Source organism: Bacillus sp. jun7 (genome assembly GCF_051034795.1).
Classification (GTDB): Bacteria; Bacillota; Bacilli; order Bacillales; family Bacillaceae; genus Bacillus; species Bacillus velezensis.
The window spans coordinates 1,983,715-2,041,385 of sequence record NZ_CP093219.1 but is presented as its reverse complement, the minus strand read 5'-3'; the positions used below and the strand labels follow the sequence as shown (position 1 = coordinate 2,041,385).

The window sequence follows — 57,671 nt, the reverse complement described above, 5'->3', positions numbered from 1 at the left end:
ATATTCTCTTTAAAGCGGCGGTGTTCAGACTCAGTGAGAAGGAGCTGTATCTCGTCTGGAGCAATCATCATATCGTCATGGACGGCTGGAGTATGGGCGTTTTGATGAAAAGCCTGTTTCAAAACTATGAAGCGCTTCGTGCCGGCCGGCCCGCCGGGGGAAGCCAGGGCAAACCTTACTCTGACTATATCAAATGGCTCGGAGGCCGGGATTATGAGGAGGCGGAACAATATTGGAGCAGCCGCCTGGCGGATTTCGAACAGCCGAGCCTGCTGCCGGGCCGTCTGGCAGCAGAAAAGAAAGACTACCAAAATGAAGAATATTCTTTTGTCTGGGATGAGGAGCTGGTCGCGCAGATTCAGCAGACCGCCAACCGGCATCAAGTCACGGGGCCTAACCTGTTTCAGGCCGTTTGGGGTGCGGTGCTCAGCAAATACAACTATACAGACGATGTGGTGTTCGGCACCGTCGTATCAGGCCGTCCTTCAGAAATCAACGGCATTGAAACGATGGCGGGGCTGTTCATCAATACGATTCCCGTCAGAATCAAGATTGACAAAGATGCAGCCTTTTCGGACGTGATGGCGGCAGTTCAGAAAAACGCCGTGGAAGCCGAGCGCTATGATTATGTGCCGCTCTATGACATTCAAAAGCGCTCCGCCCTGGACGGCAGCCTCTTGAATCATTTGGTCGCGTTTGAAAACTATCCGCTGGACAAAGAGCTGGAAAACGGGGGCATGGAGGAAAGACTGGGCTTTTCCATTAAAGTTGAACATGCTTTTGAGCAGACGAGCTTTGATTTCAATCTCATCGTGTATCCGGGAAAAACGTGGACTGTCAAAATCAAATACAATGGAGCGGCTTTCGCTCATGATGCCATCGAACGAACGGCGCACCATCTGACCCGCATGATGAAAGCCGCGGTCGGAACGCCTGACGCGCCTGTGCGGGAACTCGGCCTTGTTTCAGGCAAAGAAGAGCGGCAGATTGTTGAGGTATTCAATGATACGAAAACGGCGCTTCCGGAAGAGGAGGCCGTTCACCGTTTGTTTGAAGCACAGGCAAACCGGACGCCTGCAAGCAGCGCAATAAAAGAAGCGGGACGCGAATGGACCTACCGTGAAGTGAACGAAGCGGCCAACCGCCTGGCGAGACGCCTTGTGAAGAGCGGGCTGGAAAAAGGCCGGACCGCCGCTATTATGAACGACCGGTCTGCGGAAACCGTTATAGGAATGCTTGCCGTCCTAAAAGCAGGCGGCGCATATGTGCCGATTGATCCGGCTTTTCCGGAGGACCGTCTCCGCTTTATGGCGGAAGACAGCTCGATTCGGCTCGTGCTGACGGTTCAGGCATATCAAGAACAAGCGGGCGCATTGCAAGTCCCGGTCGTCATGCTGGATGAAAGCGCGGATGAAACGGTAAGCGGAACAGACTTGAATCTTCCGGCCGGCGGCAACGACTTGGCGTATATCATGTATACATCCGGATCGACCGGCAAACCGAAAGGCGTCATGATTGAACACAGAAATATCATCAGGCTCGTCAAACATTCGAATTACGTGCCGGTTCATGAAGAAGACCGGATGGCGCAAACGGGAGCCGTCAGCTTTGATGCCGGAACCTTCGAAGTCTTCGGCGCATTGCTGAACGGAGCGTCATTGCACCCGGTGAAAAAAGAGACGCTGCTTGACGCCGGACAATTCGCCCAATTTCTGAAAGAGCAGCGGATCACGACCATGTGGCTGACGTCTCCGCTGTTTAATCAGCTTGCCCAAAAGGATGCCGGCATGTTTAACACGCTCCGGCACCTCATCATCGGCGGTGATGCGCTTGTGCCGCATATCGTCAGCAAAGTGAGGAAGGCATCACCGGAGCTGTCGCTTTGGAACGGCTACGGGCCGACGGAGAATACGACGTTTTCGACGAGTTTTCTCATTGATCAGGACTACGACGGCTCGATCCCGATCGGGAAGCCGATCGGAAATTCCACTGCGTACATTATGGACGAAAACCGCAACCTTCAGCCGATCGGCGCTCCCGGTGAGCTGTGCGTCGGCGGAAGCGGAGTGGCAAGAGGCTATGTGAATCTGCCTGAACTAACGGAGAAGCAGTTTGTCCGCGATCCGTTCAGACCGGATGAAATGATATACCGGACGGGGGACTTGGCGAAGTGGCTTCCGGACGGCACGATCGAGTTTCTCGGCAGAATTGACAATCAAGTAAAGGTCCGCGGTTTCAGAATCGAGCTCGGCGAAATCGAGGCGAAAATCAGCCAGGCGGAGAATGTGACGGAATCTGCGGCTGTGATCCGGAAAAATAAAGCGGATGAAAATGAAATCTGCGCTTACTTTACCGCAGACCAAGCCCTTTCGCCGGAAGACCTGCGCAAAACGCTTTCGGAATCACTTCCGGAATACATGATTCCCGCGCACTTCATCCAGATGAATCAGTTTCCGCTGACGGCGAACGGAAAAATTGATAAAAAAGCGCTGCCTGAGCCTCAGGCTGAAGCCGTTCAAAAAGAATACGAAGCGCCGAAAACGGAAGCGGAGCAGAAACTCGCGGACATTTGGGAAGGCATTCTCGGTGTAAAAGCGGGTGTGACTGACAATTTCTTCACGATTGGCGGACATTCTTTAAAAGCTATGATGATGACCGCTAAAATCCAGGAACACTTTCAAAAAGAAGTGCCGATTAAAGTGTTATTTGAAAAGCCGACCATTCAGGAGCTTGCGTATTATTTGGAGCATGAGAGCGAGGAGGAACAGCAGTTTGAACCGATCCGACAAGCGCCTTATCAGAAGCATTATCCTGTTTCCTCAGCACAGCGCAGGATGTATATCCTTAATCAGCTCGGACAGGCCAGCACGAGCTACAACGTCCCTGCTGTACTTCTGCTGGAAGGATCAGTAGACAAAAACCGTCTTGAAGAGGCCATGCAGGCATTAATCAACCGTCATGAGACACTGCGTACGTCGTTTGACATGGCAGATGGAGAAGTCGTGCAGACCATTCATAAAAATGTGTCGTTCGAGCTTGAAACCGCCGAGGGCCGGGAAGAAGATGCAGAAGAGCTGACAAAAGCCTTTATCAGGCCGTTTGCGCTCAATCATGCGCCGCTGGTCCGTTCGAAGCTGATCCGGCTTGAAGAAGATCGGCATCTTCTGCTGATTGACATGCACCACATTATTACGGACGGAAGCTCAATGGGCATTTTCATCGGTGATCTTGCGAAGCTTTATCAAGGCACGGAGCTTGAGCTGCCAAAGATTCATTATAAGGATTTTTCAGTCTGGCAGCGTGAAAAAGCAAATCTCGATCAGCACGAAGCTTACTGGCTTGATACGTTCAAAGGCGATCTGCCGGTGCTGGATCTGCCGCTTGATTTCCCGCGTCCTGCCGAGCGCAGTTTTGAAGGGGAACGCGTCATCTTCGGGCTTGATAAACAGGTGACGGCGCAGATTAAGAAGCTGCTGGCTGATACGGATACGACGATGTACATGTTCTTGTTAGCCGCTTTTCAAGTGCTGCTGTCCAAATATTCGGGGCAGGAAGACATCATAGTCGGGTCTCCGGCGGCCGGAAGACAGCATCCTGATCTCCAAGACGTGCCGGGCATGTTTGTCAACACTGTGGCGCTTCGGTCGCATCCTGCCGGCAAAAAAACGTTCAAGCAATTTCTGGATGAAGTGAAAACGGCGAGCCTTCAAGCTTTTGAGCATCAAAGCTATCCGCTTGAAGAATTAATTGAAAAACTGCCGTTAACGAGGGACACAAGCCGGAGTCCGCTGTTCAGCGTGTTATTTAATATGCAGAACATGGAGATCCCGGCCCTGCGGCTCGGAGATTTGGAGATTTCTTCTTACTCCATGCATCATCATGTCGCTAAATTTGATCTATCCTTAGAAGCGGCTGAGCGCGGAGAAGAGGTCGGATTGAGCTTTGATTACGCGAAAGCCTTATTTGCGGACGAAACCATCCGCCGCTGGAGCGCTCATTTTGTCAATCTGATTAAAGCCTGCGCTGAAAATCCGGATATTCAGCTGTCCGACGCAAGCCTGCTGTCCGCTCCTGAGCGGGAAGCGCTCCTTTCTGATGAAAAACGGACGGAAGCGGATCTGCCTGAGGGCACTTTTGTTTCGCTGTTTGAACGGCAAGCGCAAAAAACGCCTGATCTCACGGCGGTTGCGGGCGGCACAAGTCTGACATATCGTGAGCTTGATGAACGCTCGAACCGGTTTGCCCGCCACCTTCAGGCTTGCGGAACGGGCAGTGAGGACATCGTGGCCATTATGATGGATCGTTCGGCCGACTTGATTACCGCGATTCTCGGCGTCATGAAAGCCGGAGCGGCATTTCTCCCGATTGATCCGGAGACCCCTGAAGAGAGAATCCGCTACTCTCTTGAAGACAGCGGAACGAAGCTTCTGGTCGTTAATGAGAGAAACATGACCGCGGCCGCCGTTTATAAAGGAAAAACGGTCGTAATGGAAGACGGAGAATGGCAGAACGAAAGCGCCGACCGGCTTGAAACGGAGCCCGGCGCCGACCAGCTTGCCTATATCATTTATACCTCGGGAACAACGGGCAAACCGAAAGGCGTCCAGCTGGAGCACCGCAATCTAATCAATTATGTTACATGGTTCAGCCGTGAAGCCGGTTTGACCGAAGCTGACAAATCCGTGCTGCTGTCTTCTTACGCATTTGATCTCGGCTATACGGCCATATTCCCGATTCTTCAGGCGGGCGGCGAGCTGCACATTGTGCCGAAAGAGACGTACACCGCGCCTGATCAGCTTGGTGAGTATATACAGAAAAACGGCATTACGTATATGAAACTGACGCCGTCATTGTTCCATATGATCGTCAACACAGCCCGTTTTACGTCAGAACGCCGTTTCAGCCCGCTTCGTTTAGTGGTGCTCGGCGGAGAAAAGATCATCACGTCCGATGTCCGCAAGTTTCATGACGTATACGCCCATACCGACTTCATCAATCACTACGGGCCGACGGAAACGACGATCGGCGCCATTGCGGAACGGATCAATATGGAGCGTCTTGATCAATATGAGCAGCGTCCCGTCATCGGCCGCCCGATCGCAAATACCGGCGCGCTTGTATTGGACGGAGCAATGCAGCTCGTTCCTCCGGGCGCAAGCGGCGAGCTTTATATTACCGGGAAGGGGCTTGCCAGAGGATATCTTCACCGTCCGCAGCTGACGGCGGAGAAATTTCTCTCAAATCCTTTTTCACCGGACAGCCTGATGTACAAAACGGGAGATGTCGTCCGCAGGCTTTCTGACGGGACGATTGAATTTATCGGCCGTGCGGATGATCAAGTGAAAATCCGGGGCTACCGCATTGAATTAAAAGAGGTTGAAACTGTGCTGTTAAGCGTAAACGGCATTCAGGAGGCGGTCGTTCTCGCAGTCAGCGAAGGCGGGCTGCCGGAACTGTGCGCGTACTATAAAGCCGACAGCGGGCTGAAAGGCTCTGAGCTTCGCAAACGGCTTTCCGAAACACTGCCGTCTCATATGCTTCCGGCTTATTTCGTGCAGGTAGACCGCATTCCGCTCACAGCCAACGGAAAAACCGATAAAAACGCCCTCCCGAAACCGGGCGTCAGCCAAACGGCGCAAACAGCTTCAGCCTTGCCGGAAACGGAATTGGAGGAAAAGCTGTGCCGCATTTGGAAACAGACACTCGGTACGGATACGCTCGGCATCGACGATAATTTCTTCGATTACGGCGGGCACTCTTTAAAAGGCATGATGCTCCTCGCCAATATTCAGGCTGAACTGGACAAAACGGTTCCGTTAAAAGCGCTGTTCGAACAGCCGACTGTCCGCCTGCTTGCCGCATATATCGAAAAATCGGCGGTATCTGAGGGATATCGGATGATCACACCGGCAGACAGTGCAGACGCGTACCCGTTATCATCCGCCCAAAAACGGATGTACGTCCTGAACCAGCTTGACCGGGAGACAATCAGCTATAATATGCCGTCCGTTCTTCTGATGGAAGGAGAAGTCAATATTTCAAGGCTTCAGGAAGCGCTCAATCAGATGATCAATCGCCACGAATCTTTGCGGACGTCCTTTATCGATCAAAAAGGCCAGCCGATGCAGAAGATCGCAGAACAGGCTGACATTGACCTGCACATTTTTGAAGCAGCGGACGAGGAGAAAGCGGATCTTATCATTCAGGCATTCATTAAGCCGTTTGATCTGAGCGCGGCTCCGCTCATTCGGGCCGCTCTTGTCAGACTGAATGAAAAGAAACACCTGCTGCTGCTGGATATGCATCATATTATTGCCGACGGCGTGTCCAGAAGCATGCTGGTCAAAGAGCTCGCTCACCTTTACAAAGGCGGAAGTCTGCCGTCGCCGAACCTGCACTATAAAGACTTCGCCGTCTGGCAGAATGAACCCGGGCAGGCCGAACGGATGAAAGACCATGAACGTTATTGGCTCTCCGCATTTTCCGGCGAGCTTCCTGAATTGAATCTGCCGACCGATTTTCCCCGTCCGCCGGTTCAAAGTTTTAAAGGACAATCCGTCCGTTTCAGAGCGGGGCGTGAAACGGAAAAAGCGGTGCGTGAATTAATGGAATCATCGGGAGCGACTCTTCATATGGTGCTTCACGCCGCGTTCCATGTCTTTTTGAGCAAAATCACGGGGCAGCGCGATATCATTATCGGCTCGGTGACCGCCGGAAGAACGAGCGCCGAAGTTCAGGAAATGCCGGGGATGTTTGTCAATACGCTTGCGCTTCGCAATGAAACGCGAAAAGAGCAGACCTTCGCCGGGCTGCTCGAACGGGTGAAACAAACCAATCTCGACGCGCTGGCGCATCAGGATTATCCGTTTGAGGATCTGATCGGAAAGCTTGACCTGCCGAGAGATATGAGCCGCAACCCGTTGTTCCAGGTGATGGTGACGACAGAAGATCCGGATAAAGAAACACTGGAACTGGAGAACCTGCGCATCACTCCGTATGAGTCAAACCAAGGCACGGCGAAATTCGATCTGACACTCGGCGGTTTTACGGATCAAGAAGGTCTCGGCCTTCAGTTTGAATATGCGACTGATCTGTTTAAAAAAGAAACCATTGAAAAGTGGAGCGCCGGGTTCCTGCGGATTCTGAAGCAAGCGGCGGAAAGCCCGGACAGAAAGCTGCCTGAGATTTCACTGATCAGCGATACTGAAAAACAAGCCCTTCTTGACGCATGGAAAGGAAAAACAATTCCTGTGCCGCGGGACAAAACGGTTCATCGTCTCTTTGAAGAAACGGCCGCCCGCTACGCGAACCGGCCGGCCGCGGCATACAACGGCGCGAAATGGACGTACGGCGAGCTGAACGCAAGGGCGAACCGGATCGCGCGCATTCTCATGGACTGCGGCGTCACGGCTGACGAACGTGTCGGCATTTTAACGAAACCGTCCTTGGAAATGGCCGCGGGCGTACTCGGCGTCCTGAAAGCGGGCGCGGCATTTGTGCCGATTGACCCCGATTACCCGGAAGAGCGGATCAGCTACATTCTGCAGGACAGCGGCGCCAAGCTTCTTCTCACACAGGAAGCGCTGGACGTGCCGGATGGCTACAAAGGTGAAACGATTCTGCTTGACGGCGGACGCTCCATTCTGAGCCTGCCGCTTGATGAAAACGATGAAGCGAACCCGCAGACGGAAACAACGGCGGATCATCTCGCTTATATGATTTACACGTCAGGAACGACCGGACAGCCGAAGGGTGTCATGGTCGAACATCATGCGCTTGTGAACCTGTGCTTCTGGCATCACGACGCATTCGCCATGACGGCGGATGATAAAAGCGCCAAATACGCGGGCTTCGGTTTTGACGCCTCCATCTGGGAGATGTTCCCGACATGGACCATCGGCGCGGAGCTTCACGTCATTGACGAGGCGATCCGGCTGGATATCACCCGCTTAAATCACTATTTCGAGGAGAACGGCGTGACCATCACCTTCCTGCCGACGCAGCTGGCCGAACAATTTATGGAGCTGGAAAATACCTCTCTCCGCATGCTTCTCGTCGGCGGCGACAAGCTGAAGCGGGCGGTGAAACAGCCGTACACGATCGTCAACAACTACGGCCCGACGGAAAACACCGTCGTCGCGACAAGCGGCGTCATCAATCCTGAGGAAGGATCGCTTTCGATCGGACGGGCGATTGCCAATACGAGAGCTTATATTCTCGGCGACGGAGATCAGGTACAGCCGGAAGGCATTGCCGGTGAATTGTGCGTGGCCGGCCGCGGTCTGGCACGCGGATACCTGAACCGTGAAGAAGAAACGGCGAAGCGGTTTACCGCAGATCCGTTCGTGCCCGGCGAGCGCATGTACCGGACCGGCGACCTCGTCAAATGGAACGCGCAGAGCGGCATCGAATACATCGGCCGTATCGACCAGCAGGTCAAAGTGCGGGGCTACCGGATCGAGCTTTCAGAAATCGAAGTCCGTCTCGCCCAGCTTGCGGACGTTCATGACGCAGCGGTGACGGCTGTGGAAGACAAAGCGGGCAATACCGCGCTTTGCGCCTATGTCGCGCCTCAGCAGAACGATATTGAAGCGCTCAAAGCCGCGCTGAAAGACACGCTGCCTGACTACATGGTGCCGGCGTTCTGGGTGGAGATGGACGAGCTTCCGGTCACCGCAAACGGAAAGATTGACAAAAAAGCCCTGCCGGAACCGGACATTGAAGCGGGAAGCGCCGCGTATAAAGCGCCGGAAACGGAAATGGAGACGCTGCTTTCCGACATTTGGCAGGAAGTGCTCGGTCTTGATCAGATCGGCGTAAGCGATAATTTCTTCACGCTCGGCGGCGACTCGATCAAAGGCATCCAAATGGCGAGCCGCCTGAACCAGCACGGCTACAAGTTGGAGATGAAAGATCTCTTCCAGCACCCGACCATCGAAGAGCTCGTCTCTTATGTGGAGCGGACGGAAGGCAAGCAGGCCGACCAGGGACCTGTCGAAGGCGAAGCGGACTTAACGCCGATCCAGCGCTGGTTCTTTGAGAAAAACTTTACCGACAAACACCACTGGAACCAATCCGTCATGCTTCATGCGAAAGACGGCTTTGATCCGGACCTGGTGGAAAAAACCCTGCAAGCATTGATTGTACACCATGATACACTCCGCATGGTTTACCGTGAAGAAAGGGAAGGCATCATTCAGACATACCTCCCTGTCACAGAATGCAAGGCAAGCTTTGAAATCGTTGATCTGTACGGAACGGACGAGGATATGCTGAAAAGCCAGATTCAGCGGCTTGCCGATCATCTTCAGGGAAGTTTTGATCTGGAGAACGGCCCGCTGTTAAAAGCCGAGCAATACCGGACAGAACAAGGCGATCATCTGTTAATCGCGGTTCACCATCTCGTCGTGGACGGGGTTTCATGGAGAATTCTGCTTGAGGATTTCGCTTCAGGTTATAAACAGGCGCAGCAGCAAAACAGCATCGTCTTCCCGCAAAAAACCCACTCCTTTAAAGATTGGGCGGAGGCGCTGAACACGTTTGCGCAATCAGAAGAGCTGAAAAAGCAGGCGGCTTATTGGGCGCAGGCAGATGCGGAAGAACTCCGGCCGCTGCCGAAAGACCATGAGCCGACAAAACGGCTCGTCAAACATACGGCGGCCGTGAAATGTGAATTAACTGAGGAAGAAACGGCACAGCTGCTGACAGATGTTCATCATCCGTACGGAACGGAAATCAACGACATTCTGCTCAGCGCGCTCGGCTTAACGATCGGTGAATGGACGGAAAACGGCAAAGTCGGCATCAACTTAGAAGGACACGGCCGGGAAGAAATCATACCGAACGTCAATATTTCACGGACGGTCGGCTGGTTTACGGCCCAATATCCGTTGATTCTGCAGATCAGCAAGGAAGACGGCGTCTCTTCCATCATTAAAACGGTAAAAGAGACAGTGCGGCGCGTTCCTGATAAAGGTGTAGGATACGGGATTCTCCGGTATCTGTCATCCGATGAAACAGAAAAAGGCGTCACGCCTGAAATCAGTTTTAACTACTTGGGGCAGTTTGACAATGAAGTGAAAACGGAATGGTTTGAGCCGTCTCCATATGATATGGGACGTCAAGTCAGCGAAGAGTCAGAGGCGTTATACGCACTGAGCTTCAGCGGGATGGTTACAGGCGGCCGCTTCGTCATTTCCTGCTCATACAACCAGGAAGAATATGAAAGAAGCACCGTCGAAACACAGATGCAGCGGTTTAAAGACAATCTTTTAATGATCATCCGCCATTGCACGGCCAAAGAGGAGAAAGAATTTACGCCGAGCGATTTCAGCGCGCAGGATCTTGAGATGGATGAAATGGGAGACATCTTTGACATGCTTGAGGAGAATTTAACGTGACAAAAACAGTTAACAGAAGGGGGGAGCGGAGCAGATGAGCCAGTTCAAAAAAGATCAAGTTCAGGACATGTATTATTTGTCGCCGATGCAGGAGGGAATGCTGTTTCATACTCTCCTGAATCCCGGCCAAAGCTTTTACATCGAGCAGATGACAATGAAAGTAAAAGGCAGCTTGAATATCAAATGCCTTGAAGAAAGCATGAATGTGATCATGGACCGGTACGATGTATTTCGTACCGTGTTCATTCACGAAAAAGTAAAAAGGCCGGTCCAAGTCGTATTGAAAAAACGGCAGTTTCAGATAGAAGAAATCGATCTGACACACTTAACGGGCAGCGAGCAAGCATCCAAAATTAATGAATACAAAGAACAGGATAAGATCAAGGGCTTTGATTTGACGCGGGATATTCCGATGCGGGCAGCCATATTCAAAAAATCGGAAGAAAGCTTTGAATGGGTGTGGAGCTACCACCACATCATTTTGGACGGCTGGTGCTTCGGCATCGTCGTGCAGGATCTGTTTAAGGTGTACAATGCCCTGCGCGAACAAAAGCCGTACAGCCTGCCGCCGGTCAAACCGTATAAAGACTATATCAAGTGGCTTGAAAAGCAGGATAAACAAGCATCACTGCATTACTGGCGCGGGTACTTAGAAGATTTTGAAGGACAAACGACATTTGCGGAGCAAAGAAAGAAACAAAAGGACGGCTATGAGCCGAAAGAGCTGCTCTTCTCACTGCCGGAGGCGGAAACAAAAGCATTTACCGAGCTTGCAAAATCGCAGCATACCACTTTGAGTACGGCGCTGCAGGCGGTTTGGAGTGTATTAATCAGCCGCTACCAGCAGTCCGGCGATTTGATCTTCGGCACAGTCGTTTCCGGGCGTCCCGCAGAAATCAAAGGCGTTGAACATATGGTCGGGCTGTTTATCAATGCTGTCCCGAGGCGGGTGAAGCTGTCTGAGGATACCACATTTAACGGCTTGCTCAAGCAGCTGCAGGAGCAATCGCTGCAGTCTGAGCCTCATCAATATGTGCCGCTCTATGACATCCAAAGCCAGGCCGATCAGCCAAAGCTGATTGATCACATCATTGTGTTTGAAAATTATCCGCTTCAGGATGCAAAAAATGAGGAGAACAGTGAAAACGGCTTTGATATGGAGGACGTCCATGTTTTTGAGAAATCGAATTATGATCTCAACCTGATGGCTTCTCCAGGTGATGAGATGCTGATTAAGCTTGCCTATAACGGGAATGTGTTTGATGAGGCGTTTATCCTGCGCTTGAAATCCCAGCTTCTCACAGCAATTCAGCAGCTCATCCAGAATCCGGAACAGCCTGTCAATACGATCAGACTTGTTGATGAAAAGGAAAGAGAGCTTCTGCTTACCGGCTTAAACCCGCCGGCTCAGACTCATCAGGCGAAGCCTCTGACGGATTGGTTCAAGGAAGCGGTGAATGTAAATCCTGATGCACCGGCGCTTACGTATTCCGGCCAGACTCTTTCCTATCGCGAATTAGATGAGGAAGCGAACCGTCTTGCGCGCCGTTTGCAAAAGCAAGGTGCGGGTAAAGACACCGTTGTCGCGTTGTACACGAAGCGCTCGCTTGAACTGGTGATCGGCATTCTCGGCGTATTAAAAGCGGGAGCGGCTTATCTGCCGGTTGATCCGAAGCTGCCGGAGGACCGAATCTCGTACATGCTGACAGACAGTGCGGCAGCCTGTCTGCTGACACATCAGGAGATGGAAGAAAAAGCGGCTCAGCTGCCGTATACAGGAACAACACTCATCATCGATGATCAAGCACGGTTTGAGGAACAGGCAAGCGATCCTGCAATCGCAATTGATCCCGATGATCCGGCGTATATTATGTATACGTCCGGCACAACCGGAAAGCCGAAGGGCAATATCACCACTCATGCCAATATACAAGGATTGGTCAAGCATGTAGACTATATGGCATTTTCTGAACAAGATACGTTCTTATCTGTTTCGAATTACGCCTTTGACGCATTTACCTTTGATTTCTACGCATCAATCCTGAATGCGGCACGGCTCATTATCGCAGATGAACATACACTGCTTGATACAGAACGGCTCACTGATCTGATCCGGCAGGAGAATGTCAATGTCATGTTTGCGACAACCGCACTTTTTAATCTTCTCACCGATGCGGGAGAGGAGTGGCTGAAGGGGCTCCGCTGTGTGTTATTCGGGGGTGAGCGCGCGTCTGTGCCTCACGTCAGAAAGGCGCTTGAGATCATGGGGCCTGGCAAGCTGATTAATTGCTACGGGCCGACTGAGGGAACGGTGTTTGCGACAGCTCACGTCGTGCATGATATACCGGATTCCATTTCCTCATTGCCGATCGGAAAGCCGATCAGCAATGCAAGTATTTATATTCTTAACAGGCAAAACCAGCTTCAGCCGTTCGGAGCTGTCGGTGAACTGTGCATCAGCGGAATGGGTGTATCAAAAGGGTATCTGAACCGTCACGACCTGACGAAGCAAACGTTTATCCCAAATCCGTTCAAGCCGGGAGAAACGCTTTACCGAACAGGGGATTTAGCACGATGGCTGCCGGATGGAACGATTGAATACGCCGGGCGTATTGACGACCAGGTCAAAATACGCGGACACCGGATTGAACTTGAAGAAATCGAAAAGCAGCTGCAGGAATACCCGGGTGTGAAAGATGCGGTCGTTGTTGCAGACCGCCATGAGTCCGGAGATGCATCAATCAACGCCTATCTCGTGAACCGGACGCCGCTTTCAGCTGAAGACGTAAAGAGGCACTTGAAAAAACAGCTTCCTGCTTACATGGTGCCGCAAACCTTTACTTTCTTAGAGGAGCTTCCTTTAACGACAAACGGGAAGGTCAATAAACGGCAGCTGCCGAAACCGGATCAGGCTCAGGCGGCGAAAGAATGGATCGGGCCTCGAAACGCGACGGAAGAAACAATTGCACACATCTGGTCCGAGATTCTCGGCAGACAGCAGATCGGGATTCATGATGATTTCTTCGCGCTCGGAGGCCATTCCTTAAAAGCGATGACGGCAGCGTCGCGCATTAAAAAAGAGCTCGGTACGGACATCCCGGTGCAGCTGTTATTCGAAGCGACGACAATCGCAGACATTGCCGGTTATCTGCTTCACGGTGAAGAAAAAGGAATGAAAGATCTCACCATCATGAATAAAAATCAGTCTGACACACTGTTTGCGTTCCCGCCGGTTCTCGGTTACGGGCTGATGTACCAGCCGCTGGCAAAACAGCTGTCCGGCTATAGAATCTGTGCGTTTGATTTTATCGAGGAAGACAACCGCGTCGAACGCTACACAGAGCTGATCAATCAGCTCCAGCCGGAAGGACCGGTCAAGCTGTTCGGATACTCGGCAGGCTGCACGCTCGCCTTTGAAACAGCCAAACGGCTTGAATCCGAAGGACGTAAAGTGGAGCGGCTGATCATGGTTGATTCCTATAAAAAACAAGGCGTCAGCGACTTGGAAGGCCGCACCGTAGAAAGCGATGTCCAGGCGCTGATGAAGGTAAACCGGGATAACGAAGCGCTGAATGACGAAGCCGTCAAAGAAGGTCTCGCCAAAAAAACAAACGCGTTTTATTCTTATTTCGTGCATACCGTCAGCACCGGCACGGTCAATGCGGATATAGATCTATTAACGTCAGAACCGGACTTTGCGATGCCGCCGTGGCTCGCTTCGTGGGAGGAAGCCACGACAGGTGAATACCGTGTGAAAAAAGGCTGCGGCAGTCACGCAGAAATGCTTCAGGGAGAATGTCTCGAAAGGAATGCGGCATATTTGCTCGAATTCCTAAGGAAGGAACATCCGAAGCTGACAGCTTCACGATAGAAAAGGAGGAAGCCCGCCAATGGTCCAGCTCTTTAAATCGTTCGATACCACGGAAAAAACGCAGCTTATCTGTTTTCCGTTCGCAGGAGGCTATTCCGCATCATTCCGCCCGCTCCACACCTATCTTCAAGGTGAGTGTGAGATGCTTGCCGCGGAACCGCCGGGACACGGAACAAATCAAATGTCCGCCGTTGAGGATTTTGAACAGCTTGTCAGTTTATACAAGCAGGAGTTGAATCTCCATCCTGACCGCCCGTTTGTCCTGTTCGGCCACAGTATGGGAGGCATGGTCGCTTTCAGGCTGGCGCAAAAGCTGGAGCGGGAGGGGATTTACCCGCAGGCCGTGATCATCTCAGCCATTCAGCCGCCGCATATTGAAAGGAAAAAAGTGTCTCATCTTGATGATGAAAAATTTCTCGCCCATATTATCGAGCTGGGCGGAATGCCGCAGGAGTTAGTGGAGAATAAGGAGGTCATGTCATTTTTCCTGCCTTCTTTCAGATCCGACTACCGCGCGCTTGAAAGCTTCCGTCCGTCTGATTCTCACATGATTCAATCACCCGTCCATATTTTTAACGGGCGGAAAGATAAAAAATGTATCAAAGATGCGGACGGATGGAAAAAATGGGCCGACAATCCCGTATTTCATGAGTTTTCGGACGGCCACATGTTCATATTAAGTGAAACTGAAAAAGTGGCGGAACGAATATATGAGATTATTAACAGGAGCACTGCAGGCCAATTGTTATAGGAGATGACAGACAGCATTCGCTGTCTGTTTTTTGTAACAAAATCTGCCCGTGAGTTTTCTCATTTATCAAAAATTTTATGTTATGATTTGATGGAATATAATTTTGAAGGGATTGTCGTACATGAATGATGCAGCAAAAGAGCTGAACAGAACATTATCTGAAGAAAACCCGCACGTGCTTCATATGCTTTCTGATTTGGGCAGAGAGTTGTTTTATCCGAAAGGGGTGCTGACACAATCGGCGGAAGCGAAAGCCAAGGCCGGAAAGTATAATGCCACGATCGGGATTGCCACCTCACAAGGCGAGTCCATGCACTTTTCCCATATTCAAGAGACATTGTCCGCCTATAACCCCGATGATATCTACGATTATGCTCCGCCGCAGGGAAAAGAGCCGCTCAGACAGGAATGGCTGAAAAAAATGCGTCTCGAAAATCCTTCATTAGCCGGCAAAGATATCAGCACGCCGATCGTGACAAACGCTTTAACACACGGGCTGAGCATTGCCGCCGACTTGTTCGTCAATGAAGGGGATGCGCTGCTTCTGCCTGATAAATATTGGGGAAATTACAATTTCATTTTCGGTGTCCGGCGCAAGGCATCCATTGAGACGTACCCGCTTTTTCATCAGGATGGGCGTTTTAATGCGGCGGGGCTGTCCGAGCTGCTGAAAAAGCAGGAAGAAAAGGCGATTGTCGTGCTGAATTTCCCGAATAATCCGACAGGCTATACGCCGGGAGAAGAGGAAGCGGCAGAAATCGTCAGCGTGATCCTGGAGGCGGCGGAGGCCGGCAAAGAGATTGTCGTGCTCGTAGATGATGCGTATTACAATCTGTTTTACGATGAAACAGCCATTCAGGAATCCATCTTCAGCAAACTCGCCCAAGTGCACGACCGGGTGCTTTGCGTGAAAATAGACGGCGCGACGAAGGAAAATTACGCGTGGGGCTTCCGCGTCGGTTTTATTACGTACAGCACAAAAAGCGAAAAAGCGTTGCGCGTGCTCGAGGAAAAAACAAAAGGGATTATCAGGGGAACGATTTCAAGCGCCCCGCATCCGTCCCAAACGTTTATGCTGCGGGCGATGCAGTCACCGGAATACGAGAAAGAAAAATCGCTGAAATATAACATTATGAAAAAACGGGCTGACAAAGTGAAAGCCGTTCTTGCAGAAAACAAGCACTATGAAGACGTATGGACGCCTTATCCGTTTAACTCGGGTTATTTCATGTGTGTCCGGCTGAAAGACATAAACGCCGGCGAATTGAGAGTGTCGTTGCTTGAAAAGAGAGGAATCGGGACGATATCCATTAATGAAACCGATTTGCGAATCGCATTTTCATGTGTTGAAGAAGAACACATCGCGGATCTGTTCGAAGAAATTTTTCAAGAAGCAAAGCAGCTGCAGAAACAGGCGGAAATATCAGGCTGACAAAAAAGGAGGGGGACACCCTCCTTTTTCTATGCTTACAGCAGCTCTTCATACGTTTTCATCTCAATCCCGTCACAAAAATCGGGATGCGCCGCACAAACGGCCAGCTTATATTCCTCGTCCGCATCATATGTGCGGATGAAACAAGGTTCATGTCCGTCCGGGAGCTCAATGGACACATGGCCGTCGTCTTTGAGACGGACGCTGAATGAATCAAGCGGCAGGGAAAGCCCTTTTCCGGCCTGCTTGATAAAGCTTTCTTTCATCGACCACAGGTGGTAAAAATAATCGGTCTGCTGATCGGGGTGTTTTGCTTGCAGATCACTGTATTCCGTCGGCGAAAAAAAACGTTTGGCGATATCAATCGTGCCGGGCTTCATTTTTTCAATATCAATGCCGATCGGTTTTGAATCAACGGCACACACGATCCAGCGCCCGGAGTGGGAAATATTAAAGTGCATGTCCGGAAGCGCGGGGATGTACGGCTTTCCGTATTCCTGGACGCTGAATGAAATTGCGGCCGGATCAAGTCCGTAAGCCTTCGCCGCAGCCGTGCGGATCAGCATGTCGCCGATCAAGGTGCGGTGAGCATCCTCCTTATGGTAAAAGCGCCGGCATTTTTCCCGCTTTTCGGCGGACACGGCTGCCATCATCCGATCCTCTTCCCCTGCAGAAAGCGGGCGGTCCATATATACTCCGTAAATCTTCATGTCCAGATCCTCCGTCTGAAAATATTGTCAAAACCATCCTATCATATCAAACGAAAGCTGTCCGAAAATAAAAAAACAAAACCGTTTCGGCTTTGTTTTTAATGCACGGACGTTGCCCGCCCGGAGATCGCGTATGTTAACAGTTTAGAGGACTGCGGCAAAGAAAAACGCAGAATCAGCCCCGTCAAAACAGCCGTAATAATGGTTCCGGCGCCGATCGGTCCGCCCATCACCCAGGCTGCGGCAAGAATCGTCAGCTCAATGCCGTTCCGCACCCATTGCACGTTCCAGCCCGTTTTTTCAGATATCAGCATCATCAGAGAGTCCCGGGGGCCCGCGCCGAGCCCAGCCGATACGTAAATACCGACGCCGCAGCCGATCAGCAGCAATCCGATAGAAAAAAACACGGCCGCTAAGGAAAAAGCGTGCGCCTCAGGAAGCAGAAACGAGAAGAAATCAATAAACATTCCCATCAGCACCATGTTTAAGATAGCGCCGATTTTCGGGAGTGTCCTCGTGAACAGGCAGGTTAAAGCCACGATGACCGCGCCGACCAAGATGGACCATTGGCCGACAGATAGCCCGAAATGCTGAAAAAGCCCATAATGAAAGGCATCCCAAGGGCTGATGCCGAGAGCTTTTCCTTTAATGGTTAACGATACCCCGAAAGACAAAATCAACAGACCGGCAAAATAAAACGTCCAGCGCATCAAGAATTCCCGCTTCAAAGAGGTCCCTTCTTTCATAAAATTTCATTAATTGTCATTGTAGCATAACCGCCAAAAAAAAGAAGAAGCGAAATCAGTGTTTCGCTTCTTCTCCGGCTCCTACAAAGGATTCAGTATACGGTTTAAAAACCGCTGCGTGCGTTCTTCTTTCGGCGCGGAAAAAATCTGGGCCGGCGGTCCTTGTTCCACAATGACGCCGCCGTCAATGAAGATGACTTCATCAGCCACTTCCTGCGCGAATTTGATTTCATGGGTGACGACGACCAACGTCCAGCCTTCGTTCGCCAAATCCTTAATCACTTTGAGCACCTCGCCGACCAGCTCCGGATCAAGTGCTGACGTCGGTTCGTCAAACAGCATCAGCTCGGGCTGAATCGCAAGCGCGCGGGCGATGCCGACCCGCTGCTGCTGACCGCCGGAAAGCTGGAACGGATATAAATCCATTTTGTCTTTCAGTCCGACTTTTTCCAGAAGCTCCATCGCTTCTTTTCTGACTTGCTCCTTGTCGCGCTTTTGCACTTGAACGGGTCCTTCCATGACGTTTTCAAGCGCCGTGCGGTGAGGAAACAGATGATACGCCTGGAAGACCATGCCTGATTTGCGGCGGAGGCGGAGAATATCAGCCTGCTTCACTTTTTTAGAGAAATCTATTGAAAAATCGGAGAATGCCAGCTCGCCGCGATTGGGGATCTCAAGCGCGTTCAGACAGCGCAGAAGCGTCGTTTTTCCAGAACCGGACGGTCCCAGAATGGCGATGACTTTCCCTTTTTCTATCTCCATATCTATCTTTTTTAAAATTTCATTCTGTCCGAATGATTTATTTAATCCTTTGACGGAAAGCATATCGAAACCTCCTTATTTGGCCACATAACGGTCGAGACGCCGTTCGATCACATGCTGTACGATTGACAGCAAGAAGCAGATGATCCAATAAATAAAGGCGGCTTCAATATAGATGACCAAGATTTGATCAAGGTTTTGCGCGCCGATTTCCTGCGCTTTTCTGAACAGCTCCGCGACGAGAATCTGTGACGCGAGAGATGTATCCTTGATCAGGCTGATAAATGTATTTGATAATGGCGGAATGGACACGCGAAACGCCTGCGGCAGGATCACGCGGAACAATGTCTTGCGATAGGTCATGCCGATCGTATAACCGGCTTCCCATTGCCCTTTCGGCACGGATGAAATAGATGCCCGGATGATTTCAGAAGCATAGGCGCCCACGTTTAATGAAAACGCGATGACTGCGCTTGGGAAAGGGTCCAGCGTAATATTAAATGTCGGGAACAGATAAAAAATGATGAACAATTGAACGAGAAGAGGAGTGCCGCGCACCGCTGATACGTATACGCTGAACACCCATCTCAATGGTTTCATATTTGACATTCTGGCGAGCGCCGTAATCAGCGCGATGATCATTCCGAAAATAAAGGAAAGAATGGTAAGGGGAATCGAATAATAGATTCCCCCGGAAAGAATCGGCCAGAATGACTGCTGCACCAAATCCCACGGAATGGCTGTTGCAATCACGGGTTCCGGCATGTTACTTAGAAACATCTTCGCCGAACCATTTTTTAGCTATTTTAGAAAGAGTCCCGTCCTCTTTCATTTCTTTTAACGCTTTGTTGACGTGAGTCACAAGTTCGCCGCTTCCTTTTCGGAATGCGAAATACGTCTGCTGCGGCTGGCCTGCTTCAAACGCGATTTTCACGTTTTTATTGCCGGACGTTTTTAAGTAGTTCAGTACGGCAAGCTTATCGTTATAAGTCAGATCAGCGCGGCCCTGCTGAATGAGCTGAAGGGATTGCGCCATGCCTTCAACGCCTTCAATTTTCGCGCCGGCTTCTTTCGCTAATTTATTGTAATTGCTTGTTAATGACTGAGCCGCTGTTTTTCCTTTGACATCAGCCTCTTTCGCAATCGTGCTGTCTTTTTTCGTCACGACGACTGCATTTGACGTTGTGTATTTATCAGAAAAATCATATTGGTTCTCACGGCCTGTTTTGCCGACTTGGTTGGCGACGACGTCAAACCGTTTCGCGTTTAAACCGGCAAACATGCTGTCCCATTGTGTTTCTTTAAAGTCAGCTTTCAGACCGAGGCGTTTCGCGACTTCTTGAATCACTTCAACATCATATCCGGTCAGTTTGTCAGTCTTTTTATCATGGAAGGTAAACGGTTCGTACGTTCCTTCTGTACCGACGGTCAGTACGCCTTTTTTCTTGACAGAAGCCCAAAGATCGCCGTCTTTTGACTTAGATCCGCTGTCCTGTGAGTTTCCGCAGGCTGCAAGCATTGCGATGCTGACCATCATGAACAAAGCGAATAATGCTTTTTTCATCTTCTTTATTCCCCACTTTTCTGAGTAGTTTTATTGAGAAAAAATAGCTCCCAATTGTAAAGGATAACTTTTTTTTAGTATGAGTCAAGTAATTGGTTTTCATAAGCGGGAATTCATCGTGTTCCGGATCAAAATAATTCCAAAAACTGTCTGACAGGCTTCGGCAGGTAGCTGTCTTTTCTCCAGATGACGGCCGGTGTCATGACAAACGGGTTGTCTTCGATGATAACCGTTTTGACATGCGAGCGCATATGGACGGGAATCATCGTCAAAGGCAGAATCGTGGCACCGAATCCTGATGATACGAGGCTCAAGAGCGTCGCGGAGTCATGGCATTCACAAACAACCTGGAGATCGAGACCGTACTGTTCACAAACTTGGAGGACTTGGTCATACACACCTCTTCCATTGACGGTGCGCAAAAGGATCAGAGGCAAAGAGGCGATGTCACTCAGTTTAATCGTTTCTCCGCACAGTCGTTTTGAATGCTCGGACAGTACCAATACACACGGAATGTCTTCAAGCTCCTTCGATTCAATGCCGTCGTTTTTAATCAAGGTGGTGGTGACGGCGGCGTCAATCTGCCGGGTTTCCAGAAGCTCCAGCAGTGAGACGGGCTCATCTTCCCAAATGTTAAAGGTGAGATGCGGAAACCGCTCTTTCATCTGTGACACTTTCTCAAGCATGAGCGCTGCGCAGTAAATGGTTGACCCGACGGCAAGTGTCCCGGCCACCTCCTCCTTCAGCTCTTGTACCTCGATTATAGCGTCCTCAAACTTATGAAGAATCTCTTTCGCTCTTTTCAAAAAGACATTTCCTTCATATGTGAGGGTCATTTGTTTCTTTTTATTGCGGTCAAACAGAATGACGCCCAATTCTTCTTCGAGCTGTTTCAGCTGTCTGCTTAAAGGCGGCTGTGCCATATGAAGCTTTTTGGCGGCCGTCGTGATTTTCTGCTCTTGGGCAATGGTGATGAAATAACGCAATTGCCGGATATCCATGAGAACGCGCTCCTTTCTATTATACCTTTAAGGTATGATACATAGATTTAACGAATATTTTTCATATGGATATATCAGGAGTATGATGGATTTGACACCACATTTCAAGCGTAAAGGAGGGGTCAATATGAAGCTCGTCATCGGAATGACCGGGGCAACGGGGGCCATATTCGGGATCAGGCTTTTAGAATATTTAAAAGCCGCGGAGATCGAAACCCATCTTGTCGTGTCTCCTTGGGCAAATGTCACCATTACACATGAAACCGATTATACGTTAAAAGATGTCGAGAAACTCGCATCCTATACGTATTCTCACAGAGACCAGGCAGCGGCGATTTCAAGCGGCTCGTTTGAAACGGACGGGATGATCATCGCTCCGTGCAGTATGAAATCACTGGCAAGCATCCGCACCGGAATGGCTGACAATCTGCTGACAAGAGCGGCTGATGTCATCTTGAAGGAGCGGAAAAAACTTGTGCTGCTGACAAGAGAAACGCCGCTCAGCCAAATTCATTTAGAAAATATGCTAGCGCTTACAAAAATGGGTTCCGTCATTCTTCCGCCGATGCCGGCATTCTATAACAAGCCGGCTGACATGGATGAATTGATAGACCATATTGTGTTCCGGACGCTCGATCAGTTCGGCATCCGTCTGCCGGAAGCGAAACGGTGGTACGGAATTGAAAAACAAAAAGGAGGAATCTGATAATGGCCTATCAGGATTTTAGGGAATTTCTCGCCGCTCTTGAAAAAGAAGGGCAGCTCTTAACCGTCAACGAAGAGGTAAAACCGGAGCCGGACCTGGGCGCCGCCGCGCGTGCAGCCAGCAATCTCGGGGATAAAACCCCTGCGCTTTTGTTTAACAATATTTACGGACATCATGATGCGCAGGTGGCTCTGAATGTCATCGGCTCGTGGCCGAATCACGCGATGATGCTCGGCATGCCGAAAGATACGCCTGTAAAAGAACAATTCTTTGAGTTTGCCAAACGGTACGATGCATTTCCGGTGCCGGTCAAACGGGAAGAAACCGCGCCGTTTCATGAAAATGAAATAACGGAAGATATCAATCTTTTTGACATCCTTCCGCTATTCAGAATCAACCAGGGGGACGGCGGCTACTATTTGGATAAAGCGTGCGTCATTTCCCGCGATCTTGAAGATCCGGACAATTTCGGCAAGCAGAATGTCGGCATTTACAGAATGCAGGTAAAGGGAAAAGACCGCCTCGGCATTCAGCCCGTGCCTCAGCATGATATTGCGATTCATCTTCGCCAAGCTGAAGAACGCGGCGTGAATCTTCCCGTTACGATCGCGCTCGGCTGTGAGCCGGTGATTACAACGGCTGCATCAACTCCGCTGTTATACGATCAATCCGAGTATGAAATGGCCGGCGCGATTCAAGGGGAGCCCTACAGAATCGTTAAATCTAAATTGTCTGATTTAGACATCCCTTGGGGCGCTGAAGTCGTTCTGGAAGGAGAGATCCTTGCGGGAGAACGGGAATACGAAGGACCTTTCGGTGAGTTCACGGGCCATTATTCAGGCGGCCGCAGCATGCCGGTCATCAAAATCAAACGGGTATATCATAGAAACAATCCGATTTTTGAACATTTATACTTAGGCATGCCATGGACGGAGTGCGACTATATGATCGGCATTAATACGTGCGTGCCGCTTTACCAGCAGCTCAAGGAAGCCTATCCGAACGAAATCGTCGCCGTGAATGCGATGTATACGCACGGGCTGATCGCCATTATTTCCACGAAAACGCGCTACGGCGGATTTGCCAAGGCGGTCGGCATGCGCGCCCTGACGACGCCGCACGGACTCGGCTACTGCAAAATGGTCATTGTCGTGGATGAGGATGTCGATCCGTTTAACCTGCCGCAAGTCATGTGGGCGCTCTCAACGAAAATGCATCCGAAACACGATGCAGTCATCATTCCTGATCTGTCCGTCCTTCCGCTTGACCCGGGGTCTGATCCGGCAGGGATGACACACAAAATGATTCTTGACGCCACGACGCCTGTCGCGCCGGAAACAAGAGGCCATTATTCGCAGCCGCTTGATTCCCCGCTGACAACGAAAGAGTGGGAACAAAAACTGATGGACTTAATGAATCAATAAGAAAGGATGAGGTTACTATGAAAACATGCCCGCGCTGTGAATCGCAAAAAGGAGAAACCGTCAGCCAATCGCCGGTCAAAGGCGCTTGGGAAATATACCAATGCCAAACCTGCTTTTTCACATGGAGATCCTGTGAACCGGAAAGCATCACGAATCCGGCGGCATTCAATCCGGCATTTAAAATCGATCCGAAAGAAACGGAGACGGCCACACATGTTCCCGCTGTCCCGGAAAGAAAAGCGTAATGCTGACGGAGCACTTGCCGGAGGCGCTTTACACGCTTTTAGACGGAACGGAGCTTGAAAAAAAGCAGCACGACGCATTTGTGCTCCAATCCGTGACAAAAGAAGGCCGTCCGCACGCGGCCATGATCAGCGCCGGTGAAATCGCGGCCGTGAGCAGAACAAATCTCCGGCTCGCCTTATGGAAAAACACGACGACCGTAAAAAGCCTGCTGCATTCGGGACAAGCTCTTTTCATCGCTTGGCACGGAGGAGCCGCATATTACGTCACATTGGAATGTAAGGCGCTTCCGCCGCTGAAAGAGGCGAAACACGAGCGGGAACGGTTCAGCTGCCGCGTGATCACCGTCAAGGAAGATCGGGCGAAATACGCGGATCTGACATCCGGACCGGCCATCCAGCTCCACGAACCGGAAGTTGTCCTGAAAAGATGGAGAGAAACACTTGAGGAGTTAAAACGATAGACGCACAAAAAAAGCCTGCGGACGATTCCGCAGGCTTTTCTTTTATTGTACGCCTTTCATCGCCCGTTTAATGACGGGAGACAGAAGAATTAAAATAATACCGAGAATGATCGAAACAAGACCGATTGAGCCGAAGTAGGCCGCTTCAGAAATCTTATCAAACAAACCGACTACTTTTGCGTTCAGGGCTTGACCGCAGGCGTTTGTTAAAAACCACATACTCATCGTCTGCGCTGAGAAAGCTGCAGGCGCAAGTTTCGTTGTGACGGATAAACCGACCGGTGAAAGGCAAAGCTCACCAAGCACAACCAAAAGGAAGCTGAGCACAAGCCAAAGCGGGCTCACAAGCTCCCCGCTTCCGCCCATAACCGGAAGCACCATGACTAAAAATGATAATCCGGCAAGGATAATGCCGATCGCGAATTTAATCGGTGTTGAAGGCTGGCGTTTGCCGAGCTTCATCCAGATCCATGCGAACACCGGCGCGAAAATAACGATGAATAACGGGTTCAGAGACTGGAACCATGAAGACTCAAGATGCATGCCCGCAAAGGAAAGTCTCGTGCGCTGATCCGCATATAAAGCAAGAATCGTCGCGCCCTGCTCCTGAATCGCCCAGAACATTGCCGCTGCAATAAACAGCGGAACATAAGCCGCAAGCCGTGATTTTTCCGTTTTCGTCGCTTTTTTGCTTGTGAACATCACGATAAAGTAAATAACCGGAATGACAATGCCGAGGATACTGACGGTGTCAATCACACGCTGGATCGTCAGCCAGCCGGTTTGAATCAGAACGATAATAACGGCTGCTGCGATGACCACTCCGATTCCCGTGCCGATCACTGATGATTTAGAAATCGGATTCGGTACATTGGAGCCTGCTTTGCCGAGGTATTTCTTTCTCGTAAGAGCGAAAACAATCAGTCCGAGGAACATACCGGCCGCGGCGCATCCGAAGCCTAAGTGGTAGTTGTACTTCTGTCCGAGTGTTCCGACAATTAGCGGCGCAAGCAATCCGCCGAGGTTGATCCCCATGTAAAAGATGCTGAAACCTGAGTCGCGGCGCTCGTCTTCCTTCGTATATAAATCTCCGACAACGCTGGATACGTTTGGTTTAAGCAGGCCGGTTCCGATAATGATCAGAGCCATGCTGGTAAAAAACGCCGCCGTGCTGCCGGGGAAGGCAAGAGCGATGTGCCCGAACATAATTAAAATTCCGCCGTAAAATACGGTGTTTGCCGTGCCGAATACCCGGTCGGCCAGCCATCCGCCGATGACGCTCGACATATATACGAGAGATCCGTATATGGACATGATGGCAACTGCGGTCGTTTTATCAAAGCCGAGACCGCCATGAGCGACTTCCGTGTATAAATAGTAAAGCAATATGGCTCTCATACCATAGTAGGAGAAACGCTCCCAAAATTCGGTGAAAAACAGTGTGAACAAGCCGCGGGGATGACCGAAAAAGCCTCGTTGCGGCACAGTTTCTGTTATAGATTCCTTATCAATAGATGCCACCTGAGCCAACCCTTTCTTAAAAAAGTGTATTACAAAAATCATATTCTTATATAATACTTGTGTCAATATAATTTATACTGAATTCAAAAAATTCCAGAATGAAAAGATATTAAAACGTTTAATATAGACGAATTTTCCTGATTCCAATGACTTATTTTGTTATATTATCTGACTAAACTATCTTTATAAACTTTTTTAATAAAATTTAAAGTATGTACAGGCGGAGCGGGATATGGCGGAATAAGATGACAATAAGAGAGGAAGGAGGAGATTATCACTTGCCGAATCGTATATTGGATATTACGGATTGCGGTGTGGCGGCAGACGGAAAAACCGATGTGACGGGCGCCATCAACCAATGCTTGGCCAGGGCCGTCAGCGAAGGCTGTCATACGGTGTTTTTTCCGCCCGGAACGTATAAAATCAACGGCACGCTTGGCGGGGACAGAAGCCAGCCGTTTCGGAACGCCGGGATTAACGTGCCGAGCCATCTCACCATCGTTTTAGATCCGGAATGCACGATTAAAGTGGCGCCGAACAGCTCCTGGGGCTACTCGGCTTTCTATATAGGCAGGCGTGAAAATGTCACCATCACCGGCGGCCGGATCATCGGGGAACGGGATGAACACACGTATACCAATGTCCCTTTGCGGTCGACCCATGAATGGGGGTTTGGAATCTGTATTGAAGGCAGCAGTAATGTGCTGATCGAAAATGTGAAGATTTCGGATTTTACGGGAGACGGCATAATTGTCAGCCCGCTCGGGTTAAAAACAAACAGTGATTACGAAACTTCAGAACAGGTGACCGTCCGCCGCTGTGAGATCAGGCAGTCAAGGCGGAACAACATTTCAATCACCGGCTGCAATACCGTTACGGTGGAAGAATGCGTGATTGAAGACGCCGGGCAAGGGAACGGAACGGCTCCGAAATTCGGAATCGATATTGAATCGTACGGAGAAGGCGATATTGATTATGAAGAAGCTCTTCATATTACGGTCCGCAACAACTTCTTTTCCGGAAACGCCGCAAGCTCAGTCACCAATTTTAACGGATATAATGTGTTAATTGAAGGAAATCATTCCGATAACACAATCAGCTACGGGTACGGGGCACATACCGTCATTTCGGGGAATGTCTTCTTTCGGTCAGACGGCGGCTCAAGGACCGCAGTCGCCGGACAAGGTGTGTCACAAGGACAGGACAGCAGCAATGCCGTCATTTCCAACAATCTGATTACCGGGTTTTCCACCGGAATAGATGTAAGGGGAAAAAGCGTCCTCGTCACCCACAACAAAATCAATCAATTTGAAAATACGGGCATTTCCGTCTATCAGGCAGAAGATGTGACCGTTGACGGCAATGTCATTGAAAACGGACGTTCCGAAACGAGACGAAGCACGGGGATACGGGCGACGCTGTCGGAGAACGCCGTCTTTACGAATAACACTCTGAATCAGGTGACAGACGGAATCACCATGTCGGCCGGCAGTAACATTGTAAAACAAAATGTGCTGAAATCGTTCAGCCGGGGCATATGGGTCACAGGCGGAAATGCCGTTATTGAAGGAAATACGCTCCTTCCGAATGCGTATCAGGGCGCCGCGGAGTCCTATGCCGTATCTGTGACAAATGACGCCGGGGCTGTCATCAAAGGCAATCTCTTTAAGAACTATAAAAACTATCCCGTATTCAGTTCAACATCCTCGGGAACCTCTGTCATCAGCAACCGCTTTGAATCATCACCGCTTATCGTTACCGTGTATCTGAACGCAGGCACGCATGAAGTCATAGACAATACGCTCACGATCAACCGAACAGCGGGCAGCCCGATCGGCATCTATCTGAACGGAGCCTCCAATTCCCTCGTTTCGGGCAATACCATCAACAACCTTTCCGCCGCTTCTGCTTCCGCCATCCAAACCAGCTCCTCCGCAAGTACTAAAATCATCGGCAACCGCATTATCAAAGGCGTCATTGTGAAACACGCGACAGATACGGAAAGCGGAAATATCGTCATCTGAGAACAATCTGCGCCGGAAAAATAAAAAGAACACATGAACTCCGAGAGAAGGAGGGATGTGTTCTTTTTTGACACAATACAGCCGTGCGCCTGTCAGGCATCTTTTTTACCTGATTTATATAAAGCGATCATTTCTCTGATTAAAAAGAGGGCGAATAAAAACAGCATCAGCCATTCTGAGAAGGTGGTCAATTTAAAAGCGGACAGGTTGTTTTGGACCGCTCCATAGAAACTGAAACCTTGCAGCATATCCATCGTTACTGAAATGATCAGACAGGCAGTCAGCAAAAATAATGAAACCCCCAATATTTTCATGCACATCACTCTCCCTTTTTATTCTTTTCGATTACGCAGAACTTATACAGACTTTCCGCCGTGCATAATCTTTTGCCGTACAGGAAGAATATGAAAAAAACGAGGAAAGGTTTTTTGCGATATGCCGCCATTTTTTAAGCAGAGGAAACAAAAAAAAGCCGATCAAAACGACCGTGACAATGAAGGCAGAAAAGAAGCGGACAGCCAGCCGGACAAAGAGCGGGATGAGCCGATCTCCCTCAGCTTAAAGCAAAATATGAAGAAGCTGTCTGAGAGGTTCGGCAACAGTGCCGATGTCGTCATCCGCCGGCTGAAAATCGGAAAAGAAGAGCTTCCGGCCGCAATTGTGTATATCGCCGGTTTGGTAGACGAACAGCTTGTCAGTCAATCCCTTCTGGAGGATTTAATTGACATCCCGTCCGTTCAGCCGGAACAAGCGGTCTGCCTGATATACGATAAAACGCTTGCGATCGGCGGGGTGAAAGAGGAAGAAAAATGGAAAAGCCTTTATGCCGGGCTGGTGGCGGGGAGCACGCTCATTTTTGTCGACGGGGCTGACAAGGCGCTGATCGCCAGCACGGAAGGGGGCGAGCACCGGTCCATTCAAGAGCCGAGCACTCAGGTCTCTTTCCGCGGCCCGCGGCAGGGATTCACTGAATCTCTGCAAACCAATATTTCCATGATCCGCAGGTATGTAAAAACGCCTGATGTATGGGTTGAAAAAATGGAGATCGGACACGAAACGAATACGGATGTCGCGCTGATGTATATTAACGGAATTTGCGATAAAAAGCTGATTAAGGAAGTCCGCAAGCGGCTGAAGCACATTGACATCGACAGCATTCTGGAATCCGGCTACATTGAACAGCTCATTGAAGACGCGCCGTTTTCTGTGTTCCCCACCGTATATCATACGGAGCGGCCGGACGTCGTGGCGGGGAATCTGCTGGAAGGACGATTTGCGATTATCGTGGACGGAACGCCGTTCGTTCTCATCGCGCCGGCCTTATTTATTCAATTTTTTCAATCCGTTGAGGATTATTATTCACGATTTGATATCGCCACAAGCATCAGGGTCCTGCGGGTTTTGATTTTCTTCATTTCACTGGTGGCGCCGGGGATTTATGTGGCGGCGACGACCTTTCACCAGGAAATGATTCCGACGCAGCTGCTGATTGTCATCGCTGCTCAGCGGGAGACGGTGCCGTTCCCGGCCGTGATTGAAGCGCTGACGATGGAAGTGGCCTTTGAGATTCTCAGGGAGGCGGGTGTCCGGCTTCCGAGAGTTGTCGGCTCCGCCGTTTCCATAGTCGGAGCGCTTGTCATCGGCCAGGCCGCCGTACAGGCCGGCATCGTCTCCCCGGCCATGGTTATCGTCGTCGCGCTGACGGCGATTGCCAGCTTTGCGACCCCGGCTTTTGACATGGCGATATCCGCGCGGCTGATCCGGTTTCTCTTTATTCTGTCAGCGGCGGTCATGGGATTTTACGGGCTGATTCTGGGCATTATCATGATGTTCGTCCATCTGTGCGGCCTGCGTTCATTCGGTTTTCCGTATATGTCCCCGCTCGCTCCTTTGACCCCGGGCGGGCTGAAGGATTCCATCCTCCGCGCTCCGTTATGGGCGGATGAAAAAAGGCCGGAACTGCTCGTGCAGGAAAACAACAGGCGCGAAGGGGAACATCAAAGACCGAAACCGGAGACATCCAGAGGAATGGTTAATAAAGATGTAGAAGAGGGCGACGGTAATGAAAAGACGTAAATGGATACTTATCCTTTGTACGATGGTTTCCCTTATGTTTGTATCCGGATGCTGGGATAAAAGGGAGCTGACTGATTTGGCTGTGATCTCCGCCATCGGTATTGACCGGACCGAAACGGGAAAATACGTCCTTCACTTGCAAATTATCAATCCGGGAAACGTGGCCGGCGGTCTGCAGGGCGGCGGAGCGGGAGACCGGCCTCCGGTTTCCGTCTATTCGGTGTCCGGAGACAATATGACGGAAGCTTTGAGAAAAGGCTCGATGAAAGTGTCCAGAAGGCTCTATTTTGCGCATACGAATCTCGTGGTGTTCAGTGAAAAACTGGCGAAAGAGGAAGGGCTCAGTTTTATTCTGGACAATCTTGACCGCGACACCGAATTCAGGACGACCGCAACCGCGGTTATCGCGCATAATTGCAAGGCTGAAGACATTATTAAAGTGCTGACGCCGATTGATAAAATCCCTTCCAATAAAGTGAACAAGACGCTCAGCTTCACGCAGGAACAATACGGCAGAGTCATTAAAACCAGCCTTCAGGACGTTCTGATTGATCTCGCTTCTCCGACCGGGTCGCCGTTTATACCGGGTTATGAAATGCACGGAGATGAAAAAGCCGGCCCTACAATGGAAAATACGCAGACGACTGAACCGAAAGCAGTGCTGTCAGCGGACGGACTGGCGGTGTTCAAAAAGGATGGGAGGCTGGATTACTGGATTGAGGATGACGACAGTGTGGGGGCTGTATGGCTGCTCAATAGGATCAAGCATACGTTCATCAATGCGGATTGGAAGAACGTGAAGCATGCAATCAGTCTGCAGGTCACCCGCCAGAATACAAAGGTGACGGCCACTTTTCCGAACGGAAAACCGCATATTCACGTGCATGCTCAGGTTGAGGGGCTGGTGGACGCTGTCAGATACCCTTTCCATCTGTCTGATCCGCAAGTGCTGATGACGATGCAAAAGGCGCTCAGCGTGCAGCTTGACAAAGATATCACCAAATCAATTGAAGATATAAAAGCCCGTAAGAATGACTTCGTCGGCTTCGGAGACCTGATCTATCGGAAGCATCCGGACAAATGGAAAAAGTTCAAAGGGAAGTGGGAGGAAGAATATTTCCCCAATCTCCCCGTAGATGTCAAAACGGAAGTCATTATCAGAAGAACGGGCTTGCGGAATAATCCTCTCTCAGACAAGCTTGAGCATGATTGATTTGAGGAGAAAGGAGCGAAGCGTATGGAAAATGCGAAAATCGGCACGCGTCAGCTGTTTATTATGATCATTTTGTTTGAATTGGGCAGTTCGTTATTGATCCCGCCGGGCACGATGGCCGGGCGGGATGCGTGGCTGTCCGTGCTTCTCGGGTGCGTTACCGGTCTCGGACTTTTCTACGTTTATCAGGCCCTGTATCAATTTTTTCCTGAGTCTTCACCGAGAGATTACATGAACGAACTGATCGGCAGACATCTGAGCTGGGCGGTCTCGCTTCTTTATATTCTCTATTTTTCTTATATCGCGGCCCGCGTATTGCGGGATTTTGGCGAAATGCTTGTCACCTTCGCCTACCAGGACACGCCGCTTTTAATTGTGAATGCCATGCTGATGATCGCCGCGATATTTGCGGTCAGAAAGGGTATTGAAGTGATAGCGAGAGCCGGCGAGCTGCTGTTTGGCATTATGTATTTTCTGACAGCCGTCGGGCTGATCCTCATTATCAGCTCAGGCACGATCAACCTCAGATTTCTCCAGCCCGTTTTAGCGGAGGGTGCAGGAACGGTCATTTATTCCGTGTTTAAACAGACGATGTTCATCCCGTTCGGTGAATTAATCGTGTTTGTCATGATTTTCCCTTATTTAAAAGATCGGAAAAAGGTGAAGAAAACCGGATTTCTGGCGATTATCATCAGCGGGCTGTTTTTGGCGATGTCAGTGGCGATTAATATTTGTGTGCTGGACGTCAACTTAATGCTCCGCTCTCAATTTCCGCTGCTGAGCACCATACAGACGATTAAAGTAGAAGAGTTTTTAGACCGGCTGGATGTCTTTTTCATGCTCGTGCTCGTCATCGGCGGTTTTTTCAAAGTCAGCCTTTTTACATATGCGGTTGTCGTGGGTGTGTCCACGCTGTTTAAAGAAAAAAATCCGTCTCAGCTGGCCTTTCCGGTCGGATTGGGGGTGCTGATTCTCTCCATCAGCATCGCAAGCAATTTTTCGGAACACATGAATGAAGGCTTAAACATTGTGCCGATCTATATTCATCTTCCGTTTCAAGTGCTGTTCCCCGTTTTGCTGCTTATCATTGCCGTTATTAAGAAAAAGGTCAAAGGGACCGTCTATACAGTTTCGAAGAAATAACCCGGACGGTGCGCCGGGTTATTTTTAAAATCATGATTTTTGTCTTAATGCATTGACAAACTTGCGTGACAATTGTACATTTTGATTTATTCTTATAAAATTACTAGGAAATATAGGTTTAGTGGAGTTAATATTTTCCGAACCGTATTTCAGAATAGAAGGAGATCCATCATGACAAAGAAAAAAGAAATCAAACTCGGTGTGTTTCTCGCGGGCACCGGCCATCATGTCGCTTCTTGGAGACATCCTCAGGCACCGGCGGACGCGAGCATGAATTTGGATTATTTCAAAGAACTGGCGAAAACGGCTGAGCGGGGGAAATTGGACATGCTGTTTTTGGCGGACAGTTTATCAATAGACGGCAAATCACATCCGAATGTGCTGACGCGCTTTGAGCCGTTTACGCTGCTGTCGGCGCTCGCTCAGGTCACATCCCGCATCGGTCTGACGGCGACCGCGTCTACCACATACAGCGAACCGTTCCATATCGCGAGACAATTTGCATCGCTTGATCATCTTTCCAACGGCCGAGCGGGCTGGAATGTCGTCACATCTTCGATTGAATCGACCGCGCTTAATTTCAGCGGCGAAAAGCATCTTGAGCACCATCTCAGATATCAGCGCGCGGAAGAATTCGTTGAAGTCGTCAAAGGATTATGGGATTCGTGGGAGGAAGACGCCTTTATCCGTGACAAAGAGTCAGGAGCATTTTTCGATAAAGAAAAAATGCATGAATTGAACCATAAAGGAACATATTTCTCCGTGAGAGGGCCGTTAAATGTCGCCCGCACACCTCAAGGGCGCCCGGTCATTATTCAGGCCGGATCATCAGGAGACGGAAAAGCGCTGGCCGCCAAAACGGCGGAGGTCATTTTCACCGCGCAAAATCATTTGGAGTCCGCGCAGGAATTCTATCAATCTATTAAAGAACAAGCGGCTTCTTTCGGCCGTGATCCTGAAAAAATCGCGATCATGCCGGGGATCTTTCCCGTTATCGCCGATACCGAGGAAGACGCGCAGGCAAAATATGAAGAGCTCCAAGATCTCATCATTCCGTCTGTCGGCCTGAACATTCTGCAAAACTATCTGGGCGGCGTCGACCTTTCCGCCTGCCCGCTTGACGGCCCGCTGCCTGAATTGGATGCGGATGCGTCGAATGCCGTTAAAAGCCGGTTCAAGCTCGTTCAGGAGATGGCCAAACGCGATAACATGACCATCCGCGAGCTGTACAAATATGTGGCGGGTTCAAGAGGCCATCATATCTTTGTCGGAACGCCAGAACAGCTTGCCGATAAGATGGAAGAATGGGTCGGAAAACAAGCTTGTGACGGTTTCAACATCATGCCGCCGCTTTTGCCTGAAGGTCTCACTCTTTTTGTAGACAAAGTGATTCCGATTTTACAAGAACGGGGCGTGTTCAGAAAAGAGTATGAAGGAACGACGCTCAGAGAACATTTCGGACTGGAAAAACCGACAAACCGATATGCCGACTAAAGGAGGGCTCATCATGTCAAGACAATACCGGCTCGCAACGGAGGCAGATGCTGATGAGCTGCTTTCACTGACACTGCGGGCGTATGAACCGATCCGCAAGCTCGGCATCAATTTTGCCGCTGCCACGGCGGATAAAGAACTCGTATTAACTAACATACAAAAAAACGCCTGTTACGTTTTGGAGGAAGACGGACGGATTCTGGCGACGATTTCTCTGCGGATGCCGTGGGGGCCGAATCCCGGGCCGTACGGTGTCCCTCATATTTGGTGGTTCGCCGTCGATCCTGAAACCGGTAAAAAAGGGACGGGCTCAGACATGCTGGAGTGGCTGGAGAACACAGTGCTCCGCGATACATTAAAAGCGCCTTTCGTGTCACTGGGCACAGCGGACAAGCATCCGTGGCTGATCGGCATGTACGAGCGGAAAGGCTACGTCCGCGCAGGCGAAAAGGATTTAGGAAAAGGGCACATCACCATCTATTTAAAAAAACAATTGCAGGATTAACATTTTAATAGGAAAAGGCGGGATTTCAATGAAGAAGAAAACATGGGCTTTGCTGCTGTCTGCCGCGCTTTTGGCGGTCTTAACAGCATGCGGAAACGGAAAAGAAAGCGAAGGCGGCGATAACGTGCTGCATGTCGGCGCCACGGGGCAAAGCTATCCGTTCGCATATAAAGAAAACGGCAAGCTGACAGGCTTTGACGTGGATGTCATGGAAGCCGTAGCGAAAAAAATCAACATGAAACTGGACTGGAAGCTGCTTGAATTCAGCGGACTGATGGGCGAGCTCCAGACCGGCAAACTCGACACCATCTCAAACCAGGTCGCTGTCACGGACGAACGCAAGAAAACGTATAACTTCACAGAACCGTATTCGTATGCGGGCACTCAAATCGTCGTCAAAAACGATAACAAAGACATCAAATCAGTCAATGATCTGAAAGGAAAAACAGTGGCGGCCGTTCTGGGCTCAAACCACGCGAAAAACCTTGAGAGCAAGGACCCGGATAAAAAAATCAACATAAAAACATATGAAACACAAGAAGGTACGCTGAAAGACGTGGCTTACGGACGGGTTGACGCCTATGTAAACAGCCGCAGCGTCCTGATCGCCCAGATCAAAAAGACCGGTCTGCCTCTGAAATTAGCAGGAGACCCGATTGTCTATGAAAAAGTCGCTTTCCCGTTTGCGAAAGATGCGGCTCACGATAAAATCCGCAAAAAAGTAAACAAAGCCATTGAAGACCTGCGGAAAGACGGCACGCTGAAAAAGCTGTCTGAAAAGTACTTTAACGAAGATATCACAAAGGAAGCAAAGCATTAAGAAACGGCGGTGAAAATCGAGAATGAACAGCATTGATTGGGGATTTATGTTTTCAGCTTTTCCCGCGTTAATCGAAGCCTTGCCGATCACATTACTAATGGCCGTCGCGGCCATGGTATTTGCCGTGATCGGCGGCCTTATATTAGCGCTTATCACAAAAAATCGTATTCCTGTGCTTCACCAGCTGTCAAAGGTGTATATTTCATTTTTCCGGGGCGTGCCGACGCTCGTGCAGCTTTTCTTAATTTATTACGGCCTGCCTCAGCTCTTTCCCGGAATGAGCAAGATGACGGCGTTAACTGCGGCGATTATCGGGCTAAGCCTGAAAAATGCCGCCTACCTGGCTGAAATCTTCCGCGCTGCGCTCAACTCAGTCGATGAGGGGCAGCTTGAAGCCTGTCTGTCTGTCGGAATGACAAAATCCCAGGCGTACAGACGGATCATTTTCCCGCAAGCCGTCAGAAACGCGCTTCCCGCGACGGGAAATACATTTATCGGCCTGTTAAAAGAAACATCGCTCGCTTTTACATTAGGAGTGATGGAGATGTTCGCCCAAGGAAAAATGTACGCATCAGGCAACCTCAAATATTTTGAGACGTATTTAGCCGTCGCGGTCATGTACTGGATTCTTACGATTATTTACAGTGTGCTGCAGGATCTGCTCGAACGGGCGATCAGCAAGCCTTATCGCACATAGGAGGAGGCTCAGGATGATACAAGTCAGACATATTCGAAAAGCATTTAAAGACCTTACCGTACTTGACGGGATCGATCTTGAGATCAAAAGCGGCGAAGTCACGGCCATCATCGGCCCGTCAGGCTCGGGAAAATCAACGCTCCTCCGCTGTCTGAATCTGCTGGAGCGCCCGGATGACGGCATCATTGAAATCGGCGATGCAAAGCTGAATGCAGCGTCCTATTCGCGCAAAGACGTACACAAGCTTCGCCAGCAGACGGCGATGGTGTTTCAGAATTACAACCTGTTCAAAAACAAAACCGCCCTGCAAAATGTGACAGAGGCGCTGATCACCGCGCAAAAGAAACCGAAAAAAGAAGCGGAACAGATCGGTATGGACCTGCTGCGGCAAGTCGGTTTAGAACACAAAGCGGACAGCTACCCGATTACGATGTCAGGCGGGCAGCAGCAGCGGATCGGGATTGCGAGAGCCTTGGCCGTTAATCCTCACGCGATTTTACTGGATGAACCGACTTCAGCCCTTGACCCTGAGCTTGTAGCCGGGGTGCTCCAAGTCATCAAATCAATCGCCGAAAAACAGACAACCATGATCATCGTCACGCATGAGATGGCTTTTGCGCGTGAAGTAGCCGACAAAGTTATTTTTATGGCGGACGGACGCATCATCGAACAGGGAACGCCGGAGGAGCTGTTTGACAATCCGCAGAACGAACGGACGAAAAAATTCATTAAGCAAGTGGGAGAGCCTGCCGAACTTGTCTAAGAAGGGAAGAAGAAGAAATGGCAAATGAAACGTATGAATCATTAAACAAACGTTTAATCAATATCCGCCGCGACCTTCATGAACACCCTGAGCTGTCAGGCGAGGAATTCGAAACGACGAATAAAATCCGCCGCTGGCTGGAGGAAGAAGGAATCACGGTTCTTGATGTGCCGAAACTTCAAACCGGAGTGATCGCTGAAATCAAAGGAGATAAAAGCGGCCCCGTCATCGCCGTCAGAGCGGACATCGACGCACTGCCGATCGAAGAGAAAACAAACCTTCCGTTTGCTTCGCGAAACAGCGGCGTGATGCACGCATGCGGCCATGATTTCCATACGGCATCTATTCTCGGCACGGCTTTCTTATTAAATGAGAGAAAGCATGAGCTGAAAGGAACGGTGCGGTTTATTTTTCAGCCCGCGGAAGAAATCGCCGCCGGAGCAAGACAGGTCATTGAAGCCGGCGCGCTTGACGGTGTATCGGCGATATTCGGCATGCATAACAAACCTGACCTCCCCGTCGGTACGGTCGGTCTGAAAGAAGGCCCGCTGATGGCGAGTGTCGACCGTTTTGAAATCACCGTGAAAGGAAAAGGCGGCCACGCCGGGATTCCCGACAACAGCATTGATCCGATTCAGGCGGCAGGACAGATCATCGGCGGCCTGCAATCGGTTGTCAGCAGAAACATCAGCTCGCTTCACAATGCCGTCGTCAGCATCACAAGAGTTCAGGGGGGCAGTTCTTGGAATGTCATTCCGGACCATGTTGAAATGGAAGGCACCGTCCGGACGTTTCAAAAAGAAGCGCGTGACGCTGTTCCGAAACATATGAAGCGGGTTGCTGAAGGAATCGCGGCCGGATTCGGGGCAGAGGCTGACTTCCGCTGGTTTCCTTACCTGCCGTCAGTGATGAACGACGCCCGTTTCATACAGGCGGCGGAACAAACGGCTGAAGATCTCGGGCTTCAAACCGTTCGGGCAGAACAGTCGCCCGGCGGCGAAGACTTCGCGTTATATCAAGAAAAAATCCCCGGCTTCTTCGTCTGGATGGGAACAAACGGAACAGAAGAATGGCACCATCCCGCCTTCACACTCGACGAAAAAGCGCTCCCGAAAGCGGCTGAGTTTTTCGCCCGGCTTGCCGTCAATGTATTGGAGCAGACGGAATGAATACGGAAAATCTGACGGCCGGACTTGCTCAGGCCGTCATGTCGTCTGTACCGGAAACATCCGCCGAAGCGATGAAAGAAGCGCGCAAAGGACTGCTTGATTTTACAGCGGCGGCTTTTGCGGGGAGACGGGATAAAGGAGTTGAAAAGCTGGTAAAACTGGCCGAAGAAGAAGGCGGGGTGCCGATAGCGCCGCTTATCGGCAGAAATCAAAAAACCACGCCGTCCCAATCCGCGCTCATTAACGGATTCATCGCACATGCGCTTGATTTTGACGATGTTCATTCTGATGTAAGAGGACATCCGAGCGCGGTCATCCTTCCGGCTTTGATTGCAGCCGCATCAGCCGGCCGGATAGACAAGAGCCGTTTTCTCGGCGCTTATGTGACGGGAATCGAAGTGATGGCGCGGCTCGGCGAGTCAGCTGGAAGGCATCATTACGAGAAAGGCTGGCACAATACAGGAACGTTAGGTGCCATTGCGGCCGCATGCGCCGTCGGATTCGCGGAGAATCTGAATCAAACCCAATTGCAGAAAGCAATCGGGTTTGCGGCTGCCCGTTCCGGAGGCATGAGAGTGCAATTCGGGACAGAAATGAAGCCGCTCCACGCCGGACTGGCCGCCCAAGCCGGGTTGTTCGCCGTAAAGCTTGCAAAGGCCGGTTTCGGCGGCTCAGCTCATGCGCTTGACGGGGAGAAAGGTTTTTTCGGACTGTACGGCGATCTTGAACGGGCAGAAACCCTGCTTGTAAACGGGTGGGGAAACCCTTGGCGGATTGTGAGTCCGGGACTTTGGTTTAAGGTTTATCCGTTTTGCTCGGCGGCCCATCATGCGGCGGACGCCATTCTCAAGCTGAAGGCCGAACATGGTCTCACTTTCGGCCAAACGGAACGGATTGACGTGATTTATCCGCCGGGAGGGGACGCCGCATTGACAGAACGGCGTCCGAAAACAGGCGAAGCGGGACGGTTCAGCGTAGAATATGTGATCACCTTGGCTTTGCACGGTAAGGATTTTTCAGTTGAACATTTCACATCCGAGCCGATCCCGGAATCCCTTCAAAAAGGATTTGAGCGGATTCACCGCAGCTGCGATGACCAAATTCAGCCGGCTGACAACGCCGTTCCGAAGGGCCGTTTTACAATTGTACGGGTCACGGCTTCCGGCGGTCATGTCTATGAAACACGTATCGACTGTCCGAAAGGAGCGCCGGGAAACGGTCTTTCTGAAAAAGACATTGAAGACAAGCTCCGGCTCGCTTTGCCGGGAGAAGAGAAAAAGGCGGAAGAATTGATCAAAGCAGCCGGACAATCAAATATGGACCGTTATTTACAGCTGATATAAATAAAAAGAGCGAGGGGATGCAGCCCTCGCTCTTTTTACGTTCACTTCTATTGAATAGGGGGATATAGGGTGCGCCCCTGTCTGCGCTGGCAGGGGCGCGGTATCAGGAAACGGCCGTGCCGTTTTCTTTGACCGTGAAACTTCCTCTTGATAAGCGGATGTTGATATCAGACACTTTGGCAATTTGTTCGTCGTGCGTAACCATGATGACGCATTTGCCGTCTTTATGCGCCAGATCCTGAAAGAGCCGGACAATTTCCTTTGACGTATCCTCGTCGAGGTTTCCCGTCGGCTCGTCCGCGCAAATCAAATCCGTGTCACAGCAGAAAGCCCGCGCAATTGAAACGCGCTGCTGCTGTCCGCCGCTTAATGTCAGCACCCGCTGACGGGCCTGCTGTTCGGTGATGCCGACTTTATCCAGCATGCTGAGCGCGGACTCATCTTTGTTGTTCTCCTTAGATCCGGTAATCTCCATCGCCGTTGTGACATTCTGGAGCGCCGTCATATACGGGATCAGATGATAAGATTGAAAGACGATAGAGACATATTGATTTCTGAATTTGGTTAATCCGATTTTTGGAGATGTCTTCTCCGTTATAAAGGATGCTTCCCTCTTTAGGTGTGTCAAGGCCGCCCGCCAGAGACAGAAACGTTGTTTTTCCCGTCCCGGAGGCGCCGGCAATTGTATAAAACTTCCCTTTTTCAAAGCTGATCGTTATATCCTGAAACAGCGGCTGTGATTTATCTTGGTACCAGTAGCCGGTCTGTTGAAAGGTTAATAGGCTCATTATGCTGCCTCCTCTTATTCCTGCTTGGTCAGGATCGTTTTAGGGTGAAGCCGCATGACTGATACAGACGGCAGTAATGTGGCGATGACGGCAATTGCGACGCCGATCCCGCCGAGAATCAGAATGTCATTCAGCGAAACGTTTACCTGCATTGTACTGATGACATCTGCACCGGGTGAATGCTGACCGAACATGCCGCCTCCCCGCGGCATTTCTCCGCCGCCCCAGCTGCTTGTTTGCTGCTGTGAATCATCGGCTGAGCTGACCTGCTGGGAAAGAAGCTGATTTCCGAGCTGATTCGCCACAAGGCTGCCCGTGACGGATGCGATCCCGATGGCGATAACCGCGACAATCAGAATTTCCGTTAAGAATTGTCCGATGAGCTTCCAGCGCTTTTCGCCGATCGCCATCAAGACACCCATTTCATACTTGCGTTCTCTGATCGACATCATCACGATCAACCCGAGAATGACCGCCCCCGCGATGGATACAAGGTACACCACGTTTTTAGAAAATGACGCGACATTTTCAATCGGGCCGACCATTTGCTGATACACCTGATCATTTGTCGTCAGCGTGTAGGTTTTATCATCTATAGATGTTTTTTTCGCAGCCGCAACGAATGAGTCAATATATTTTGCATCATCCATATAATAAACGGCTGAGCTGATTTTGTTTTTGTTATCAGACCCTTTTAACGCCGCCGCGGCGGTGTAAGGCGTATAGATTTTATTGTCAGGATTTAAGAATGAAAAATGCTCTGCCTGATCGTCTCCTGATGATGTTGTTTTATAAATTCCCACAATCTTAAGCTTCGTTTTCACAGAATCATCCGCTGCTGAGGAAACCGTAATGGAGCCGCCGACCTTCAGCTTGTTTTGATCTGCCAGCGTTTCATTGATCACTGCGACTTTTGCGTCCGCATCTGTTTTTGTGATGGCGCGGCCGTCAGTGATTTTTGAGCTCCCGCCTGTGAAATCATCAAGCAGCGCCGTAGAGAGCACGCCTTCGACCGAAATGTCCGCTGAAATCATCTGTCTTCCGCCGCCTTGAAAACGGCTTCCGCCGGAACTGTTATCGGCTGATTCGCCTGAGCTTTTTATCGCGTCAAAGCTTTCTGCATTTGCTGACGCTGTCGTGAGGAAGTTGTAATTTTTAACGTGCTGTAAAGATGTAAGTTTCTTGGCATCCGAGACGGAAATCGGCGCTGATTCAAACGTCCTCTTTTCACCGTCTTTTTGCTGCTGCGCCATTTGCTTTTGGCGGTCAGCCTGGAGTGTGACGCTCCCGCCGAGCTGCTGCCTTGCCAGTTCGCTTGATTTCTTTGCCGCTGACTGGATCGTAAGACCGGACAGGACAAAAATGCAAATCACTGAAAACACAACCAGCTGCAAAAACGTTTTTCCCTTTTTTGCCTTCATGCTCCAAAAGGCTCTTTTTATAAAGTTCATGTCTGTTCCTCCGTGTGGGTGTCAGATCTTGTAAAACCGACCTTCTTTAGAACCGGTTATCCGATATGTATATAGTAGGAGAAATGTGTGAAAAAAATATGAACAAACTATTTCCGGGTGATGAAATAAAAACTAACAATTGTGAAACCCGAAAATATCCGGGTAAAATGGTGCTATTATAAGTAAAAGCGTCAAGATAAGCGGAGGAACCAATGAAGATATTAATGATAGAAGACAATATAAGCGTATGCACCATGACGGAAATGTTCTTTTTTAAAGAAGGATTTGAAGCCGAATTTGTCCATGACGGAGTGGAAGGCTATCAGCGGTTCACGGAAGAGGACTGGGATTTGGTCATTCTGGATATTATGCTTCCATCTATGGACGGAGTGACGATCTGCCGGAAAATAAGAGAGACGAGCAGTGTGCCGATTATTATGCTGACCGCAAAGGACACGGAGTCTGATCAGGTGATCGGGTTTGAAATGGGGGCCGACGACTATGTCACCAAGCCGTTCAGCCCGCTGACGCTAGTAGCGCGGATTAAAGCGGTGATCAGAAGATACCGGGCGACGGGGCAGACCGTAAAAAGCGACGACTTGATCGAAACGGCGTGTTTTTCAATCAATAAGAAGACGCGGGAAGTGTTTCTGCACGGAAAGCCTGTCGAGAATCTGACGCCGAAGGAATTCGATCTGCTCTTTTATCTCGCACAAAACCCGCGCCAGGTTTTTTCGAGAGAGCAGCTGCTTGAGCAGGTGTGGGGCTATCAATTTTACGGCGATGAACGTACGGTTGATGTTCATATTAAACGGCTGCGCAAAAAACTGTCCAGTGACGAAAAACCGTTTTTATACACGGTGTGGGGGGTAGGATACAAATTTGATGAGGATTAAATACTTATATCAGCTGCTGTTAAGCCATGTCAGCATTTTGATTTTGGCCTTTTTCATCATCATTTCCCTGTTTTCGCACTTTGTGAAAGATTTTGCGTATCAAAATAAAGTGGATGAGCTGTCATCTTACGCCCAGCAGATCACAAGTGAGCTGAACGGCCGTGATCTTGATCTGCGCCGCCTGTATCCGTATCAGGACATGTTAAAAACGCGCGAGACCAGATTTATTATTTTTGATGAACATCAGCAGCCTTACTTTTTTCCTGACGATATGCCGCCGCGCGAGAAGCTGAAAAGTAAAGAGTGGCACATGCTGAAGCAAGGGAAAACCGTTCAGATCAGAGCAGAAATGAACCGTTTTAATACGGAAGGATTGGAAGTATCGCTTGTCGCAAAACCGCTTTTTATCAACGATCAATTTAAAGGAGCGGTGCTGCTCGTGTCTCCCGTCAGAGGGGTCGAGCAGATGATCAGTCAGGTCAACCGCTATATGATTTACGCGATCATCAGCACCCTTATCATCACGATTCTGCTGAGCTGGCTTTTATCTAAATTTCACGTCAAGCGGATTCAGACATTGCGGGATGCGACCGGAAAAGTGGCATCCGGTGATTACGATATTTCGCTCAAGAACAGCGGCGGCGATGAAATCGGCATGCTGGCGTCCGATTTCAACATCATGGCCAAAAATCTGAAGCAATCGAGAGAGCAGATTGACCGCCTTGAAAAACGGAGGCGCCAATTTATCGCCGATGTCTCCCATGAGCTGAGAACGCCTTTGACGACCATTAACGGACTTGTGGAGGGGCTTAACAGCAACACCATCCCGGAAAAAGATAAAGAGAAATGCTTCTCGCTGATCAGCGAAGAAACGAAGCGGATGCTCAGGCTCGTGAAAGAAAACCTGGATTATGAAAAAATCAGATCCCAGCAAATCAAACTGGACAAGCTCAGCCTGCCGCTCATCGAGGTGTTTGAAATTATTAAAGAGCATCTCAATCAGCAGGCGGAGGAAAAACAAAATCAGCTGCGTATTCAAGTGGAGGACGGCGTCAAAGTGTTCGCCGATTATGACAGGCTGATCCAGATTCTCGTCAACATCACGAAAAACAGCATACAATTTACGCAAAAGGGAGACATCACGCTGCGCGGGTATGAAGGCTATAAAGAAACGGTGATTGAAATCGAAGACACCGGGATCGGCATCTCCAAAGAGGAAATTGAGCATATATGGGAGCGGTTTTATAAGGCGGACGTGTCCCGGAGGAATACCGCATACGGCGAATACGGACTCGGCCTGTCCATCGTCAGGCAGCTCGTCGAAATGCACAAGGGCACGATAGATATTGACAGCGAAAAAGGAAAAGGCACGACCTTTACAATCCGCCTTCCGCTGAATACGAAAAATGAATAATCTTGAAACCGGCGGTCCCGTCTGGCCGCCGTCTGTTTTAACTCCACTCGGAAAATTGCGCTCTGCCGAAACAAAGTTTGCGTGTTTTTCGGGATGGAAAGAGACGGAAACGTGATAAAATAACTGGTAAACAGGTCTTGGATGGGGAGGGTGAAGGAATGAAGAGCGGGTTAATTCCTTCTTCAGCAGTCGGGCAGAAAATTAACGAGTGGTATCGATACATCAGAACATTCAGCGTGCCGGATGCGGAGATCTTGAAAGCCGAGATCAAACAAGAGCTTGACCGTATGGAGCCTGATTCGAACTTAGTGCTTTATTATTCCCTCATGGAATTTCGCCATCAGCTGATGCTGGACTACTTGGAGCCGCTGGAAAAACTGAAGATAGAAGACCAGCCGACCCTGTCGGAAATTCTTGATAACATTGATAACAGCCAGGCCGGCCTCAAAGGGCTTCTCGATTATTACGTCAACTTTTTCAAAGGCATGTTTGAATTTGATAAAAGAGAATTTATCTCAGCGATTACATATTATAAACAAGCTGAGAAAAAACTGGCCTTCGTATCGGACCATGTGGAACGGGCGGAGTTTTATTTTAAAGTGGCCGAAGCTTATTATCATATGAAACAAACGTATTTTTCTTTGATACATATAAAAAACGCTTATGAAATATACGTAGAGCAGGACACATATAACGTCCGGATCATTCAATGCCATTTTGTATTCGGCGTCAATTTAATGGATGAAAGGCGCTTTGAACAGGCGGCCAAACATTTTCAGCACGCTCTGCAAATGGCCGAAAAAGAACAAAAAGCGCAGCTTGTCGGGAGGGCGCTGTATAACCTCGGACTGTGCTACTACAATCAGGACCGCATCGGCGAAGCGATTCCGTACTTTGAACGGGCGGTCGATACATTTGAATCACAAAGAATCGTCAATTCTCTTCCTCAAGCATATTTTCTAATCACACTCATTTACTTTAAACTCGGAAAAAAAGAAAAAGCGTCGGAATATCACAAGCGGGGATATGAATATGCTAAAGAAACAGACGATCCCGTTTACACGGTAAAATTCGAATGGCTGCAGGCTCTGTATCAGGCGAAACCGGACGAGGAAAAAATCAGCGCATGTTTCCGTTACCTGGAAGATAAAAATTTATACGCCGATATAGAGGATTTAGCACTAGAAGCAGCTAAATATTACTATGAACAAAATTGCTTTAAGATTTCTTCTGACTATTTTCTGAAAGTCGAAGAGGCAAGGAAACAAATACAAAGGAGTGAGGGTTTGTATGAAATTGAAATCTAAATGGTTTGTTATTTGTTTAGCAGCCGCCGCGATTTTTACAGTGACAGGTGCAGGCCAGACAGATCAGGCTGAATTCCATGTAGCTGAAAGAGGAATGACGTGAGAAGAAAATAACCTGAACAAAGGAAAAGACTGCCCGGGAATGTTCCCGGTAGTCTTTTTTTTGCGCGGCCGGACTTGGACAGCGGCGCAAAACAAAAGAAAACGCCGCAGGTCAAAACCCGCAGCGTCCTCATATAGACGGAGTGATGCTTAGAAACCGCCAACATAGGCAGTACCTACAATAACCAACAGGATAAATAAAACAACGATCAAAGCGAAAGAGCTGATTCCAGAATATCCTGACATGAGCTTCACCTCCATATTGTCTATACCATACAATATGTAAAAGAAGCTGCTTTGTAAGGGATATTAGTGGACAAGAGAAAAAAGAGGCGGTGTCCTATGAGAGTAAGACTCCGGCGAAAAACTCGTCATACAGCGCCCGCACCGCGTGTTTTTCCTGTTCTTCTTTCACCCCGAACATCATGCTGACTTCCGATGACCCCTGATTGATCATCTCGATGTTGACGCCGGCTTCGGACAGTGCTTTGGATGCCCTGGCGGTTGTGCCGACATTATGGCGCATCGCTTCCCCGACGACCATAATCAGCGCCAGATTGTGCCTGACTGTGACTTCATCTGCTTGAAGTTCCTGCTTCAGACGGGTGACGAGCCTGTGTTCCAGTTCTGAGTCCATCTGATTGTGCCGAAGGATGATCGTGATGTCGTCAATGCCGGATGGAACGTGTTCATACGTCAATCCTTCTTCCTCCAAAATGTGAAGGGCTTTGCGGCCGAAACCGATTTCCCGGTTCATTAAATATTTGCTTATGTAAATGCTGCAAAAGCCCGTGTCGCTTGCGATGCCGATGACTGGCCCGTTCGTATTGTCACGGCTGCTGACGACGCGCGTTCCTTTCGCATCCGGATTATTCGTATTCTTAATCTGAACGGGGATGCCGGCCCGAAATGCGGGAATCAGCGCTTCATCATGAAAAACGGAAAATCCGGCATAGGAGAGCTCACGCATTTCCCGATACGTCAGTTCGTTAATTTCTTTCGGATGCCGCACGATTGACGGGTTGACGGAATAGACGGCGTCCACATCAGTAAAGTTTTCGTACAGGTCGGCTTTTAAGCCGTTGGCGAGAATGGAGCCGGTAATATCTGAGCCGCTCCGGGAAAACGTCACAATCTCATGCTCCTTCGTGTAACCGAAAAATCCCGGAAAAATGATCAAGCCTTCACGGTTTCTCAGACGGTACAAATGATCATAAGATTCAGGGAGCACCTGCGCGCTTCCGGGTTCATTCGTCACAAACAGCCCCGCTTCTTTCGGACTTACGTATTCCGCTTTCACGCCCTGCCGTTGGAAGTAGGCTGCGATCAGCTTCGCGTTGTTGTCCTCGCCGCTCGCTTTCACCGCATCCATATATTGTTCGGGATTGGCTTTGCTGTTGTTTAAGAGAGCGAATAGGTCACTGCGGATTCTTTCTATAATAGAGAAATCCAGGTTCAGCTCACGCGCGATGGCGGCGTACCGTTCAATGACCGGTTCGGCAAGCTCAGGCGCTGCACCTTTTTGCAAATAATGCTCCGCACAGCTGATTAACAGATCCGTCACCTTTGTATCGTCCGAGAAGCGTTTTCCCGGCGCCGATACGACGACGGCTTTCCGCGAGGGGTCAGCCGTCACGATTTGAAACACTTTCTCAAGCTGGGCTCCTGACGCAAGAGAGCTGCCTCCGAATTTTACAACTTTCATGATTTACATCCCCTAATATTTAAATTTTCTCACAAATTTAATTTTTATTATCTCTCTTTCAAACATGTAAATCAAGGATTTTTTCTACGTGGGAAGAACATTTGTATTTTCATGGAGGAATTTTTCCGCTGTTTGTCAGATTTTTTTCCCTCAAGCGTGTCATCATGTGCAAAAAATGATAAGCAGCCAAATGAAGGTTATAGAAAATCCTGCAAATTCTTGATAGACTGATTGTAAGACAATTTAGTGTACGGCCCGCGGATGACCGCTTTTGAAAGCAAAACTGTATTGACTGCGCTTGGAAAGATGATAAGATTATAGTTGTCGTTGATAATGATAATCATTACGAGTGGGGATATATGGGAGTTGTTTGGCAATCAGTCATACCGTTTGTGATGGGTGCAGGGAGGCAGCATGAAGCTACGTTACTTACTTTTGCTACTGGCGGTTTTGGCGTGTACTTCTATATTTATCGGTGTAGAAGATTTGTCGCCGCTGGATATTTTTCATTTAAATAAAGAACAGGCAGGTACATTGTTTGACAGCCGGCTGCCGCGTTTGGTGAGCATTATCATCGCCGGCATGAGCCTGAGCATCTGCGGATTAATCATGCAGCAGATCAGCCGGAATAAATTTGTATCGCCGACGACTGCGGGAACGATGGACTGGGCAAGGCTCGGAATTTTGATTTCATTAATGCTTTTTACGTCAGCGAGTCCGCTTGTGAAAATGTCTATCGCTTTTATTTTCGCGTTGGCGGGAAATTTCCTTTTCATGAAAATCCTCGAGAGAATCAAGTTCAATGATGCGATTTTTATTCCTCTCGTCGGTTTAATGCTTGGGAATATCGTCAGCTCAATCGCCACGTTTATCGCATATAAATACGACCTGATCCAAAACCTGTCATCTTGGCTGCAGGGAGATTTCTCACTGGTTGTCAAAGGCAGGTATGAGCTTTTATATCTGAGTATCCCGCTGGTGATCATCGCTTATGTCTATGCGGATAAATTTACGGTGGCGGGAATGGGAGAGAGCTTTTCCGTCAATCTCGGCCTGAAATACAAACGCGTCGTCAATATCGGTCTGATTATCGTGTCGCTCATCGCTTCACTGGTGATCCTGACCGTCGGGATGCTGCCGTTTCTCGGTTTGATCATTCCCAATATGGTGTCGATTTACAAAGGGGACAACCTGAGGAGCAGCCTGCCTCACACAGCTCTCTTGGGCGCTGTTTTTGTGCTGTTTTGCGACATTTTGGGAAGGGTGATCATCTTCCCGTACGAAATTTCCATCGGCCTGATGGTCGGTGTTATCGGCAGCGGCATCTTCCTGTATATGCTGTTAAGGAGAAAAGCATATGAGTCATAATAAAAAAATTACGCTGCTGGCGGCGCTCGCCATGATATGTATCGGATTCTTTCTGTTCTACGGACTGGGCAATTGGGAATACTCCCTGCCGAGACGATGCTTCAAAGTGCTTGCCATGATGCTCACAGGGGGAGCGATCGCGTTTTCAACGGTCATCTTCCAGACGATTACAAATAACCGCATACTGACACCGGGCATTTTAGGCCTCGATTCCCTGTATATGCTCATTCAGACCGTCATCGTGTTCCTGTTCGGTTCAATGAATATCGTCATGATGAACAAAAATCTTAATTTCGTCATCTCCGTCGGGCTGATGGTGCTCTTGTCACTCGTTTTGTATCAGCTCATGTTTAAAGGCGAGGGGCGGAACGTGTTTTTTCTTCTGCTTGTCGGCGTCGTGTTCGGCACGCTGTTCAACAGTCTGTCATCCTTTATGCAGATGCTGATTGATCCGAATGAGTTCCAGGTTGTTCAGGACAAAATGTTTGCCAGCTTTAACAATATCAACACCGATCTTTTATGGTTTGCCGGTGCTGTCTTTCTTCTGACGGGCATTTATGTCTGGCGGTTCACGCGGTTTTTTGACGTGCTGTCCCTCGGCAGGGAGCACGCCGTCAACCTGGGGATTGACTACGATAAGCTTGTGAAACAGATGCTCATTGTCGTCGCCATTCTTGTGTCTGTCTCTACGGCTCTTGTGGGGCCGATTATGTTTTTAGGACTGCTTGTCGTCAATCTGGCGAGAGAGTTTTTAAAAACCTACAGGCACACGTATTTAATCGCGGGTTCTGTCCTGATCAGCATTGTCGCGCTCGTCGGAGGCCAGTTCGTCGTGGAGAAAGTGTTCACGTTTTCCACGACGCTGAGCGTCATCATTAATTTTGCCGGCGGGATTTATTTTATCTATCTGCTGTTAAAGGAGAATAAATCATGGTAGAGGTCAAAAATGTAAGCAAACAATACGGAGGGAAAACCGTCCTTGAGAAAACGTCTCTATCCATTCAAAAGGGCAGGCTCACCTCATTTATCGGTCCGAACGGCGCGGGAAAAAGCACGCTGCTGTCTATCATGAGCCGGCTGATTAAGACGGATTCCGGGGAAATCACGGTCGACGGGCAAGAGATCGGGGCCTGCAAAAGCAACGATCTGGCGAAAAAAATCAGCATCTTGAAGCAGACGAACCAAATCAATATCAGACTGACAATTAAAGACCTGGTCAGCTTCGGCAGATTTCCGTATTCCCAAGGGAAACTGACGGATGAAGATTGGGTGCATATCAACCAGGCCCTCAGTTATATGAAGCTGGATGAATTAAAGGATAAATACCTCGATCAGCTCAGCGGAGGCCAGTGTCAGAGGGCGTTTATCGCGATGATCATCGCTCAGGATACGGACTATATTTTTCTCGATGAGCCGCTGAACAATTTAGATATGAAGCATTCCGTTGAAATGATGAAGCTATTGAAGCGGCTTGTGGAAGACTTCGGAAAAACGGTCGTCGTAGTGATTCACGATATCAACTTCGCATCCGTATATTCAGACCATATCGTCGCTCTGAAAAACGGCCGGATCGTCAAAGAAGGGCCGGCGGAGGAGATCATTGAAACCTCCGTGCTTGAAGATATTTATGATATGACCATCCCGATTCAAGAGATTGACAGTCAGCGGATCGGTGTGTACTTTTCTTAAAAACCAGATGAGGTGAAAATCATGAAAAAAATCGCATTGCTATTCATTGCGCTAGTTACGATTTTTGTTGTTTCTGCATGCGGAAACGGGGACAAAACATCAGGCAAATCAAAAGAAACAATCACAATCAAAGATGACCTGAACAAAGAAGGAGTCAAAGTGCCGAAGAATCCGAAAAAAGTCGTCGTATTCAACTTCGGAATGCTGGACACGATGGATGAACTCGGTTTACAGGATCACGTGGCGGGACTTCCGAAACAAAACCTTCCAAAATACTTATCTTCATATAAAAGTGATAAATACGCCAATACCGGCGGTTTAAAAGAACCGGATTTTGAAAAAGTCGCGGATATTGATCCGGATTTAATCATTATCGCCCACAGACAATCTGATTCTTATAAAGAGTTCTCAAAAATCGCGCCGACGATTTATCTTGATGATGACTATACAAACTACGTTGACAGATTCAAGCACAACACCGAAGTGATCGGCAAAATCTTTAACAAAGAAAATGAAGTGAAAGATAAGCTTGCGAAAATTGACAAATCCATTGCCGATCTGAAGAAAAAGACAAGCAGCACGGATAAAAACGGGTTAGTGGTGATGGCGAACGACGGCAAAATCAGCGCGTTCGGATCTAAATCAAGATACGGCTTCATTCATGATGTGTTCGGCGTCAAACCGGCTGACAAAAACATCGAAGCCTCACTGCACGGACAAAGCATTTCCTATGAATATATCGCCAAAACAAACCCTGATTACATGTTTGTCGTTGACCGCGGAACAGCGATCGGCACAAAATCTTCAACAAAACAAGTTGTTGAAAATGATTATGTAAAATCGGTGAAAGCCGTGAAAAACAACCATGTTGTCTACCTTGATTCAGCTACATGGTATTTATCAGGAGGCGGCCTGGAATCCATGGCGCAAATGGTGAAAGAAGTAAAAGACGGAATCGAGAAGTAAAAAAAGAACCCGGTCACATACGTGATCGGGTTCTTTTTGGTTTACCGCGTAACGGCCTGCTGCTGCTCGGGCTGACGCGGTTTTTTCTTCAATGTAAAAGATAGGAGGAAGCCGGCCAGCGCGATGCAGGCGGCTACGACAAATGCCGCATTCATGCCGTGCAGGGCGGCGTTTGCCGGAGTTGACGCATTTGCGTGCGCGGCCTGGCTGCTCATCACGGAAACTAAAAGTGCCGTACCGATAGAACCGCCGACTTGGCGGACGGTATTGTTCATGGCTGTGCCGTGCGGAATTAAGTGGCGCGGCAGGGCGTTGATTCCCGCTGTCGTTACCGGCATCATAATCATGGCTGTTCCCAAAAGCCGCGCGGTATAAACGACGACAATCCAAATGAGAGACGTCGAGTCCGTCAGATTCATAAACGGCAGGGACGTGAGCAGGATGATGAAGAATCCGGTCATCGCAAGGCCTTTTCCGCCGATTTTGTCAAACACCCGGCCGATAAACGGAGACATCATCCCCATCACAATCGCGCCCGGCAAAAGCATTAATCCGGTATCAAACGCGGATACGCCCCGGACTTTTTGCGTGTAAAGCGGGAGAATGGTTTCCGTTCCGATCAGCAGCGCGAAAACAAGCGTTCCGAGCAGGGTGGTCAGGCTGAAAATCCCGAAAGAAAACACGCGGAATTCCAGCATCGGTTTTTTGAGCTTCATCTGTCTTGCGATAAAGAAAATCAGCGCGACCGCTCCGACAAGCAGTGAAGTCAGCACTTCAGTACTGGTCCACCCTGATGAACCGGCGCTTGAGAAGCCGTAAAGCAGACCGCCGAATCCGAGGGTCGATAAGATCACAGATAAAATATCAATCTGTGTTTCTCGTAATGTCGTGACGTTTTTCATCAGAATAATCGCTAAAAGCAAATCGATGACTGCGATCGGGAAGATAATATAAAACAAAGACCGCCAAGAGAATGCTTCGACCGCCCAACCGGAAAGCGTCGGGCCGATCGCCGGCGCGAACGAAATAACCAAGCCGACCATACCCATGGCGCGGCCGCGCTTTTCCATCGGGAAAATCGTGAGAAATACCGTCTGCATGAGAGGCAGCATAATTCCGGCGCCGGCCGCCTGAATAATCCGGGCCGTTAAGAGCACCGGAAAGTTCGGGGCGAATGCGCCGACAATGGTGCCCGCCGTGAAAATACTCATGGCGGAAATCAAGAGGGTGCGGCTTGTGAATTTCTCTATTAAAAACGCGGTAATCGGAATCAAAATCCCGTTCGTCAGCATAAACGACGTTGTCAGCCATTGCGCTTTGTTGGCGTCTATATTGAAGTCATTCATAATGTGCGGCAGCGCCGTGATAAGCAGTGTCTGGTTCAAAATGGCGACGAACGCACCCGCCAAAAGAATCCCGACAATGACAGAGCGGTTGTATGGTGCAGTTTTAATACTCTTATTCAAGCTGATTCCTTCTTTCTTTATAGTTTGAGCAATGTTTTAACGGCTGCAAGCGGCTGGTGCAGCGGTCCGGCCTGCTCCAAATAACCGATGAGCGCTTTGATGAGAAAATCCCGCGGCTGTTTGTCCGCTGATTCTTTCTCCAACATAGCCGCCGCGGAAGCGAGTCCTGCGGCGTCATATTTTTCCTCCGGAAGGGCTGAGACGGCTTCTTTCAGTTCCTTCAGGCTTTCAGCCAGCAATACGGTTTTGCCTTTCGGCTCAAATGAGGAAGCGGAGGCGATATAAAGGTCAATCATCTCCTGAGGCAAAGCGGTTTCGGTTGTCCTGTTTTCGACGATGAGATTGAGATGGCGGATGATAAACTCCGTGAGCGGCTCCAGGGCGAGCGGTTCTTTTTCCAGCTTAATCAGCGTGATGCATTCTCTCAGGAGCCCCTGCAGGACGATCACCAGCTCCCATACATAAGGAATAATGTCTTCGCCGTACGTCTGAATCAGTGAATCGCGATGCCAGCAGATAAAGGTGGAGCGGGCCCTGTGAATATGCCGTTTTACCCGCTCATTAATGGAAGAGGGGCTTCCGTACATCAGCATATTAAAAAACTGCTGATTGCGCCTGAAGCCTTCAAGCTCAGCCATCAGTTTTTTGGCAAACCGTTCCTCAGGGGAGAGGCTTGTTTCTTCATTCAATAATGAAGCCGCGGCTACCATCTGTTTCTGGTTAAAGTCGAGCAGCTCCAGGAGCAGGTCTTCCTTTGATTCAAACAGCTTATATAAAGATGCTTTGGAGACTTTGCACTCCTCTGCGATCGCCTGCATCGAAACTGACGAAAAGCTTTTCCCGGAAAAAAGCTTTCTTGCCGCCAGCAGAATATCCGTTTTCTTATCATTCATAAGCCCAGATTCCTTCTTTCGTCACAATAGAAAACCCATCGGTTCACAGAAAACCAATGAGTATATGATGAAAATATTAACAAAAATTTTTACATAGTGTCAACGCTTTTGTTTGAGAAATAGAAAAAACCTGCCGGAGTGTTCCGGCAGGCTGATCCGCTTATTTATCCGTCTTAAATCCTTGTTTTTCAAGCATTTCACGAATGTGAGGATAATAAAGCTGCTTATAGTAGGAGGTGATGCCTTGTGACCAGTTTCTCGTTTCCTGTCCGTCGGTGCGTTTTTTCATGTATTCGGACATCTGCTTGTCATAGGCCTCGATATGTGTTCTTACATCTTCTTCTTGATACGTTTCATGATGCAGAACGGCTGCTTGCGGCAGACGCGGTTTTTTCGCGGAGCGGTCTGCCGGATGGCCGATGACGAGACCGGAAACCGGGAAAACGTATTTCGGAAGTTTCAGCAATTCAATGAGTTCGTCCGGCTTGCCGCGCACGGCGCCGATCGGCACAGTGCCGAGTCCCATTGATTCAGCTGCAGCCGTTGCCGTACCCAGCGCAATCCCGACATCTACGGCTCCGACAAGTACGGACTCTAAACCGTTCGTGATCTCAAGCGGTGTATCATTATATTCTTCAAGCGCAATTTTGGCGCGGTTAAAATCAGCGCAGAATAAAAGGAAAACAGGCGCTTGGTCAATCCACGGCTGGCCGCCCGCCAATTCGGATATTTTTTTCTTCCGTTCCTTATCTTTCACCGCTATAACGGTAAATTGCTGGCCGTTAATGGAAGTCGGCGCTGCCTGAGTTGCTTGGATGATAAGATCCAGCTGATCATCCGATACGGGTTCATCTGTGTAGCTGCGGATGGAACGGTGGTCTGTTAATATTTGAAGGACTTCGTTCATGTCATTCATCCTTTCGTTACTCTGGCAGTTCTGTGCGGACGACGTCAAGCGGCGCACTCAGCACTTCTTTTGCTTTTGCCACGAATCCTTGGAAATGGTCAGTTGCGTTGTGGAATTTCATCGCTTCTTCATCTTTCCATTGCTCAAGCATGACGAATGTATTTTCCTCACCGACTTTTTCGAAAAGGTCGTATTGCACATTTCCTTCTTCCGCGCGTGAATGCTGAACAAGTGATTGCGCTTCTCCTAAAAATTCCTCGCGTTTATCCGCTTTTACTTTCATGTAAGCCTGTAAGACGATCATTGTTATTCCTCCTGATTGGGTTTATTTGTTATAGTTCGAATATTATCGAACTAACTGTAACATGTTTCGCAGTGAATGGTAAAGGAAAAACCCTCACCGCCTAAATTGTCACCCGCCGCTTTTATGTGTTACATTTGACTTATGAACATTCCAAACCATCCTGAAACCGACCGCTTACAGCTGACAAAGGTTCTTCATGCTCTGAGTGATCCGCTCCGCTTAGAGCTGGTCAAACAATTGGCGGAAACAACAGAAAAAACGTGCGGAACCTGCGCTGATGTCCGGGTCGCTAAATCAACGCTGTCCCATCACTTCAAAGTGCTGCGGGAAGCGGGGATCGCCCAAGTGCGCATAGACGGGAAGCACCGTTATTATTCCCTGCGCAAAGATGATTTACAAGCGGCGTTTCCCGGCCTGCTGGAGGCGATTTTGCAGACAGAACAGGACCGCTGGTAAATAAGTCCCCGAATTCCGGGGGTTTTTTTATGCGCCGAAAACCGCCCGGTAAAGCCTGAGGACGCCTTCTTGAATATCGCTCTCCTTCAGGCGGGCGAACCCCAGAATGAGCTGCGGCTTATTTGAATCGCCTCCCGTTTTCAGACGGAACCGGCTCATCGCAAACAGATCGAGCTGTTCTGCATCCGCCCGTGCCAATATCACTTTTTCTGAACGGGCGCAGTCAAACTCAGTGACAAAATGAAGCCCCGCATTGGCGCCCTTTACACTGATTCTTTCTCCGAATGTTTCTTCCAAAGCCGAAATGAGGCGTTCCCGCATGTTCTTATAATGCTGCTTCATCTTTTTAATATGTTTCTGATATTCACCTGAGTCGATAAATTCTTTCAGCGCGAGCTGGGCAAGCGTGCTGCACGTATGCAGGTCATACGTTCTCTCTTTGAACGTCCGCAAAAGCCCGGGCGGCAGAACCATATAGCTGATGCGCAGACCTGGGAAAAGGGATTTTGAAAAGGTCCCCATGTAGATGACATTTTGAAACCGGTCAAGGCTTTGAAGCGCCGGTATCGTATCGGCGTCATATTTAAATTCACTGTCATAATCATCTTCAATGATGAAGCGGCCGTTCTGTTCGGCGGCCCAGTTTAAAAGCTGAATCCGCCGGGAAGCGGGCATGATCACGCCTGAGGGGAATTGATGGGAAGGCGTGGTGATCAATACACAGGGCCGGCGTTTTTCGATTTCGGCCATGGACATGCCTTTTTCATCAAGGCTGATCGTCGCAACCTTTTTCCCGAGGCTTTGCAGCAGCCGGTACATCCTCATATATCCCGGGTTCTCCATGGCGTACAGCGCGTCTTTTGGCAGCAGTTCCGTCAGCAGCTGCATCAGCATTTGCGTGCCCGCCCCGAGCACGATTTGTTCCGGGCGGCATGTAACGCCCCTTGTCAGGGAAATAAGCCGCGAAATGGTTTCACGGACTTCATATAAGCCTTGCGGATGGACGAGGTCTCCGAGTGTATGAAATGAACGGGCGGCTGCTTTATGCTCACAGCGGAACCAGCTTTTCAGGGGAAAATGCGCCGTATCCACGCTCATATGAGAAAACGAAATCCAGCCGCTCTTATCCGGCTCCCGCTCTTTTAAATCTTCAGGCAATGAGAGCGAAGGCGTTTCTTCATGATAAACCGTATCAATTTCCTCCACGAAAAAGCCTTTTCTTTCGACTGCATATAAATAACCTTCCGAAAGCAGCTGCTGATAAGCTGAATTCACTGAATTCACGCTGACCTTCAGCGTCTCGGCAAGCTCCCGTTTAGACGGCACCTTTGTATGAGGCATCAGGCTGCGTTTCAAAACGGCCGCTTTTATGTGCTGATAGATCTGCTGATAGATATAATCCGCCGTTTCCGAATGATCAATGGAAATCGTCAGCATCCAGACCCTGCTCCTTTCTGATACCATAGAAAAATTGATTTTGGTACTTTTCATCATACCAAAAAGAAGTCAGAATGATAAGAAAACAATGCAGGGGGATGGAATCTATGAGTCGAACAGCATCATCGGAAGTGACAACAGCCCAGTGGCAGCAAAAACGGGATCAATTCGTTTCCAAGGGGGTCGGCAACGGAAACCGCAGCATGGCGGTAAAAGGGGAAGGGGCGCTTTTGTACGATTTGGACGGCAGACGATTCATTGATTTTGCCGGAGCGATCGGAACGCTGAATGTCGGCCATTCCCATCCGAAAGTGGTGGAGGCCGTGAAGAAACAGGCGGAGGATCTGATTCACCCGGGATTTAACGTCATGATGTATCCGTCTTATATTGAGCTGGCCGAAAAACTTTGCGGCATTGCGCCGGGAGATCATGCGAAAAAAGCGATTTTTCTCAATTCGGGGGCGGAAGCGGTGGAAAACGCCGTGAAAATCGCCAGAAAATATACGAAGCGCCAGGCTGTCGTGTCATTTACAAGAGGGTTCCACGGCCGCACGAACATGACGATGAGCATGACGAGCAAGGTGAAGCCTTATAAATTCGGTTTCGGCCCGTTTGCCTCAGAGGTGTATCAGGCGCCGTTTCCTTACTATTATCAAAAGCCGGCCGGCATGAGCGACGAGCAGTATGACGACTTTATCATCAGCGCTTTTGAGGATTTCTTTATCGCCGCAGTTGCACCGGAAACCGTCGCCTGTGTCGTAATGGAGCCGGTTCAGGGAGAAGGCGGCTTCATCATTCCTTCAAAACGTTTCGTGCAGCACGTCGCCGCTTTTTGTAAAAAACACGGTATCGTTTTTGTAGCGGATGAGATTCAGACCGGTTTTGCCAGAACGGGAACGTATTTTGCGATTGAACATTTCGAAGCCGTTCCGGATTTGATCACCGTATCCAAATCACTTGCGGCCGGATTGCCGCTGAGCGGCGTCATCGGCCGGGCGGAAATGCTTGATGCCGCCGCGCCGGGGGAACTCGGTGGCACATATGCGGGAAGCCCGCTCGGCTGTGCGGCTGCGCTCGCGGTCTTGGATATTATTGAAGAAGAAGGGCTGAATCAGCGTTCCGAAGAGATCGGCCGGATCATCGAGCATCAAGCGCTCGAGTGGAAAAAAGAGCATGCCTGCATCGGAGAAGTGCGCAGACTCGGCGCGATGGCGGCCATCGAAATTGTCAAAGATCCGCACACGCGGGAACCGGACAAAGCAAAAGCCGCGGCGATCGCTAAAACGGCGAACGAGAACGGACTGCTGCTGCTGACGGCCGGCATTAACGGCAACATTATCAGATTCCTGACGCCGCTTGTCGTGACGGATGAGCAGCTCAAAGAAGGCCTTTCCATTATCGAAGCAGCTCTGTGAGTTCAATTATTGGAATGCCGCCGGATGTGTCTGCTATCATGTAAGTGTGAGATACATCAACAAGCATTCAATGGCTTTACTATAGCAGAGAAAGGAATGTTCAATATGCCAGAACAATTAACAGTGTACAACCCGGCAACGGGAGAGGCGATCGAAAGCATCCCCCAGCAGACGGCCGAAGATGTTGAAAAAGCGATTGAACGTTCACATCAAGCGTTTCAATCATGGTCCAAAACATCAGCGGGAGAACGTGCCTCACTTTTGAG

The 57,671-nt window shown here is 49.5% G+C and carries 46 protein-coding genes and 1 pseudogene (2 of these 47 only partly in view); 30 read left to right on the top strand and 17 right to left on the bottom strand.

All coding sequences use genetic code 11. From position 1 onward, the window contains the following. The 4 genes from srfAB to MJQ52_RS09725 form a co-directional block, all read left to right on the top strand. Positions 1–10,400 carry the 3' portion of a surfactin non-ribosomal peptide synthetase SrfAB gene (srfAB, locus tag MJQ52_RS09740; protein ID WP_434181773.1) on the top strand. It extends 361 nt beyond the left edge of the window, so 10,400 of the gene's 10,761 nt are visible here — the last part of the coding sequence; its start codon lies off the left edge, out of view; its stop codon occupies positions 10,398–10,400. A 34-nt stretch (positions 10,401–10,434) separates the two neighbouring features. Further along, positions 10,435–14,271, top strand: a complete 3,837-nt coding sequence (gene srfAC / locus MJQ52_RS09735) for a surfactin non-ribosomal peptide synthetase SrfAC (protein ID WP_071543290.1) — start codon at positions 10,435–10,437, stop codon at positions 14,269–14,271. Positions 14,272–14,290: 19 nt separating this feature from the next. Further along, complete coding sequence (gene srfAD, locus MJQ52_RS09730; protein ID WP_003156383.1) at positions 14,291–15,022, top strand: surfactin biosynthesis thioesterase SrfAD; 732 nt, start codon at positions 14,291–14,293, stop codon at positions 15,020–15,022. Positions 15,023–15,143: 121 nt separating this feature from the next. Continuing rightward, positions 15,144–16,454: an aminotransferase class I/II-fold pyridoxal phosphate-dependent enzyme gene (locus MJQ52_RS09725; RefSeq protein WP_071543291.1), complete on the top strand. Its 1,311-nt coding sequence runs from the start codon at positions 15,144–15,146 to the stop codon at positions 16,452–16,454. Positions 16,455–16,489: 35 nt separating this feature from the next. Here MJQ52_RS09725 and MJQ52_RS09720 read toward each other — a convergent pair whose 3' ends face one another. From MJQ52_RS09720 to MJQ52_RS09695, 6 genes are all read right to left on the bottom strand, one after another. Next, positions 16,490–17,164, bottom strand: coding sequence for a 4'-phosphopantetheinyl transferase family protein (locus MJQ52_RS09720; protein ID WP_015388713.1), 675 nt, complete (start codon positions 17,162–17,164; stop codon positions 16,490–16,492). A 98-nt stretch (positions 17,165–17,262) separates the two neighbouring features. Then, positions 17,263–17,910 carry a YczE/YyaS/YitT family protein gene (locus tag MJQ52_RS09715; protein WP_077723128.1) on the bottom strand — a complete coding sequence of 216 codons (648 nt, stop codon included), beginning with the start codon at positions 17,908–17,910 and terminating at the stop codon, positions 17,263–17,265. Between the two features lie 81 nt (positions 17,911–17,991). Next, positions 17,992–18,735, bottom strand: a complete 744-nt coding sequence (gene tcyC / locus MJQ52_RS09710; RefSeq protein WP_077721779.1) for a cystine ABC transporter ATP-binding protein TcyC — start codon at positions 18,733–18,735, stop codon at positions 17,992–17,994. 12 nt (positions 18,736–18,747) lie between these two features. Continuing rightward, positions 18,748–19,452 carry an amino acid ABC transporter permease gene (locus tag MJQ52_RS09705; RefSeq protein WP_003156375.1) on the bottom strand — a complete coding sequence of 235 codons (705 nt, stop codon included), beginning with the start codon at positions 19,450–19,452 and terminating at the stop codon, positions 18,748–18,750. Beyond that, the gene (tcyA, locus tag MJQ52_RS09700; RefSeq protein WP_003156373.1) at positions 19,439–20,236 is read right to left on the bottom strand and encodes a cystine ABC transporter substrate-binding lipoprotein TcyA; all 798 of its coding nucleotides are present in this window, start codon (positions 20,234–20,236) and stop codon (positions 19,439–19,441) included. The genes MJQ52_RS09705 and tcyA overlap by 14 nt, the downstream gene beginning before the upstream one ends. Positions 20,237–20,364: 128 nt before the next feature. Beyond that, positions 20,365–21,237 carry a LysR family transcriptional regulator gene (locus MJQ52_RS09695; protein WP_077721781.1) on the bottom strand — a complete coding sequence of 291 codons (873 nt, stop codon included), beginning with the start codon at positions 21,235–21,237 and terminating at the stop codon, positions 20,365–20,367. 91 nt (positions 21,238–21,328) lie between these two features. Here MJQ52_RS09695 and MJQ52_RS09690 point away from each other — a divergent pair, with 91 nt between their 5' ends. From MJQ52_RS09690 to MJQ52_RS09675, 4 genes are read left to right on the top strand one after another with little or no spacing between them, the layout of a single operon-like run. After that, positions 21,329–21,943, top strand: coding sequence for a non-oxidative hydroxyarylic acid decarboxylases subunit B (locus MJQ52_RS09690; RefSeq protein WP_094247902.1), 615 nt, complete (start codon positions 21,329–21,331; stop codon positions 21,941–21,943). Between the two features lie 2 nt (positions 21,944–21,945). Beyond that, positions 21,946–23,367 carry a phenolic acid decarboxylase BsdC gene (bsdC, locus tag MJQ52_RS09685; protein ID WP_003156369.1) on the top strand — a complete coding sequence of 474 codons (1,422 nt, stop codon included), beginning with the start codon at positions 21,946–21,948 and terminating at the stop codon, positions 23,365–23,367. Between the two features lie 17 nt (positions 23,368–23,384). Continuing rightward, the gene (locus MJQ52_RS09680) at positions 23,385–23,612 is read left to right on the top strand and encodes a non-oxidative hydroxyarylic acid decarboxylases subunit D (protein ID WP_003156368.1); all 228 of its coding nucleotides are present in this window, start codon (positions 23,385–23,387) and stop codon (positions 23,610–23,612) included. Continuing rightward, a complete protein-coding gene (locus MJQ52_RS09675) occupies positions 23,612–24,073 on the top strand; it encodes a hypothetical protein (RefSeq protein WP_025853774.1) in 462 nt (153 codons plus the stop codon). The genes MJQ52_RS09680 and MJQ52_RS09675 overlap by 1 nt, the downstream gene beginning before the upstream one ends. A gap of 42 nt (positions 24,074–24,115) precedes the next feature. Here MJQ52_RS09675 and MJQ52_RS09670 read toward each other — a convergent pair whose 3' ends face one another. Further along, positions 24,116–25,594 carry a peptide MFS transporter gene (locus MJQ52_RS09670; RefSeq protein WP_003156366.1) on the bottom strand — a complete coding sequence of 493 codons (1,479 nt, stop codon included), beginning with the start codon at positions 25,592–25,594 and terminating at the stop codon, positions 24,116–24,118. 278 nt (positions 25,595–25,872) lie between these two features. On the opposite strand from MJQ52_RS09670, the gene MJQ52_RS09665 reads away from it, so the two are divergent. Then, complete coding sequence (locus MJQ52_RS09665; RefSeq protein ID WP_025853772.1) at positions 25,873–27,618, top strand: right-handed parallel beta-helix repeat-containing protein; 1,746 nt, start codon at positions 25,873–25,875, stop codon at positions 27,616–27,618. 92 nt (positions 27,619–27,710) lie between these two features. Here the strand turns inward: MJQ52_RS09665 and MJQ52_RS09660 are convergent, their stop codons facing one another. Continuing rightward, the gene (locus MJQ52_RS09660) at positions 27,711–27,932 is read right to left on the bottom strand and encodes a hypothetical protein (protein ID WP_025853771.1); all 222 of its coding nucleotides are present in this window, start codon (positions 27,930–27,932) and stop codon (positions 27,711–27,713) included. Between the two features lie 121 nt (positions 27,933–28,053). On the opposite strand from MJQ52_RS09660, the gene gerKA reads away from it, so the two are divergent. From gerKA to MJQ52_RS09610, 10 genes are all read left to right on the top strand, one after another. Continuing rightward, positions 28,054–29,694 (top strand): spore germination protein GerKA, encoded by a 1,641-nt coding sequence (gene gerKA, locus MJQ52_RS09655; RefSeq protein WP_025853770.1) that lies wholly within the window; start codon positions 28,054–28,056, stop codon positions 29,692–29,694. Next, a complete protein-coding gene (locus MJQ52_RS09650) occupies positions 29,681–30,907 on the top strand; it encodes a Ger(x)C family spore germination protein (RefSeq protein ID WP_025853769.1) in 1,227 nt (408 codons plus the stop codon). The genes gerKA and MJQ52_RS09650 overlap by 14 nt, the downstream gene beginning before the upstream one ends. 24 nt (positions 30,908–30,931) lie before the next feature. After that, positions 30,932–32,050: a GerAB/ArcD/ProY family transporter gene (locus MJQ52_RS09645; RefSeq protein WP_025853768.1), complete on the top strand. Its 1,119-nt coding sequence runs from the start codon at positions 30,932–30,934 to the stop codon at positions 32,048–32,050. 168 nt (positions 32,051–32,218) lie between these two features. Next, the gene (locus MJQ52_RS09640) at positions 32,219–33,544 is read left to right on the top strand and encodes an LLM class flavin-dependent oxidoreductase (RefSeq protein ID WP_094247901.1); all 1,326 of its coding nucleotides are present in this window, start codon (positions 32,219–32,221) and stop codon (positions 33,542–33,544) included. Between the two features lie 13 nt (positions 33,545–33,557). After that, positions 33,558–34,049 (top strand): GNAT family N-acetyltransferase, encoded by a 492-nt coding sequence (locus MJQ52_RS09635; protein WP_015388710.1) that lies wholly within the window; start codon positions 33,558–33,560, stop codon positions 34,047–34,049. A gap of 28 nt (positions 34,050–34,077) precedes the next feature. Then, positions 34,078–34,869: an amino acid ABC transporter substrate-binding protein gene (locus MJQ52_RS09630; protein WP_025853766.1), complete on the top strand. Its 792-nt coding sequence runs from the start codon at positions 34,078–34,080 to the stop codon at positions 34,867–34,869. 22 nt (positions 34,870–34,891) lie between these two features. Next, on the top strand, positions 34,892–35,566 hold the full coding sequence (locus MJQ52_RS09625) for an amino acid ABC transporter permease (protein ID WP_003156350.1): 675 nt from the start codon (positions 34,892–34,894) through the stop codon (positions 35,564–35,566). A gap of 13 nt (positions 35,567–35,579) precedes the next feature. Continuing rightward, positions 35,580–36,329 (top strand): amino acid ABC transporter ATP-binding protein, encoded by a 750-nt coding sequence (locus MJQ52_RS09620; protein WP_025853765.1) that lies wholly within the window; start codon positions 35,580–35,582, stop codon positions 36,327–36,329. A gap of 17 nt (positions 36,330–36,346) precedes the next feature. Then, on the top strand, positions 36,347–37,498 hold the full coding sequence (locus MJQ52_RS09615) for a M20 peptidase aminoacylase family protein (protein ID WP_071392134.1): 1,152 nt from the start codon (positions 36,347–36,349) through the stop codon (positions 37,496–37,498). Further along, complete coding sequence (locus MJQ52_RS09610; RefSeq protein ID WP_025853763.1) at positions 37,495–38,841, top strand: MmgE/PrpD family protein; 1,347 nt, start codon at positions 37,495–37,497, stop codon at positions 38,839–38,841. The genes MJQ52_RS09615 and MJQ52_RS09610 overlap by 4 nt, the downstream gene beginning before the upstream one ends. 103 nt (positions 38,842–38,944) lie before the next feature. Here MJQ52_RS09610 and MJQ52_RS09605 read toward each other — a convergent pair. Together MJQ52_RS09605 and MJQ52_RS09600 are read right to left on the bottom strand one after the other, a co-directional pair. Continuing rightward, a pseudogene (locus MJQ52_RS09605) lies at positions 38,945–39,629 on the bottom strand (ABC transporter ATP-binding protein). A gap of 14 nt (positions 39,630–39,643) precedes the next feature. Beyond that, positions 39,644–41,080 carry an ABC transporter permease gene (locus MJQ52_RS09600; RefSeq protein WP_094247244.1) on the bottom strand — a complete coding sequence of 479 codons (1,437 nt, stop codon included), beginning with the start codon at positions 41,078–41,080 and terminating at the stop codon, positions 39,644–39,646. Positions 41,081–41,292: 212 nt separating this feature from the next. Here MJQ52_RS09600 and MJQ52_RS09595 point away from each other — a divergent pair, with 212 nt between their 5' ends. The 4 genes from MJQ52_RS09595 to MJQ52_RS09580 all read left to right on the top strand — a co-directional run bounded on the left by MJQ52_RS09595 (position 41,293) and on the right by MJQ52_RS09580 (position 44,800). After that, the gene (locus tag MJQ52_RS09595; RefSeq protein ID WP_070081359.1) at positions 41,293–41,976 is read left to right on the top strand and encodes a response regulator transcription factor; all 684 of its coding nucleotides are present in this window, start codon (positions 41,293–41,295) and stop codon (positions 41,974–41,976) included. Continuing rightward, entirely contained in the window at positions 41,963–43,390 is a 1,428-nt protein-coding gene (locus MJQ52_RS09590) for a sensor histidine kinase (RefSeq protein WP_088056326.1), read from the top strand. Before MJQ52_RS09595 ends, MJQ52_RS09590 begins: the two co-directional genes overlap by 14 nt. Positions 43,391–43,548: 158 nt before the next feature. Continuing rightward, entirely contained in the window at positions 43,549–44,697 is a 1,149-nt protein-coding gene (locus MJQ52_RS09585) for a Rap family tetratricopeptide repeat protein (protein ID WP_003156336.1), read from the top strand. After that, on the top strand, positions 44,681–44,800 hold the full coding sequence (locus MJQ52_RS09580) for a PhrC/PhrF family phosphatase-inhibitory pheromone (protein WP_003156334.1): 120 nt from the start codon (positions 44,681–44,683) through the stop codon (positions 44,798–44,800). The genes MJQ52_RS09585 and MJQ52_RS09580 overlap by 17 nt, the downstream gene beginning before the upstream one ends. Before the next feature lie 149 nt (positions 44,801–44,949). Here MJQ52_RS09580 and MJQ52_RS09575 read toward each other — a convergent pair whose 3' ends face one another. Both MJQ52_RS09575 and MJQ52_RS09570 read right to left on the bottom strand, forming a co-directional pair. Continuing rightward, positions 44,950–45,060: a YjcZ family sporulation protein gene (locus MJQ52_RS09575; protein WP_369719092.1), complete on the bottom strand. Its 111-nt coding sequence runs from the start codon at positions 45,058–45,060 to the stop codon at positions 44,950–44,952. 79 nt (positions 45,061–45,139) lie between these two features. Next, positions 45,140–46,504, bottom strand: a complete 1,365-nt coding sequence (locus MJQ52_RS09570; RefSeq protein WP_025649998.1) for an aspartate kinase — start codon at positions 46,502–46,504, stop codon at positions 45,140–45,142. Between the two features lie 414 nt (positions 46,505–46,918). On the opposite strand from MJQ52_RS09570, the gene MJQ52_RS09565 reads away from it, so the two are divergent. From MJQ52_RS09565 to MJQ52_RS09550, 4 genes are read left to right on the top strand one after another with little or no spacing between them, the layout of a single operon-like run. Further along, positions 46,919–47,872, top strand: coding sequence for an ABC transporter permease (locus MJQ52_RS09565; RefSeq protein WP_003156332.1), 954 nt, complete (start codon positions 46,919–46,921; stop codon positions 47,870–47,872). Continuing rightward, positions 47,862–48,809 carry an iron chelate uptake ABC transporter family permease subunit gene (locus MJQ52_RS09560; RefSeq protein WP_014416905.1) on the top strand — a complete coding sequence of 316 codons (948 nt, stop codon included), beginning with the start codon at positions 47,862–47,864 and terminating at the stop codon, positions 48,807–48,809. The genes MJQ52_RS09565 and MJQ52_RS09560 overlap by 11 nt, the downstream gene beginning before the upstream one ends. Continuing rightward, positions 48,803–49,561, top strand: a complete 759-nt coding sequence (locus MJQ52_RS09555) for an iron ABC transporter ATP-binding protein (protein ID WP_012116804.1) — start codon at positions 48,803–48,805, stop codon at positions 49,559–49,561. Before MJQ52_RS09560 ends, MJQ52_RS09555 begins: the two co-directional genes overlap by 7 nt. A gap of 21 nt (positions 49,562–49,582) precedes the next feature. Further along, positions 49,583–50,527: a siderophore ABC transporter substrate-binding protein gene (locus MJQ52_RS09550; protein WP_021495116.1), complete on the top strand. Its 945-nt coding sequence runs from the start codon at positions 49,583–49,585 to the stop codon at positions 50,525–50,527. Between the two features lie 41 nt (positions 50,528–50,568). Here MJQ52_RS09550 and MJQ52_RS09545 read toward each other — a convergent pair whose 3' ends face one another. The 4 genes from MJQ52_RS09545 to MJQ52_RS09530 form a co-directional block, all read right to left on the bottom strand. Next, entirely contained in the window at positions 50,569–51,993 is a 1,425-nt protein-coding gene (locus tag MJQ52_RS09545; RefSeq protein ID WP_025649997.1) for an MDR family MFS transporter, read from the bottom strand. Positions 51,994–52,010: 17 nt separating this feature from the next. After that, positions 52,011–52,886, bottom strand: a complete 876-nt coding sequence (locus MJQ52_RS09540; RefSeq protein WP_014416907.1) for a TetR/AcrR family transcriptional regulator — start codon at positions 52,884–52,886, stop codon at positions 52,011–52,013. Positions 52,887–53,046: 160 nt separating this feature from the next. After that, the gene (locus tag MJQ52_RS09535; RefSeq protein ID WP_025649996.1) at positions 53,047–53,793 is read right to left on the bottom strand and encodes an NADPH-dependent oxidoreductase; all 747 of its coding nucleotides are present in this window, start codon (positions 53,791–53,793) and stop codon (positions 53,047–53,049) included. 16 nt (positions 53,794–53,809) lie between these two features. After that, entirely contained in the window at positions 53,810–54,097 is a 288-nt protein-coding gene (locus tag MJQ52_RS09530) for a putative quinol monooxygenase (RefSeq protein WP_025649995.1), read from the bottom strand. Between the two features lie 141 nt (positions 54,098–54,238). Here MJQ52_RS09530 and MJQ52_RS09525 point away from each other — a divergent pair, with 141 nt between their 5' ends. Next, positions 54,239–54,553, top strand: a complete 315-nt coding sequence (locus MJQ52_RS09525) for an ArsR/SmtB family transcription factor (RefSeq protein WP_025649994.1) — start codon at positions 54,239–54,241, stop codon at positions 54,551–54,553. A gap of 27 nt (positions 54,554–54,580) precedes the next feature. Here MJQ52_RS09525 and MJQ52_RS09520 read toward each other — a convergent pair whose 3' ends face one another. Beyond that, the gene (locus tag MJQ52_RS09520; RefSeq protein WP_025649993.1) at positions 54,581–55,990 is read right to left on the bottom strand and encodes a PLP-dependent aminotransferase family protein; all 1,410 of its coding nucleotides are present in this window, start codon (positions 55,988–55,990) and stop codon (positions 54,581–54,583) included. 107 nt (positions 55,991–56,097) lie between these two features. On the opposite strand from MJQ52_RS09520, the gene gabT reads away from it, so the two are divergent. Together gabT and gabD are read left to right on the top strand one after the other, a co-directional pair. Then, positions 56,098–57,405: a 4-aminobutyrate--2-oxoglutarate transaminase gene (gabT, locus tag MJQ52_RS09515; RefSeq protein WP_025649992.1), complete on the top strand. Its 1,308-nt coding sequence runs from the start codon at positions 56,098–56,100 to the stop codon at positions 57,403–57,405. Between the two features lie 105 nt (positions 57,406–57,510). Further along, on the top strand, positions 57,511–57,671 hold the 5' portion of the coding sequence (gene gabD / locus MJQ52_RS09510; RefSeq protein WP_003156319.1) for a succinate-semialdehyde dehydrogenase. It continues 1,228 nt past the right edge of the window; the window shows 161 of its 1,389 coding nt (coding positions 1–161); it begins with the start codon at positions 57,511–57,513; its stop codon lies beyond the right edge, outside the window.

What these genes read in the sequence shown, in the direction of transcription:
- MJQ52_RS09560 (WP_014416905.1), top strand. Translation starts at nt 47,862, where the DNA reads ATGAGTCATAATAAAAAAATTACGCTGCTGGCGGCGCTCGCCATGATA.
- MJQ52_RS09630 (WP_025853766.1), top strand. Translation starts at nt 34,078, where the DNA reads ATGAAGAAGAAAACATGGGCTTTGCTGCTGTCTGCCGCGCTTTTGGCG.
- srfAC (WP_071543290.1), top strand. Translation starts at nt 10,435, where the DNA reads ATGAGCCAGTTCAAAAAAGATCAAGTTCAGGACATGTATTATTTGTCG.
- MJQ52_RS09645 (WP_025853768.1), top strand. Translation starts at nt 30,932, where the DNA reads ATGGAAAATGCGAAAATCGGCACGCGTCAGCTGTTTATTATGATCATT.
- MJQ52_RS09535 (WP_025649996.1), bottom strand. Translation starts at nt 53,793, where the DNA reads ATGAACGAAGTCCTTCAAATATTAACAGACCACCGTTCCATCCGCAGC.
- MJQ52_RS09595 (WP_070081359.1), top strand. Translation starts at nt 41,293, where the DNA reads ATGAAGATATTAATGATAGAAGACAATATAAGCGTATGCACCATGACG.
- MJQ52_RS09620 (WP_025853765.1), top strand. Translation starts at nt 35,580, where the DNA reads ATGATACAAGTCAGACATATTCGAAAAGCATTTAAAGACCTTACCGTA.
- srfAD (WP_003156383.1), top strand. Translation starts at nt 14,291, where the DNA reads ATGGTCCAGCTCTTTAAATCGTTCGATACCACGGAAAAAACGCAGCTT.
- MJQ52_RS09575 (WP_369719092.1), bottom strand. Translation starts at nt 45,060, where the DNA reads ATGGAGGTGAAGCTCATGTCAGGATATTCTGGAATCAGCTCTTTCGCT.
- gabT (WP_025649992.1), top strand. Translation starts at nt 56,098, where the DNA reads ATGAGTCGAACAGCATCATCGGAAGTGACAACAGCCCAGTGGCAGCAA.
- tcyA (WP_003156373.1), bottom strand. Translation starts at nt 20,236, where the DNA reads ATGAAAAAAGCATTATTCGCTTTGTTCATGATGGTCAGCATCGCAATG.
- MJQ52_RS09565 (WP_003156332.1), top strand. Translation starts at nt 46,919, where the DNA reads ATGAAGCTACGTTACTTACTTTTGCTACTGGCGGTTTTGGCGTGTACT.
- bsdC (WP_003156369.1), top strand. Translation starts at nt 21,946, where the DNA reads ATGGCCTATCAGGATTTTAGGGAATTTCTCGCCGCTCTTGAAAAAGAA.
- MJQ52_RS09725 (WP_071543291.1), top strand. Translation starts at nt 15,144, where the DNA reads ATGAATGATGCAGCAAAAGAGCTGAACAGAACATTATCTGAAGAAAAC.
- MJQ52_RS09715 (WP_077723128.1), bottom strand. Translation starts at nt 17,910, where the DNA reads ATGAAAGAAGGGACCTCTTTGAAGCGGGAATTCTTGATGCGCTGGACG.
- MJQ52_RS09530 (WP_025649995.1), bottom strand. Translation starts at nt 54,097, where the DNA reads ATGATCGTCTTACAGGCTTACATGAAAGTAAAAGCGGATAAACGCGAG.
- MJQ52_RS09555 (WP_012116804.1), top strand. Translation starts at nt 48,803, where the DNA reads ATGGTAGAGGTCAAAAATGTAAGCAAACAATACGGAGGGAAAACCGTC.
- MJQ52_RS09525 (WP_025649994.1), top strand. Translation starts at nt 54,239, where the DNA reads ATGAACATTCCAAACCATCCTGAAACCGACCGCTTACAGCTGACAAAG.
- gerKA (WP_025853770.1), top strand. Translation starts at nt 28,054, where the DNA reads ATGCCGCCATTTTTTAAGCAGAGGAAACAAAAAAAAGCCGATCAAAAC.
- tcyC (WP_077721779.1), bottom strand. Translation starts at nt 18,735, where the DNA reads ATGCTTTCCGTCAAAGGATTAAATAAATCATTCGGACAGAATGAAATT.
- MJQ52_RS09680 (WP_003156368.1), top strand. Translation starts at nt 23,385, where the DNA reads ATGAAAACATGCCCGCGCTGTGAATCGCAAAAAGGAGAAACCGTCAGC.
- MJQ52_RS09540 (WP_014416907.1), bottom strand. Translation starts at nt 52,886, where the DNA reads ATGAATGATAAGAAAACGGATATTCTGCTGGCGGCAAGAAAGCTTTTT.
- MJQ52_RS09720 (WP_015388713.1), bottom strand. Translation starts at nt 17,164, where the DNA reads ATGAAGATTTACGGAGTATATATGGACCGCCCGCTTTCTGCAGGGGAA.
- MJQ52_RS09600 (WP_094247244.1), bottom strand. Translation starts at nt 41,080, where the DNA reads ATGAACTTTATAAAAAGAGCCTTTTGGAGCATGAAGGCAAAAAAGGGA.
- MJQ52_RS09625 (WP_003156350.1), top strand. Translation starts at nt 34,892, where the DNA reads ATGAACAGCATTGATTGGGGATTTATGTTTTCAGCTTTTCCCGCGTTA.
- MJQ52_RS09520 (WP_025649993.1), bottom strand. Translation starts at nt 55,990, where the DNA reads ATGCTGACGATTTCCATTGATCATTCGGAAACGGCGGATTATATCTAT.
- MJQ52_RS09675 (WP_025853774.1), top strand. Translation starts at nt 23,612, where the DNA reads ATGCTGACGGAGCACTTGCCGGAGGCGCTTTACACGCTTTTAGACGGA.
- MJQ52_RS09660 (WP_025853771.1), bottom strand. Translation starts at nt 27,932, where the DNA reads ATGAAAATATTGGGGGTTTCATTATTTTTGCTGACTGCCTGTCTGATC.
- MJQ52_RS09585 (WP_003156336.1), top strand. Translation starts at nt 43,549, where the DNA reads ATGAAGAGCGGGTTAATTCCTTCTTCAGCAGTCGGGCAGAAAATTAAC.
- MJQ52_RS09650 (WP_025853769.1), top strand. Translation starts at nt 29,681, where the DNA reads ATGAAAAGACGTAAATGGATACTTATCCTTTGTACGATGGTTTCCCTT.
- MJQ52_RS09615 (WP_071392134.1), top strand. Translation starts at nt 36,347, where the DNA reads ATGGCAAATGAAACGTATGAATCATTAAACAAACGTTTAATCAATATC.
- MJQ52_RS09635 (WP_015388710.1), top strand. Translation starts at nt 33,558, where the DNA reads ATGTCAAGACAATACCGGCTCGCAACGGAGGCAGATGCTGATGAGCTG.
- MJQ52_RS09580 (WP_003156334.1), top strand. Translation starts at nt 44,681, where the DNA reads ATGAAATTGAAATCTAAATGGTTTGTTATTTGTTTAGCAGCCGCCGCG.
- MJQ52_RS09550 (WP_021495116.1), top strand. Translation starts at nt 49,583, where the DNA reads ATGAAAAAAATCGCATTGCTATTCATTGCGCTAGTTACGATTTTTGTT.
- MJQ52_RS09695 (WP_077721781.1), bottom strand. Translation starts at nt 21,237, where the DNA reads ATGGATATCCGGCAATTGCGTTATTTCATCACCATTGCCCAAGAGCAG.
- MJQ52_RS09610 (WP_025853763.1), top strand. Translation starts at nt 37,495, where the DNA reads ATGAATACGGAAAATCTGACGGCCGGACTTGCTCAGGCCGTCATGTCG.
- MJQ52_RS09705 (WP_003156375.1), bottom strand. Translation starts at nt 19,452, where the DNA reads ATGTTTCTAAGTAACATGCCGGAACCCGTGATTGCAACAGCCATTCCG.
- MJQ52_RS09570 (WP_025649998.1), bottom strand. Translation starts at nt 46,504, where the DNA reads ATGAAAGTTGTAAAATTCGGAGGCAGCTCTCTTGCGTCAGGAGCCCAG.